This is a genomic window from Pseudoalteromonas phenolica (genome assembly GCF_005876835.1).
In the GTDB taxonomy this organism is placed as follows: Bacteria; Pseudomonadota; Gammaproteobacteria; order Enterobacterales; family Alteromonadaceae; genus Pseudoalteromonas; species Pseudoalteromonas phenolica_B.
Window position 1 is genome coordinate 57,672 of the sequence record NZ_PPSW01000025.1, and the last position, 57,671, is coordinate 115,342.

The 57,671-nt window shown below is 39.8% G+C and carries 49 protein-coding genes and 1 tRNA gene (2 of these 50 cut by a window edge); 29 read left to right on the forward strand and 21 right to left on the reverse strand.

Features of this window, described 5'->3' with window-relative positions; genetic code table 11:
• On the forward strand, positions 1-995 hold the 3' portion of the coding sequence (locus C1E24_RS15170) for a tryptophan halogenase family protein (protein WP_240722031.1). 538 nt of this gene lie to the left of the window's left edge; 995 of the gene's 1,533 nt are visible here — the last part of the coding sequence; its start codon lies beyond the left edge, outside the window; its stop codon occupies positions 993-995.
• A 26-nt stretch (positions 996-1,021) separates the two neighbouring features.
• Here C1E24_RS15170 and C1E24_RS15175 read toward each other — a convergent pair whose 3' ends face one another.
• Positions 1,022-1,684, reverse strand: coding sequence for a DUF6445 family protein (locus C1E24_RS15175; RefSeq protein WP_138482867.1), 663 nt, complete (start codon positions 1,682-1,684; stop codon positions 1,022-1,024).
• 30 nt (positions 1,685-1,714) lie between these two features.
• On the opposite strand from C1E24_RS15175, the gene C1E24_RS15180 reads away from it, so the two are divergent.
• From C1E24_RS15180 to C1E24_RS15210, 7 genes are all read left to right on the forward strand, one after another.
• Positions 1,715-2,692 (forward strand): cupin-like domain-containing protein, encoded by a 978-nt coding sequence (locus C1E24_RS15180; protein WP_138482869.1) that lies wholly within the window; start codon positions 1,715-1,717, stop codon positions 2,690-2,692.
• A 100-nt stretch (positions 2,693-2,792) separates the two neighbouring features.
• A complete protein-coding gene (locus C1E24_RS15185) occupies positions 2,793-3,503 on the forward strand; it encodes a SapC family protein (protein WP_138482871.1) in 711 nt (236 codons plus the stop codon).
• Between the two features lie 135 nt (positions 3,504-3,638).
• Positions 3,639-4,667, forward strand: a complete 1,029-nt coding sequence (locus C1E24_RS15190) for an isoaspartyl peptidase/L-asparaginase family protein (RefSeq protein ID WP_138482873.1) — start codon at positions 3,639-3,641, stop codon at positions 4,665-4,667.
• Positions 4,668-4,749: 82 nt separating this feature from the next.
• On the forward strand, positions 4,750-5,178 hold the full coding sequence (locus tag C1E24_RS15195) for a CBS domain-containing protein (RefSeq protein ID WP_138482875.1): 429 nt from the start codon (positions 4,750-4,752) through the stop codon (positions 5,176-5,178).
• A gap of 121 nt (positions 5,179-5,299) precedes the next feature.
• Positions 5,300-9,184 carry an ATP-dependent RNA helicase HrpA gene (hrpA, locus tag C1E24_RS15200; RefSeq protein ID WP_138483042.1) on the forward strand — a complete coding sequence of 1,295 codons (3,885 nt, stop codon included), beginning with the start codon at positions 5,300-5,302 and terminating at the stop codon, positions 9,182-9,184.
• 87 nt (positions 9,185-9,271) lie between these two features.
• On the forward strand, positions 9,272-9,655 hold the full coding sequence (locus C1E24_RS15205) for a response regulator (RefSeq protein WP_138483044.1): 384 nt from the start codon (positions 9,272-9,274) through the stop codon (positions 9,653-9,655).
• Positions 9,656-9,664: 9 nt separating this feature from the next.
• A complete protein-coding gene (locus C1E24_RS15210; protein WP_138482877.1) occupies positions 9,665-9,955 on the forward strand; it encodes a PilZ domain-containing protein in 291 nt (96 codons plus the stop codon).
• A gap of 65 nt (positions 9,956-10,020) precedes the next feature.
• Here C1E24_RS15210 and C1E24_RS15215 read toward each other — a convergent pair whose 3' ends face one another.
• On the reverse strand, positions 10,021-14,208 hold the full coding sequence (locus C1E24_RS15215) for a DEAD/DEAH box helicase (RefSeq protein WP_138482879.1): 4,188 nt from the start codon (positions 14,206-14,208) through the stop codon (positions 10,021-10,023).
• Positions 14,209-14,272: 64 nt separating this feature from the next.
• Positions 14,273-14,755, reverse strand: a complete 483-nt coding sequence (gene smpB, locus C1E24_RS15220) for an SsrA-binding protein SmpB (RefSeq protein WP_138482881.1) — start codon at positions 14,753-14,755, stop codon at positions 14,273-14,275.
• Between the two features lie 140 nt (positions 14,756-14,895).
• Between smpB and C1E24_RS15225 the strand changes: the two genes are divergently transcribed.
• Positions 14,896-15,330 (forward strand): type II toxin-antitoxin system RatA family toxin, encoded by a 435-nt coding sequence (locus tag C1E24_RS15225; protein ID WP_138482883.1) that lies wholly within the window; start codon positions 14,896-14,898, stop codon positions 15,328-15,330.
• Positions 15,330-15,644: an RnfH family protein gene (locus C1E24_RS15230; protein WP_138482885.1), complete on the forward strand. Its 315-nt coding sequence runs from the start codon at positions 15,330-15,332 to the stop codon at positions 15,642-15,644. Before C1E24_RS15225 ends, C1E24_RS15230 begins: the two co-directional genes overlap by 1 nt.
• A gap of 65 nt (positions 15,645-15,709) precedes the next feature.
• On the opposite strand, the gene C1E24_RS15235 is transcribed toward C1E24_RS15230, so the two are convergent.
• The gene (locus C1E24_RS15235) at positions 15,710-16,069 is read right to left on the reverse strand and encodes an outer membrane protein assembly factor BamE (protein WP_138482887.1); all 360 of its coding nucleotides are present in this window, start codon (positions 16,067-16,069) and stop codon (positions 15,710-15,712) included.
• A gap of 119 nt (positions 16,070-16,188) precedes the next feature.
• Between C1E24_RS15235 and C1E24_RS15240 the strand changes: the two genes are divergently transcribed.
• Positions 16,189-16,500 carry a GIY-YIG nuclease family protein gene (locus tag C1E24_RS15240; protein ID WP_138482889.1) on the forward strand — a complete coding sequence of 104 codons (312 nt, stop codon included), beginning with the start codon at positions 16,189-16,191 and terminating at the stop codon, positions 16,498-16,500.
• Here the strand turns inward: C1E24_RS15240 and C1E24_RS15245 are convergent.
• The 4 genes from C1E24_RS15245 to ilvC form a co-directional block, all read right to left on the reverse strand.
• The gene (locus C1E24_RS15245) at positions 16,428-17,357 is read right to left on the reverse strand and encodes a M28 family peptidase (protein ID WP_240722032.1); all 930 of its coding nucleotides are present in this window, start codon (positions 17,355-17,357) and stop codon (positions 16,428-16,430) included. The genes C1E24_RS15240 and C1E24_RS15245 overlap by 73 nt on opposite strands.
• Positions 17,284-18,459 (reverse strand): tetratricopeptide repeat protein, encoded by a 1,176-nt coding sequence (locus C1E24_RS15250; protein ID WP_138482891.1) that lies wholly within the window; start codon positions 18,457-18,459, stop codon positions 17,284-17,286. The genes C1E24_RS15245 and C1E24_RS15250 overlap by 74 nt, the downstream gene beginning before the upstream one ends.
• A 155-nt stretch (positions 18,460-18,614) precedes the next feature.
• A complete protein-coding gene (locus C1E24_RS15255) occupies positions 18,615-20,528 on the reverse strand; it encodes a methyl-accepting chemotaxis protein (protein ID WP_138482893.1) in 1,914 nt (637 codons plus the stop codon).
• 147 nt (positions 20,529-20,675) lie between these two features.
• Positions 20,676-22,145 (reverse strand): ketol-acid reductoisomerase, encoded by a 1,470-nt coding sequence (ilvC, locus tag C1E24_RS15260; RefSeq protein ID WP_138482895.1) that lies wholly within the window; start codon positions 22,143-22,145, stop codon positions 20,676-20,678.
• A 115-nt stretch (positions 22,146-22,260) separates the two neighbouring features.
• Between ilvC and ilvY the strand changes: the two genes are divergently transcribed.
• The 5 genes from ilvY to C1E24_RS15285 all read left to right on the forward strand — a co-directional run bounded on the left by ilvY (position 22,261) and on the right by C1E24_RS15285 (position 30,138).
• A complete protein-coding gene (gene ilvY / locus C1E24_RS15265; RefSeq protein ID WP_138482897.1) occupies positions 22,261-23,175 on the forward strand; it encodes an HTH-type transcriptional activator IlvY in 915 nt (304 codons plus the stop codon).
• Positions 23,176-23,437: 262 nt separating this feature from the next.
• The gene (locus C1E24_RS15270; RefSeq protein ID WP_138482899.1) at positions 23,438-25,345 is read left to right on the forward strand and encodes a DUF4856 domain-containing protein; all 1,908 of its coding nucleotides are present in this window, start codon (positions 23,438-23,440) and stop codon (positions 25,343-25,345) included.
• Positions 25,346-25,443: 98 nt separating this feature from the next.
• Positions 25,444-26,739: an imelysin family protein gene (locus C1E24_RS15275; RefSeq protein WP_138482901.1), complete on the forward strand. Its 1,296-nt coding sequence runs from the start codon at positions 25,444-25,446 to the stop codon at positions 26,737-26,739.
• Positions 26,732-28,972, forward strand: coding sequence for a TonB-dependent receptor family protein (locus C1E24_RS15280; protein WP_138482903.1), 2,241 nt, complete (start codon positions 26,732-26,734; stop codon positions 28,970-28,972). The genes C1E24_RS15275 and C1E24_RS15280 overlap by 8 nt, the downstream gene beginning before the upstream one ends.
• Positions 28,973-29,145: 173 nt before the next feature.
• Entirely contained in the window at positions 29,146-30,138 is a 993-nt protein-coding gene (locus C1E24_RS15285) for a sterol desaturase family protein (protein ID WP_138482905.1), read from the forward strand.
• A 75-nt stretch (positions 30,139-30,213) separates the two neighbouring features.
• On the opposite strand, the gene C1E24_RS15290 is transcribed toward C1E24_RS15285, so the two are convergent.
• A complete protein-coding gene (locus C1E24_RS15290) occupies positions 30,214-30,495 on the reverse strand; it encodes a hypothetical protein (RefSeq protein ID WP_138482907.1) in 282 nt (93 codons plus the stop codon).
• A gap of 272 nt (positions 30,496-30,767) precedes the next feature.
• Entirely contained in the window at positions 30,768-32,339 is a 1,572-nt protein-coding gene (locus C1E24_RS15295; RefSeq protein WP_138482909.1) for a cation:proton antiporter family protein, read from the reverse strand.
• Between the two features lie 206 nt (positions 32,340-32,545).
• Here C1E24_RS15295 and C1E24_RS15300 point away from each other — a divergent pair, with 206 nt between their 5' ends.
• The gene (locus tag C1E24_RS15300; RefSeq protein ID WP_138482911.1) at positions 32,546-33,289 is read left to right on the forward strand and encodes a sporulation protein; all 744 of its coding nucleotides are present in this window, start codon (positions 32,546-32,548) and stop codon (positions 33,287-33,289) included.
• A gap of 65 nt (positions 33,290-33,354) precedes the next feature.
• The gene (locus C1E24_RS15305; RefSeq protein ID WP_138482913.1) at positions 33,355-33,801 is read left to right on the forward strand and encodes a GNAT family N-acetyltransferase; all 447 of its coding nucleotides are present in this window, start codon (positions 33,355-33,357) and stop codon (positions 33,799-33,801) included.
• 46 nt (positions 33,802-33,847) lie between these two features.
• On the opposite strand, the gene C1E24_RS15310 is transcribed toward C1E24_RS15305, so the two are convergent.
• The 4 genes from C1E24_RS15310 to C1E24_RS15325 all read right to left on the reverse strand — a co-directional run bounded on the left by C1E24_RS15310 (position 33,848) and on the right by C1E24_RS15325 (position 38,304).
• A complete protein-coding gene (locus C1E24_RS15310; RefSeq protein WP_138482915.1) occupies positions 33,848-35,194 on the reverse strand; it encodes a sodium-dependent transporter in 1,347 nt (448 codons plus the stop codon).
• A gap of 101 nt (positions 35,195-35,295) precedes the next feature.
• Positions 35,296-36,585, reverse strand: coding sequence for a sensor histidine kinase (locus tag C1E24_RS15315; RefSeq protein WP_138482917.1), 1,290 nt, complete (start codon positions 36,583-36,585; stop codon positions 35,296-35,298).
• 73 nt (positions 36,586-36,658) lie between these two features.
• Positions 36,659-37,366, reverse strand: coding sequence for a response regulator (locus C1E24_RS15320; RefSeq protein ID WP_138482919.1), 708 nt, complete (start codon positions 37,364-37,366; stop codon positions 36,659-36,661).
• Between the two features lie 131 nt (positions 37,367-37,497).
• Complete coding sequence (locus tag C1E24_RS15325; RefSeq protein ID WP_138482921.1) at positions 37,498-38,304, reverse strand: hypothetical protein; 807 nt, start codon at positions 38,302-38,304, stop codon at positions 37,498-37,500.
• Positions 38,305-38,395: 91 nt separating this feature from the next.
• On the opposite strand from C1E24_RS15325, the gene C1E24_RS15330 reads away from it, so the two are divergent.
• Positions 38,396-39,565: a serine hydrolase domain-containing protein gene (locus C1E24_RS15330; protein ID WP_138482923.1), complete on the forward strand. Its 1,170-nt coding sequence runs from the start codon at positions 38,396-38,398 to the stop codon at positions 39,563-39,565.
• On the opposite strand, the gene yhbY is transcribed toward C1E24_RS15330, so the two are convergent.
• Complete coding sequence (gene yhbY / locus C1E24_RS15335; RefSeq protein WP_138482925.1) at positions 39,562-39,855, reverse strand: ribosome assembly RNA-binding protein YhbY; 294 nt, start codon at positions 39,853-39,855, stop codon at positions 39,562-39,564. The two genes, C1E24_RS15330 and yhbY, sit on opposite strands and share 4 nt — an antisense overlap.
• 84 nt (positions 39,856-39,939) lie before the next feature.
• Between yhbY and rlmE the strand changes: the two genes are divergently transcribed.
• The 8 genes from rlmE to C1E24_RS15375 all read left to right on the forward strand — a co-directional run bounded on the left by rlmE (position 39,940) and on the right by C1E24_RS15375 (position 48,290).
• The gene (rlmE, locus tag C1E24_RS15340) at positions 39,940-40,569 is read left to right on the forward strand and encodes a 23S rRNA (uridine(2552)-2'-O)-methyltransferase RlmE (RefSeq protein WP_138482927.1); all 630 of its coding nucleotides are present in this window, start codon (positions 39,940-39,942) and stop codon (positions 40,567-40,569) included.
• Between the two features lie 69 nt (positions 40,570-40,638).
• Positions 40,639-42,582, forward strand: a complete 1,944-nt coding sequence (ftsH, locus tag C1E24_RS15345) for an ATP-dependent zinc metalloprotease FtsH (RefSeq protein WP_138482929.1) — start codon at positions 40,639-40,641, stop codon at positions 42,580-42,582.
• Between the two features lie 154 nt (positions 42,583-42,736).
• Positions 42,737-43,585 (forward strand): dihydropteroate synthase, encoded by an 849-nt coding sequence (gene folP / locus C1E24_RS15350; protein WP_138482931.1) that lies wholly within the window; start codon positions 42,737-42,739, stop codon positions 43,583-43,585.
• Positions 43,582-44,922: a phosphoglucosamine mutase gene (gene glmM / locus C1E24_RS15355; protein ID WP_138482933.1), complete on the forward strand. Its 1,341-nt coding sequence runs from the start codon at positions 43,582-43,584 to the stop codon at positions 44,920-44,922. The genes folP and glmM overlap by 4 nt, the downstream gene beginning before the upstream one ends.
• Positions 44,923-45,000: 78 nt before the next feature.
• Positions 45,001-45,750, forward strand: coding sequence for a triose-phosphate isomerase (tpiA, locus tag C1E24_RS15360; RefSeq protein ID WP_138482935.1), 750 nt, complete (start codon positions 45,001-45,003; stop codon positions 45,748-45,750).
• 1 nt (position 45,751) lies between these two features.
• Positions 45,752-46,096: a preprotein translocase subunit SecG gene (gene secG, locus C1E24_RS15365; RefSeq protein ID WP_138482937.1), complete on the forward strand. Its 345-nt coding sequence runs from the start codon at positions 45,752-45,754 to the stop codon at positions 46,094-46,096.
• 7 nt (positions 46,097-46,103) lie between these two features.
• Positions 46,104-46,188 (forward strand) — tRNA-Leu (locus tag C1E24_RS15370).
• 131 nt (positions 46,189-46,319) lie between these two features.
• Positions 46,320-48,290: a UvrD-helicase domain-containing protein gene (locus tag C1E24_RS15375; protein WP_138482939.1), complete on the forward strand. Its 1,971-nt coding sequence runs from the start codon at positions 46,320-46,322 to the stop codon at positions 48,288-48,290.
• A 220-nt stretch (positions 48,291-48,510) separates the two neighbouring features.
• On the opposite strand, the gene C1E24_RS15380 is transcribed toward C1E24_RS15375, so the two are convergent.
• Positions 48,511-48,741 (reverse strand): hypothetical protein, encoded by a 231-nt coding sequence (locus tag C1E24_RS15380; RefSeq protein ID WP_058029561.1) that lies wholly within the window; start codon positions 48,739-48,741, stop codon positions 48,511-48,513.
• A 149-nt stretch (positions 48,742-48,890) separates the two neighbouring features.
• Complete coding sequence (gene queC, locus C1E24_RS15385; RefSeq protein WP_138482941.1) at positions 48,891-49,550, reverse strand: 7-cyano-7-deazaguanine synthase QueC; 660 nt, start codon at positions 49,548-49,550, stop codon at positions 48,891-48,893.
• Between the two features lie 122 nt (positions 49,551-49,672).
• Here queC and queE point away from each other — a divergent pair, with 122 nt between their 5' ends.
• Positions 49,673-50,338 carry a 7-carboxy-7-deazaguanine synthase QueE gene (queE, locus tag C1E24_RS15390; RefSeq protein WP_138482944.1) on the forward strand — a complete coding sequence of 222 codons (666 nt, stop codon included), beginning with the start codon at positions 49,673-49,675 and terminating at the stop codon, positions 50,336-50,338.
• Between the two features lie 81 nt (positions 50,339-50,419).
• Here queE and sbcB read toward each other — a convergent pair whose 3' ends face one another.
• From sbcB to C1E24_RS15410, 4 genes are all read right to left on the reverse strand, one after another.
• Positions 50,420-51,889: an exodeoxyribonuclease I gene (gene sbcB, locus C1E24_RS15395; RefSeq protein WP_138482946.1), complete on the reverse strand. Its 1,470-nt coding sequence runs from the start codon at positions 51,887-51,889 to the stop codon at positions 50,420-50,422.
• Between the two features lie 242 nt (positions 51,890-52,131).
• Positions 52,132-52,731 carry a hypothetical protein gene (locus C1E24_RS15400; protein ID WP_138482949.1) on the reverse strand — a complete coding sequence of 200 codons (600 nt, stop codon included), beginning with the start codon at positions 52,729-52,731 and terminating at the stop codon, positions 52,132-52,134.
• Between the two features lie 46 nt (positions 52,732-52,777).
• Positions 52,778-53,050: a hypothetical protein gene (locus tag C1E24_RS15405; protein ID WP_138482951.1), complete on the reverse strand. Its 273-nt coding sequence runs from the start codon at positions 53,048-53,050 to the stop codon at positions 52,778-52,780.
• A gap of 227 nt (positions 53,051-53,277) precedes the next feature.
• The gene (locus tag C1E24_RS15410; protein ID WP_138482953.1) at positions 53,278-54,597 is read right to left on the reverse strand and encodes a dicarboxylate/amino acid:cation symporter; all 1,320 of its coding nucleotides are present in this window, start codon (positions 54,595-54,597) and stop codon (positions 53,278-53,280) included.
• A gap of 160 nt (positions 54,598-54,757) precedes the next feature.
• On the opposite strand from C1E24_RS15410, the gene C1E24_RS15415 reads away from it, so the two are divergent.
• Positions 54,758-57,671: the 5' portion of a hypothetical protein gene (locus C1E24_RS15415; protein ID WP_138482955.1), read on the forward strand. 1,385 nt of this gene lie beyond the right edge of the window; the window shows 2,914 of its 4,299 coding nt (coding positions 1-2,914); it begins with the start codon at positions 54,758-54,760; the stop codon falls past the right edge of the window.

A 57,671-nucleotide genomic window follows, 5' to 3' on the forward strand; every position in this document is an offset into this window, starting at 1 on the left:
GTGTGAATTATATTTCCGATAATGTTGAAGACGTGACTATTGACTCGGAAATAGGAATTTTAGCCTTGAAGCTACAAAAAAATGGGATGACAAAGTACGATTTTTATATTGATTGCTCAGGTTTTACGAGTCTAATACTAGGTCAGAAGTTAGCTGTGCCTTTTATAGATAAGAGTAATGTCATATTTTCAAATAAGGCGTTAACGGTTCAAATACCTAATCTCGACAAAGAAATTCCTCCTTTCACTATATCAACAGCACATCAAGCTGGCTGGATATGGGATATCGCGCTTTCAACTAGACGTGGTATAGGCCTAGTCTATTGCGACAGGTATATGTCTGAAGATACCGCAAGAGAAAAACTTGAAAAATATGTTGGAAATCCATTAGAAGAATTTAATGTTAGAAAAATTGACATGAAGATAGGTTACAGGGAGCAAGCCTGGAATAAAAACTGTTTGGCAATTGGTCTTTCACAGGGGTTTGTTGAACCTTTAGAAGCAACAGCAATTCTGCTTTCTGATTTTTCTGCTAATCTGTTTTGTAATAAACTTCCTGAGCATGCGTCTGATTTAGAGGACTTTGCAAAGCACTTTAATAAGCGTATTACCTACACTTGGGAAAGAGTGATAGATTTTGTTAAACTTCACTACTGTATTTCAAATCGCACTGATAGTCAGTTTTGGCTTGATAATAGAGATATGTCATCTATTCCAACTAGTCTAACTGAAAAGCTTTCTTTATGGATGAAAAGTTACCCTAGCAAAGACGATTTCTTCTCTAAATTTGAGGTTTTCGATTTAGAGAATTATTTATATGTTTTAGCTGGGATGGATTTTTCTTTCAAAGATTTAAAAATGAGTGATCATGAGTTAGCACGCTATGAGAATCAAACAAATCAAGTGCTTAAAACGTTTGAGGAATATAAAAATAGATTACCAAAACAACGTGAATTAATTAAAAAAGTGTTTGAGAATGGTTTTCCAAAAATTTGAAAAACCATAAACTCTACTCGACAGGTTTATATTTCAAAAAAAGAGGCTACAGTCAATCGGCCTCTTTTTGGATTTGCTGAGATACTTTTAGCTTTGTTTATATCGGCACAATGAAGTAAATTACTCGGATAAATGACAATTCTGTTGAATTTTGCCTCGACAGAAAAGACACTTTCAAATAAATCATTGTTATTTGTTAGGTATCCTCTCTGTTTATTATTGTTTAGAGCATCTTGCATCAGTTGCACATTTTTAGGTGTTATTTTTATATCACCAGAAGGTATATGCTTATAAATAGATGTTCCGCCGTATTGACTATCGCAAAGATAGTGAACACTTGCATATTGGCAGTCTTCAAGAGAATCCACATGAGGAAGTGATTGGAATTCGTTTATTTCTTCATCGGGGATAGTTATTAAGCTGAGCATACACCTATGAATATAAGTTTCACTTTCAAACAGCTCATTCAATAGCTCTTGTAAACAAGCTTCATAAGGTCTAGGCATTAAATCCCTAATACCTGGGTACAAAGTACCATCTTTACCTGGCGGGTTAAAATAAGCTGTTTCGCATGCAAAAGACACTATGTCATCAGGCTCAGATAAAAAATTATCAATCACATAAATGACATCGTTGTCATTAATCTTTGTTTTCTGTATTGTTATTTTTTTACTTAATGATAGTTTCATAAGTCAATTTTTATATATGGGTTAGGTGGTATGGCAATAACAGAAGTTGGAAGGAAGGAGTTCTTTGATAATTTAGAAACCTTTATTAATTTTAACCTTCCGGTAAAAATCTCGGATTTTCATCACGCGAGCCATAGTTCAATTGATTTAAATAATATAACAGAAATTCTTAAAGAAAATGTAGTTTCTGAACAGATTCATTATTCAAAATTAGCTGAAGAGTTTGCAGGTAGATACTTTTACAATGATCGTGTAAATGCTCTAAATTTTGAACATCATACATGCTCCTTTAGTGATTTTTTTAATCTATTAAAAGACCCTAACACCAATAAAAGCTTTTACGCAGCTCAAGCGATTCCTTTAAATATAGTTTTTAATAATTTTGTTAAAGATACTTTTCAGTGCCGTGAGTTAAAAGAGGATGTTGATGCTAGGCTTTGGCTAGGGAACAAATGTAATACTGCAGCTCACTTTGATTTTTCTCACAATATTGCACATGTGCTGAAAGGACGAAGAGAGTTTAAATTGTTTCCGACCCATCAAATTCAGAATTTATATGTGGGACCTATATCTTTAACACCAGGAGGCACTCCGATAAGCATGGTTGATGTTGTTAACCCTGACTTTGATAAATTTCCGAGGTATGAAGCGGCTCTACAACATGCTGTTGATGTTGCATTGGAGCCTGGTCAAGCTGTCTTTATTCCAAATTTGTGGTGGCATGCTGTGCAATCACTAGACTCTGAAAATATTTTATTAAATTATTGGTGGAAAGAATTAAACAACGAAGGTAGCTTACCGTATGATAGCCTAGTGTTTTTAATGTCCTTTATTCCTAGCCTGCCTATTCAAGAAAGAAAAGCATGGAAAGAAATATTCAATTATTATGTTTTTCAGACTGAAACTGATCCCAAATCTCATTTGCCTGATGACTTGCATGACATATTGATGAACTTATCACATAACGATCTTATGAGTATCAGAACATGGTTTAAGGGTAAATTATAAAGTTTTTTATTTTGCGAAAATTACTCTTCCAATTTAGAAACAAAACCTTTAGCCTAAGCGAACTAAAAGTAATAATTACGTAAATGAATGGAGTAGTATTATGGCAGAGCAACAAGTGCAGCCTTTACATAACGAGAAGCATGCCAACAAAAAAGTAAAAAATGGCATCAACGTTGAATTTTTAAAATCACAGCACTTAATGCCAGTAGTAGCGCATGAGTTTGCGCGTGTAGCAACTGAATTCCCAATGGCGTTTGTAAAAAACACTGAGAATGGACAATTTCAACCAGTTGTTATGTTTGGTTTAGAGCCAGGTGAAAACTTATTTGTACAAGATGGCAAGTGGACAGCTGGTTTTGCACCTTTAGCTGCTGCTCGTTACCCGTTTGGTCTTGTGAAGCACCCTGAAGAAGATCAATTTGGTATTGTTATCGATGAAGCAAGTCCATTAGTTGGTGAAGAAGAAGGGAACGCGTTATTTGCTGATGGCAAAGAAACTGAATACCTAGAGCGTCGTAAAGAAGCGCTAGTAAACTATGTTGAATTTGCACGTGTTACTGAAGCGTTCACTGCTTACTTAGCTGAGAAAGAGCTTTTAGTTCAACAAACCTTAACAGTTGAAATCGCTGGTGAGAAAAAAGACATCAACGGTATCTACCTTGTTGACGAGCGCAAGCTAAATGAATTAAGCGATGAAGCATACTTAGAGCTACGTAAGCGTGGCTACCTAGCGCCTATCTTCTCTTTCTTAACGTCTACTCACCAAGTAGCTCGTTTAGCGCGCTTAAAAGCACAGCGTCAAGCTAGCTAATTATTAAGCGTTTGAAAAAAAGCACCTGTAGGTGCTTTTTTTGTGCCTGCAATTTGGTTAATTAAGTTTGACTCGTTTTGTTGCAATTTAGTTACAAACTTCCCAAGATGAACTAAAAAAGTCCAAGGATAAAATATGAATAAGAAATCTCTATTAGCGGCTATAGGTATTGCTATATCGAGTTTTGGCGCGATGGCACAAACGCAACCTATTGCAATCGCAATTCATGGTGGTGCGGGTACAATTGAAAAAAGCCGTTTTACACCAGAGCAAGAGAAAGCCTATAGAGCAAAGTTAGAAGAAGCAGTAGAAGCAGGATATAAAGTGCTTGAGTCTGGTGGTGAGAGTCTAGACGCTGTCACCAAGGCGATAAATATTTTAGAAGATTCGCCTTTTTTTAATGCTGGTAAAGGCGCTGTTTATACTTATGACGGTTCTCATGAATTAGATGCATCCATTATGGATGGCCGAAATCGTCAAGCTGGGGCAGTTGCTGGGGTAAAAACGGTTAGAAACCCAATTGATTTGGCTCGCTCAGTGATGGAGAACTCTGTCCATGTGATGCTGAGTGGAGCAGGCGCCGAGCAATTTGCAAAACACCAAGGCTTCGATTTTGTAGACAATAGTTACTTTGATACCAAACACCGATATGAAGCCCTTATCAAAGCTAAAAAGAAGCTTGATGCGGCTAATAAAACCAGCAAGGATTATCAGGCTGCGCACCAAGCACTGGCAAACGAATATAAGATGGGCACAGTCGGAGCTGTTGCTTTAGACAAAAATGGTAACTTGGCTGCTGGCACATCGACAGGTGGTATGACTGCAAAGCGCTTTGGCCGTGTGGGTGATTCGCCGATAATAGGGGCGGGTACATTTGCTGATAACCGCTCTTGTGCTGTTTCGGCGACTGGTCATGGCGAGTATTTTATTCGTTACAGCGTTGCCAGTGATATTTGTGCAAGAGTCGAGTATCAAGGTAAGTCAATTGAACAAGCGGGTAAAGAAGTGATCAACGATGTTCTCATGCCTATCGGTGGTACAGGTGGTGTGATCATTGTGGACACCAAAGGCAATATCAGTATGCCATTTAATACCAAAGGTATGTATCGAGCCAGTAAGTCTTCATCACAAGATACTCAGATAGGTATTTTCAAAGACGATTAACCGTTAATTTTTTGAAAATACAGGCAACTCCATGATAGCCAGCTATATTTAATTTAGCTGGCTTTTTTAATGGAGCGAAATAATGCATTCAATCAAAGTAAAAGACTATCTAAATCATCGTCCAGTTACCTTCTCTCAAGATATGCGCATAGAAGCTGCAGTAGAAAAACTATTGCAAAGTGGTCAGTCGGGTGGCCCCGTTATTGATGAGAATAAGAAAGTAATAGGTTTTTTGTCAGAGCAAGATTGCTTAAAAAAAATGTTAGAAGCAACTTATCAAAACGAGTCTCACAGTGTGGTGTCTGATGTCATGAATGCCGAGCCTTTTTGCGTTTCGGCTGATGACAGCATTGTACAAATGGCCGACAGAATGACTGTGAACACCCCAAAACTGTATCCGGTTTGTGATAGTGATGGTATTTTAGTTGGGGTAATTACTCGAGCACATGTTTTGTTAGCACTTGATAAACATCTGCATGATAATTATGAGTCCGGTCATCGATATGTGTAATTTGCACGCATAGCGATAGATTAAATAATCGTTCAATAGAACAACAACTTCAGTAATAGGCTCAGTAAACGGTTTTTGATATACTTGCCGCTGTTTTATTTTTTAAAAGAGTGTCGTGGAAGTGAGTGTAGGACCGCTATTTACTGAGCTAAAAACTTGCCTTAAGAAAGATCAGTTTATTTTTAAAAAACGCCTGCATGGTGTTAAAAAAATAAATGACGAGAATAAACAAAACAAAGTTATTGCTTCAATTAAGAAAGATATTGAGGCCAGTCAGTCGTTGCGTGTTACTCGCTTAGAAAACCTGCCAAAAGTAGATTACCCAGAGCAACTTCCTGTAAGCCAGAAAAAAGACGAAATAAAAAAAGCCATTGCTGAAAATCAAGTTGTAATTGTGGCGGGTGAAACGGGCTCGGGTAAAACCACACAGTTACCTAAAATTTGTTTAGAGCTAGGCCGTGGTGTTGACGGCTATATTGGTCATACTCAGCCTCGTCGATTAGCAGCAAGAAGCGTTGCAAATCGTATTGCCGAAGAACTGAATTGTGATTTAGGTGAAGAGGTTGGTTTTAAAATTCGATTTAGCGATCAGGTTGGCGACAACTCGTACGTTAAACTGATGACCGATGGTATTTTGTTGGCGGAAATTCAGAACGATCGTTATTTGAATCAGTACGATACGATTATTATTGATGAAGCCCACGAAAGAAGCCTTAACATTGATTTCATCTTGGGTTATTTAAAAAACCTGTTGCCTAAGCGTCCTGATCTAAAAGTTATTATTACATCAGCAACCATCGACCCTGAACGTTTTTCAAAACACTTTAATAATGCACCTATCATTGAAGTATCGGGTAGAACATACCCAGTTGAAGTAAGATATAGGCCAACACTTGATTTAGCTGGCAATGAAAGCGAAGCAGAAAACGACCAACTGCAAGGTATTTTTGATGCGGTTGATGAGTTATGTGCCGAAGGTCCTGGTGATATTCTTATTTTCATGAATGGTGAAAGAGAGATCAGAGATACCGCCGATGCGCTAGGTAAGCGAAATTTAAAGGGCGTAGAAGTCTTACCGTTATACGCCAGACTCTCAAATGCGGAGCAAAACCGTATTTTTGCCGCGCACAGTCATCGACGAATTGTCTTATCAACCAACGTAGCTGAAACATCACTGACTGTACCTGGTATTCGTTATGTGATTGACCCAGGTACTGCACGTATTAGCCGTTACAGCTACCGAACAAAAGTACAGCGTTTACCTATCGAGGCCATTTCACAAGCCAGTGCTAACCAGCGAAAAGGCCGCTGTGGTCGTGTGGCTTCAGGTATTTGTATTCGTCTGTATTCAGAAGAAGACTTTTTAGGTCGTCCTGAGTTTACCGATCCTGAAATCCTTCGTACTAACTTAGCATCGGTTATTTTACAAATGCTTGGCCTAGGGCTTGGCGATATCAGTGAATTTCCGTTTGTACAGGCACCTGATAGCCGTAATATTAATGACGGTATTGCCTTACTCGAAGAGCTTGAAGCCGTTCATCCTTCAAAAAGAAGACAGCAGACTAAGCTTACTCAATCTGGTCGAGCCTTGAGCCGCTTACCGATTGATCCTCGCTTGGCGAAAATGGTGTTGTCTGCTGAAAAGCTGGGCGCATTGCGTGAAGTCATCGTCATAGTTGCTGCTTTATCGATTCAAGATCCAAGAGAGCGCCCGCAAGATAAAAAAGGTGCATCAGATGAAAAACATGAGCGCTTTGCGCATCCTGATTCTGATTTCTTAGCATTCTTAAATTTATGGTATTACTTAGAGCAACAACAAGAAGAGTTAAGCCGTAGCCAATTCAGAAAGCTTTGTCAGAAAGAGTTCTTAGCCTACATGCGTATTCGTGAGTGGCAAGATATTGTTTATCAGTTAACCACAGTCTGTGAAGAAATGGGGATTAAGCTTACTGATAATCAGGCTGAAGTAGATAACGTTCATCAAGCTTTGCTCAGCGGTATGTTGAGTCATATTGGTTTTAAAGATGAAAAGCAGGTCTATAAAGGGGCGCGTAATAGCCAATTTCATATATTCCCAGGTTCTAGCCTTTTCAAAAAGTCGCCAAAGTGGTTGATGTCAGCAGAATTGGTTGAAACCAGTAAGCTGTATGCCCGCATGAATGCGAAAATTGATGTGACTTGGGTACCACCGATTGCACAACATTTAGTGAAGCGAAGTTTCAGCGAGCCTCACTGGGAGAAAAAGCCAGGCTGTGTGATTGCTTACGAGCAGCAAAGTCTGTATGGCATGATTATCGTCTCTAAGAAGCGTACCGTATATAGTCAAATTGACCCCGTTGTCAGCCGCGAATTATTCATTAAAGAAGCGCTGATTGCAGATCAACTTGGCCAACAAGAAGGCTTTTTGAAATATAACCAAGATCTAATTGATGAAATCCACACGCTTGAGAAAAAAGCCCGTCGTAGAGATATCTTAGTCGACGAAATTACTTTGTTTGAGTTCTACGATGAGAAAATTCCGCAAGAAGTAAATAACCGTGCTGCGTTCAACCATTGGTGGAAAAAACAAAAGCAAAAAGATAAGTGCTACTTGCATATGTCTCGAGACTATTTGATGCAGCATGGTGCGGAGCAGATCACTGAGTTTGATTATCCTGATACTTGGCAACAAGGTAATTTAATTCTGCCGTTGAGTTATCATTTTGAGCCGGGACAGCCTGTTGACGGTGTTACGGTTAATATTCCTTTGGCACTGCTTAACCAGGTTCAAGATGAAGGGTTTGACTGGCATATTCCTGCACTCAGACATGAACTTATATGTGGTCTCATCAAAAGCCTGCCGAAAACGTTAAGAAGAAATTTTGTTCCTGCACCAAATTACGCTGATGCAGTTTTAGCGAGTGTTGAGCCGATGCAAGGGCGTTTAATTGATGCACTTAGCAATCGTTTACTGAAAATGACAGGGGTTCGTGTTGCTGAAGAGCAATGGGATACCAGCACGTTAGATACGCATTTAGTGATGCAATTTGAAGTCGTTGATGAGAAAAATAAGGTTTTAGCTCACGGTAAAGATTTGCTGAAATTAAAAGCGCAATTACAAGGTCAAGTAACAAGTACACTGTCTAAAGTGGCAGAGCAGGGTATTGAACAAAGCGATCTCACTCAATGGGAGTTTGGTGAGTTACCAAAAGAGTACACTAAGAAGCAGGGTAACTATGAAATCAAAGCATTCCCTGCGTTGGTAGATAAAAAGTCCAGTGCTGCCATTGAATTATTCGATAATGAATTAAAAGCACAAGCTGCGCATCAGCAAGGGTTAAGGAGACTGGTGTTATTAAATGTACCGTCACCAATTAAATACTTGCAGCAGCATTTACCAAACAAGGCCAAACTGGGCTTGTATTTTAACCCATTTGGTAAAATACAAGATTTAATTGATGACTGTATTGCTTCTGGAGTGGATGCCTTACTACAAAAACATGGTGATATTCGAGATGAGCAAGCGTTTGAGCAGGTAAAAGAATTTATCCGTGGTGAGCTGGGTGATGCGGTAGTTGAAATTGCTACTCAGGTAGAACAAGTGTTGAGCGTTGCGCACGCCATAAATAAGCGTATGAAAGGCAAGGTTGACTTAACCATGATCACAGCACATGGCGACATTAAATCCCAGCTTGAATCTTTAGTCTTTAGAGGGTTTGTGAGTAAACACGGTGCTGAGAAACTCAATGATTTACTGCGTTATATGAAAGCCATTGAGCGTCGTTTAGAAAAGCTGCCTGTTGATCCAAATAGAGACAGATTGTGTACATTAGAGTTAGATAAAGTATCTCAAGAGTATCAGAAAAAACTGGCGAAAATTCCAAAAGGTTTGCCGGTTCCAAAAGAGCTTGAAAATATTTTTTGGATGCAGCAGGAACTAAGAGTGTCTTTGTTTGCTCAAACATTAGGGACACCTTACGCAATTTCTGCTAAGCGTGTTCTTAATGCACTTAAAGAGTGTGATTAATTGTCAATCCGCCTTGCAATTTGAGCTAGGCGAATTACCTTAATAAGAGGAACTAAATTGAGTATTGAAAAGGAAGTAGCATTGCCAATGACAACTCAAGTAAAAGCAAAACCAACGCCGCATGTGTTGGTGGTTGATGATGAATATTTTAATTTTGAAATGCTCACCACAGCGCTATCGAGTAACTTTGAGCTCAGTTATGCTGACTCAGGCAAGTCATGTTTGTCATCGGCTATCGCGAACCCACCTGATGCTATTTTACTAGATGTCTGTATGCCTGGTCTTGATGGCTATGACACTTGTCGGCTATTGAAAAATACGCCAGAAACAAAAGACATTCCAATAGTTATGCTATCAGGGCTTGAGTCTGAGCAAGAGCAACAAGCCGGATTCGAAGCAGGGTGCGACGCCTACGTAGTGAAACCTTTTTCAATGCAACAATTACTAGAAAAACTAAAATCAATGGTTTAGGAGTACTCTATGTTGCACGAAGATAAACGCCGCTTTATGCGTATGATGGTTAATGCTGAGGCAAAAATTTCAGTTTTAGAACAACAGCTCAATCTGGTTGGTAAATGCTTAGATTTGAGTGCGACAGGTCTTTCCATTGAGGTTGAACAACCATTAGAAGTCGACACCATACTAGATATTCATATTGACTCAAGCAGTGCCAGTATTCCACCTTTGAATGCCCACACTAAGGTTGTGCGTTGTGCGCAAGATGAGCAAGGTCAATATGTGTTAGGTGTTGAAATCGTTCAATTTAACTAAGAATATTCTTTCTTTGATGCTGGTGATTGAAGATGCTTCTTAAACTCTCAATCACCAAATCTTACTTAAAACGTTTCTTTTAACAAACCGAGTAATTCTTGCACACTTAGTGCATCTATTGCATTCCCCTCATCAAGTAACTTATCCGCAAGTTCTTTTTTATGCTCATGTAGGGCGAGGATTTTTTCTTCAATGGTTTGTTCTGCGACTAAGCGATAAACCGTGACAGGCTTAGTCTGGCCAATGCGGTGCGCGCGATCAGAAGCTTGGGCCTCAACCGCGGGGTTCCACCACGGATCAAGATGGATAACATAATCAGCTGCGGTAAGGTTTAATCCTGAGCCACCAGCTTTTAAGCTTATTAAGAATATTTCGCCTTCACCACGTTGGAACGCGTTAACACTGTGTTTGCGTTGCTCCGCAGGTGTTGCACCATCTATATAGTGAAAAGGTATTTGCTGTGCCTCTAATAGTGCTTTAACCGCTTGCAAGCTACCAATGAATTGACTGAATATCAGTGCTTTGTGTTTATTTTCTCTGAGCTCAACCAGCAACATAGTTAGTTGCTTTAACTTTGAACTTTCGATGTCGGTATCTGGTGATACCAAAGTGGGGTTACTACACGCTTGTCTTAGCTTGGTTAGCTCAGCAAAAATCTGCATGCGCTGTGTTGCTATACTTTGCTCTTTTTGAATTGTAGCCAGTTTCTCGACGGCATTGACTCTTATTGCTTCATATAAATGTCTTTCTTGCTCATTGAGCGGCACGTGAACATCTATATGTGTGCGTGGCGGCAGCTCAGTTAATACCTCAGATTTTAGTCGTCTGAGAATAAAAGGTTTAAGTAGAGTTTTTAAACCAAAGGCGGCTTTTTTGCCCTTTATTGGGTCTTCGTCACTTTGCTCAATAGGTTGAGCGAAACGGCGGTTAAAGGTTTTTAAGTTGCCTAATAGCCCGGGGTTTACAAATCTAAATAAGCTCCACAGTTCACTTAAATTGTTTTCAAGCGGCGTACCTGTGGTAATCATTCTAAAATCGGCTTTTAAAGCGCAAGCAGCTTGTGTTCTTTGCGATAACGGGTTTTTAAGTGCTTGTGCTTCATCAGCCACAATTGTTTGCCAGTTAATGGGTTTAAGTATATCAATATGACGCTGTAACATGGCATAGCTGATAATCAAGCATTCATTGCCAGTGAGCGCTCCAACAAATTCAGCCGTAGGGTTGTCCGCAAAGTTGAAAACACTCAGAGTGGGTGTAAATTTTTTTGCTTCTTGTTGCCAATTAAAACAGACCGAAGTAGGCGCAATAATCAACGTTGGCCCCTGTGATGCGCGAGCTTGGATCACAGCTAGCGCTTGTAATGTTTTACCTAAGCCCATGTCATCCGCTAAACATGCGCCTGCACCCCAATGAGCTAACTTCATCGCCCACTGAAAGCCTTCAATTTGGTAGTGGCGTAAATCGGCATTTAAATAAGGCGAAAGCTTGGGTTGCAACTTTTCAGCTTCAAACATACGCTGGGTTTGTTGTTCCCAGCTATGCAAGGTTTTCATGCGCATACCAGACATGGCTTCATTGATCACTTTGCCTGCAAGTGGATGAAACTGTCCGTGCTCGCTAGCCATATTGATGGTATCGAGTCGAGCTTTTAGTTGCTCTGACAAGCACAGTACTTGAGCAGACTCTAGCTTGATAAAGCGGCTACCACTTTGTTCGGCTAACTGCAGTAAATGCTTAACAGCTATTACTTTGCCATCATCTAGTTGTAGCCCACCTTGTAAATTAAACCATTCGTTTTGACGGTACATTGCAAGCTGTAAATGCTGCGTTTGCAGCTCTGGTGATAAAGAAAGGGTTTTACCTTTCGGCCATCGTAATAATAAAGGCAATGAGGCCTGCTCTTGTTTGCTGATCTCTTCGAGCTTTAATAACACTTCATACGCATCTTGAGATACTGACACTTTAAGCTGGTTATCTGTCATCGCCTGAAAGGCGGGGCAGAGTACATCTAAACGTTCAAGTAACTGCTGTTCAAGCGCTAAATTTCGAGATGTGCTTAGCCGCTCATGATTTATTAATGCAGAGATATGCTTTGCGCCGATAGCCGGTTTAAAAGCAGGACCTTCTTCACCTAATGGCATCACGATACATGTAAACACTAAACCCTCTTGATAGGGTTGTATGTTGATGACGAGTTTATTATTCGTAGTAATTAGTTTGGTGGTTGATGTTTGGCTATCTGCTTCTGATTTATTGTCTAAACTACTTTGAATATCAATCAAAGGCGCTATGGCTTGCACACTTTGCAACAGCTCAGCTTCTGCTGAAATAGGCAAAACAAGCCCTTCTTCGCGGATAATGCGAGCTACTTTTAAATGCTCGGTTTCAAAGGTGCTAAAGCCATATTCATCAGACTGTATTTGATAAAAAGAGAAAACAGGGGCTTCGCGTTCTAATGATTTGGGTAAATGACTGATTGAAACATGGATCTCTTGTTGATGCTTGTCGATTAGCACAGCGGGGGAGTGCTCAGAAATACTGATTGGCATCGTAAAGTCATCGTTGAGATAAATGTTCGGTGCGCCTTTGATTGCCCTGAGGGCTTTAAGACCCGTTAACTGATACTGAGTGCCTATACCTCGATAATCTTCAAAAGCAAGCTTTTCAATAGCTTGAATGATGGTTTTGTCTTTTACAGTTAAGCAGTTTAATGAACTTGATGATTCTACTAACCGTTTGGCTGAAATTGGCTTTCCATTACTCCAACCTTGAGCCGACCTACTTTGTATTCGTGCAGTGAAGTAGGAATGCTCATCTGCAAAGTGTAATTCCCAGATTAATCGCTCATCGCTATTTGATTGAGCACTATCGGGTTTAGATAGATTAGTAAGCGCTTTCAGTTGCGATAAAGCTCTATCCCATCTTGGCTTGGCTTTAATGCTTTGGGTAAAATCAATCGTAAGTGGTGTCGATTCATGACGTAACTGACGAGCAAGATTAGCAAATAGAGTCAGCTCGCCTTGATCAAAATTGCTCACGAGCGTATTCACTTGTTCTCTATTTAAATTTTCAGTTTTAGCAGTCCAACACTGAGCGTAGAGGGTGAGCAAAGCCGCGATATTCTCTGAAAATACCGAGTGTTTAACGTTGTTTATTACGTCATTTAAATAAGCAGGTTCTGCCTTCTGAATAGCTTGAGTCAGCTCAATGAATATAGACGCGATGAGTTTGTCGAATGAGTCTGAGTGCTTATTATTTTTCTGTTGTTTACACAACTCAACGAGTTTTATCAGCTTACTTGGCTGATTGTCGGCACCTTGTAATAGCAGCGCAAACTTTTGGACTAACCCAAAGACGCCAAGTAAGTAGTCAGACTTTTTACCGTAGAGCTTATTTTTAAGTTTGATGGCTTGCTCGAATTCATCAACAGATTCTTTTATTTTTCCGTTGAACAAACTAATAGTAGCCAGTATTTGTCTGTGATACACCGACTTAGCTTCGCCAGCTAATAAGGCTGCTGCTTGTTTACATTCACCTTGGAGTACTAAATGCTCGCCGTAGAGCAATTTGAGTGGTAAAAATTGACAATCTTGGAGCACATTTTTTAGCAAACTCAGCGGGTAGCTGAGTGATGCGCCTTTTTGCTTTCTAAACGTTAACCAAGTCGCAAATGCTTGATATTGAATGCTTTCAGGCAGCTCTGTAAAAGCCGATTCGTTGAACGGCATAAAGCAACATTCAAGCAGAATTTGGTTTCTTTTATGGTCAATGAGTTGCGGGTTTTTATCCAGGCGAAGATGTTTTTCTAGGCTCTTAAATTCTTTGAGGTAGAAATAGTCGCGGGCGAGCCTTTGCTCATCTTGGAAGGTTTTCTCCCAATCATATAGCTGTAAAACGGGCACAACGTCTTCAGCGAGCTTTAGAATGGGTAAAAAGCTCCCTTGATAAATACTGAGCTCTGTTAATTTATTTGCTAGAAGCGGTTTGACCTTGTGAACATCGTCTTTTGCACTGAATAGTCCACTTTGCGCTAACACTTCAATATCTGGATTACTAAACCGTAATAAATTAGTAGGCCAATCAATTTGGGTTTGATTACTTAGCTTTCGGCAAAGCTGATTGATATGTCCACGACTCAAAGGCTTATAAACGACGGCCAATACCATCAACAGCTTTTGTTGTTCAATATTGAGTGTTTCGTATAGCTGAAACAATAGATTTTGTTGCTGTGCAGTATGTTCTGAAATAAGCATGTGGGTTTGGCGTCGTTTGAAAAAATAAACCCCAGCATGCTGGGGTTTAGAGTAATTATATTGTTTATCTGGCTTTATGCTTCATTAAGCGCTCTTTATCGCGCGACCAGTCTTTGTCTTTGATATCGGCGCGCTTATCGTGCATCTTCTTACCTTTGGCTAAATGGAACTCCAATTTAACCCAGCACTTTTTCCAATACATTGCAGTTGCAACCAATGAAAAGCCATCGCGCTCAGTTGCACCAATCAATCTATCTAATTCACGCTTCTTGAGAAGCAGCTTACGATATCGCATTGGATCACAAATCACGTGAGTTGATGCACTGTTTAATGGTTGGATCTGAGCACCAAGTAAAAATGCTTCGCCGTCTTTAAGATGAATATAAGTATCAGAGATATTTACTTTACCTGCTCGGATACTTTTAACTTCCCAGCCTTGTAGTTCAATACCAGCTTCGAACTTATCGTGTAAAAAATACTCGTGTCGCGCTTTTTTGTTTAGCGCGATAGTATTGCTGTTTGCTTTTGGTGATTTTTTCTTTGCCATAATGGCGTAGTCTACCTACAAATGATCTGATTAAACAGGGCTTTTTTAGCTTTGTTACTTATTTTTACCCACTCATGCTTTGTAAACAAGATAATTATTAAAAAGCTTGCTAAAATCGCGTCAAAGCAAGTGGAGTAGCTATGCCGCAGATTGAAAAAAGTGCGCTGGTGATGTACAGCAGCCAAGAAATGTTTGACCTAGTCAATGATGTAAATGCGTACCCTGCATTTTTACCAAATTGTTCCAACGCAAAAATTATTTCTGAGGATGAGTCTTCAATGACCGCCAGTTTAGAAATATCGAAAGCGGGCCTTAAAAAGTGGTTCACAACAAATAATCGTTTAGCAGGTAACAAAGTTGAGATGAAATTGGTTGACGGTCCTTTCAAATCACTAAATGGTTATTGGGAGTTTACAGCGCTTGATGAGCAAGCATGTAAAGTGTCTTTAAAACTAGAATTTGAATTTGCCAGTAAATTAATTGAGATGGCATTCGGTAAAGTATTTAACGAAGTCGCCAAGAACATGGTTGTTGCGTTTACACAACGTGCTAAAACCGTATATGGGGTGAGATAATGATTAAGGTTGAAGTTGTTTTTGCATTACCAGACACTGCAACCTCGCTGTCTGTCGATGTTGCTGAAGGCTCAACGGCTGAGCAAGTAGTTTTACAATCAGGTATTGCAGATAAGTGTCCTGAAATTGATTTATCGAATTTAGCACTTGGTATTTGGAATCGCACTGTTAAAAACCATCAAGTGGTGAAAGAGGGTGATAGAATAGAAATTTATCGTCCTTTGATTGCCGACCCAAAAGCAGCAAGAAGACAAAGAGCTGAAAAAGCGAAAGAAGAAGGTCGTGCCAACAAAATAACCGGTGGCAGAGCATAATTATTTATAAGAGAATGAAAAAAGGGCTTTAAGCCCTTTTTTTCATTTAGGAAAGTAGATGTTAATTATTGCTCGAGTGGGATATTAAACTCTTCTGGCTCTTCAAAATCACCACTAATTCTCGCAAGAAGGCCATTCTCAAAATAAACGACTAAAGATTTTCTATGCTCAGAATCTCGACCAATATTTAGCGTGTAGCTATAGTGCCAGCTGTCATTTGAAAAAGCATCTTTTGCAACTGGGCTCCCCAAAACATAAAGCACTTGCTCTTGGGTCATCTGAACGCGTAGTTTATCTACGTCACTTTGTTCTAAAAAGTTGCCTTGTGGAATACTAATTCGATATACCCAACTTGAACAGCCAGACAACATAACAGTCATAACTACTGCACTTAGCCAAACAGCGAGGGATTTTTTTACTAGCATTTATTTTTTGATCCTTATTCTTTTATTGTTTGCATCATACCGATTGCGTACAGAAGGTAAAGTTTCTTGATACACTTTGACGGTATGAAGTTAAAAAAGTTTCTTAATAGGTAAAAAAAGTGGCCCAAGATATAAAGGTTTGGTCTGTCTACATTGTCGAAAGTAGGTTGGGGCATTGGTATACGGGGATCACCAACAACGTTGACGCTCGAGTTGAGGCACATAATGCTGGTAAAGGCGCAAAAAACCTAAAAGGCAAAGCGCCCATCAAATTGATTTATAATAAAGCAGTCGGTGATAAAAGTACGGCCGCGAAATTGGAATGGCATCTTAAAAAGCTAAACAAAGTTCAAAAGATTCAATTCGTGGAGTCTAATGGAATTTGCGCTAATGAGACGATAAAGTCACTGATAGATTCAACCACAGCTTGATACTTTTCAAAGTTCATATTGTCTAATGTGTCTTTTTTAGTGTGATGTTTATCATCAATCCCCATACCAAAGTAGATATACGGTATTTTCTTCAAACTAAACGCGTAATGATCACTGGCCTTATGCCAGTTGATACGATTGTCATTGAGCTTTTTGTGCAGCCTAAACTGAGACGAAGTAGAAAATACCTTAAATGGATTTTCTTGCTGTTTAAATTGCTCAATGTATTTTTTGGCTTTTTTATCATGAAGTGCGTACAGAGTGTTTCTGTTATTAATGGCTAACATATCCAAATTAATATTTAAGGCATATCCATTAATGTCAGTTTCACTCACATAATGTTTAGCACCATAGAGCCCCTTTTCTTCCGCGTCAGTAGCTAAAAATATTACGTCACTAAATCGAGTTTGCTCTTTTAAGACTTTTGCGATTGCTAATAATGCAGCAGTACCTGTCGCATTATCATTGGCGCCTGCATAGAAGCTATTCTCTCGCCCACCTAAATGGTCATAGTGGGCGGTGATGACTAACTTTTTGCCACACTGGTCAACAGTGCAGGGTAACGTCGCGATGACGTTGTGCCCCAGCTTTTTGCTAAAGAACCCATTTTTAAATTCAAAGCTTTGATAATTAACTTCAATACCTAAACTCTGAAAACGCTCATGTAAAAATTGAGCTGTGATATTGGGAGTCGGGCTGCCAGCTTCTCTTCCTTGATGCTCAGAGCTGGTTAAAACACTCATATCTTCATACAAACGCGTCGACGCGCTGGCAGCATTGGCGTTAGCGACTAGCCAAATACTTAAAAGCAGCCAGCTTACCCTCATAGCGTCGTTTATCGTGATTGAACTCTGCATTTTTAAGCGCCAGTTTGAGATAACGTTCTGCACGACTAAGGTTTCCTTTGTAATAATAGACTTTAGCTAAGCCAAAATAACTGTCATGAAGGTCATTATCAAGCTTTCTCGCTTCATTAAAAAAATGAAGTGCTTTGTTTAGTTCATTTTTAGCGATGGCCTCATTACCTTTTACAATCATATAGAAAGGATTGCTTTTTCGCTTGTTTTCTAATTTAGTTTCGATTTCGAATGCTAAGCTTTCTCGGTTAGTTAAACGGTATAACAGTGCGGTATTGCCCAACGCTGTGTTGTTATTTGGGTCAACAATCAAAGCGTGTTGGTAGGTCCTTTCTGCAAGGTCGTGCATGTTGTTTATACGATAGAGTATCCCAAGATTTCCCCAAGCACCTGAGTAAGCTGGGTCTAGTTCGATTGCTCCTTTAAAATAGCTATAAGCTAAGTCATATTCAGCTCTGATCATATGCATTGCACCGCGGTTGTTGTAAAACATAGCAGTGATCCTGTTTTTACTGATTCTGCTCGTTTTAAATTTTTGCTCTCTACTGTTAGGATCAAAATCGACGGTAATAGAGGTGGGTTCTAGAAAGAATATTTTGTTTGCTTCATCTCTGAGAGGTGCTTTTTTGATGATGAGATTAACATGACCAGTAAGTAGGCTATAACCTTGGCTTTGATCCCAATACTCTGGAATATGAACACGTTGAAATTGTGTTGAGAGACCTAAATGCTCTGCGAGACTATGCGCTAAGATTGAAAGAGAAAGACAATTTGCATTGAGATTATAAAAAGCGTCAGATGCGACTAGATTAGCGCCACTTTGATAAGCTAGTGTACTGTCTCCATTATCCATTAAAAAATTGAGTAGTTGCTTGGCTTGTCGTATTGGAGATGCTTTGTCTTTAATATAGTGGTCAAGTTGCGTTTTTATGTCTTCATTGAGAGCAAAAACTTCATCTTGAGAGACAATCTCTTTTTGTTCAAATACCGATGTGTTTATTAGTGCGTAATTAATGTCAGGTGTATTGGATTGGGTGCTCTGACATCCTGCTAAATTGAGTAATAGCAGCAATGCAATTAGTGTTGATGAAATGTGCTTCATACATAACCCCTTACAGCTAGTCATTATTTAAGCCTAGATGAAGAAATGGGGTTGTTGTATTTTTAATCGTTACAAATTATTACGCATATTGCGCTAGCTTATAAAAAAAGAGCAGTGTGAGTGCTGCTCTTTTTTAGAAAAGTAAATATTTTTAATTACTTACTATCGAAACTCATAACTAAACCATCGAGTGTTTTCGCTGACTCGGCAAGGGCTTCAATAGCTTGTGAAATTGCTTGTGTTTCATCGACAACATTATCACTGGCTGCGCTGATCTGTTCAATGTTTAGTCCAACTTCAGCAACAACATTGCTTTGCTCTTCAGTAGCAGCTGCGATAAGAGTAGTCATATCATTGATTTGGTTTGATGTTTCGCTAACGTCCTTCAGCAGATCAACAGAGTTCTGCATACTCATAACACTATGTTCAGCTTGACTTCTAGATTGCGTGATCTGCGATACAATGTTTTCTGCGGCAACAGTGAGTTCATTAATGGTGTTATGGATCTCATCAGTAGATTGAGATGTTCTGCTTGCCAACGCACGCACTTCGTCTGCCACGACTGCAAAACCACGACCATGCTCACCAGCTCGAGCTGATTCAATTGCAGCATTGAGTGCCAGTAGGTTTGTTTGCTCTGAGATCCCTCTGATCACTTCTACAATACTTGCGATTGAGCGGGTACGCTCAACGAGAGAGTTAACCTGCTCAGCCATACTATTTATGTCATCCGCAAGCTGTCCTAATGTAATCTGAGATTGGGCAATTTCTTGTTCACTGTGCTTAACCGTATTTTTACTTGATTCAGTCAATTGTGCAGAGTTATTCGCATTGCCAGCAATCTCTTGCACCGTTGCGCCCATTTCGTTAATCGCAGCCGCTACAGATAATGTTTGAGATTTTTGCTCATTTAGGGCGTGGCAAGTTCGATTACTTTGCTCTGTTAGTTTAAGGCTGGTGGCACGAATTTCATGGCTTTCATTTGCCACTTGTTTGATAGCTTGCTCTATCTTGGCAATAAACTGATTAAAGCCATCACTGAGCTCTTGCAGCTCTGGTTGTGTTGATTCTGGTAATCGATAATTTAGTCTTGCATCGCCACTTCCTAAGTTGGCAAACAGTTGCGCAATTTTAGAAAGTGGGGCTGCCAATGTACGAGCTAAGAAAAAGCTGACTAAGCAAGCAAAAATCGCAATGATGCTGGCATATCCAACAATCTGCCATTGTAGACTACGTATTTCGGTATAAACCTCATGCTCTGGTACTTGTGCCACAACATATAAATTTGTGCCTTTGATTGGCTGACTTGCAATCACTTGTGCTTCATTATTCAAAGAAACATTAATCAAGTTTGACGCGTTATTTTGTAAAAGTGCGTTGGAATTTGTACTGCCATACAAGTCTTTCAAGGATTGTGCTTGAGTTGAGCGACTATCAGGGAACAACTTAATTGCGCCAGTATTATCAACCACGAAAACAAACCCTGTTTGCTCAAGTGTGAATTGACTGAGCATGCTCTGCATATCAGTGACACTTTTCGCAAGGCCTGCTAAACCAATACCATTCAACTGCTGGTGGTTCACGAACATATTCACAGCACCAGTGGTTTCTCTAAAAATACTGATGGAGTAAGCTTCACCTGATTGCGTGAAACCATAAAACCAGCCGTCTTCTTGATGGTTCAAAACACGTAAGAATCCATGTTGATTCCAGTACTCAGCTGTTTCACGGTTTGCCCATGACGCGGTTGCTAAGTCAAACTGTTTTGCAATACGTTGTAATTCAGAGACAAGTAGGGTGTCATCCTGTCGGTGGTTTTTAGCATTGGCTAGAATGAACTGATTACTTGAAAGCAGCTCTGCAGCATCTTTCATTTGCGCAATTTGTTTCTCTATAGATTTACTTATATTTTCTACTTTACTAGGCAATTCAGAGTGTAACATGCGTCTTTCGACCATGCCTTTTGCCTGGTAGGTAGAGATAACCCCAATGAGTGTTGCAACGATAATTGCGATTAAACTACCGAGGAGCGAGATTTTTACTGTAATGGATAAACTATTCGCTTTCATATTACTTATTTTGATAACGAGTTAAGTAATTATTCTAGCATAGGAATTCTTATCTACTATTGAAGTTTATTTAAAATTGTAAACAAATAGTAAAAAAGCCCAAAACTTTACAGTTATTGGGCTTGGTTTCTAACAAGCGAAACGTTTCTAAACAATCTTTTTCATCGCTGACATATAGCCGCGTAATGTTTCACCGACCTTCTCGACAGGGTGGTTTCTGATAGCACTGTTAATAGCAATTAGAGATTGATTATCAACAAAGTTATCTGAGCTTAAACCTTCTCCAATAACATCAGTTTCGATGTTTTTCATGAAATCCTGAAGCAATGGTAAACATGCATGATTATATAAATAACAGCCATACTCTGCCGTATCTGAGATAGTACGGTTCATTTCGAATAGTTTTTTACGTGCAATTGTATTTGCGATTAACGGTGTTTCGTGAAGCGACTCATAATATGCTGACTCTTCAATAATGCCCGCGGCAGTCATGGTCTCAAACGCAAGTTCAACACCTGCTTTTACCATAGCAACCATTAAAATACCTTTGTCGAAGAAAGCTTGTTCAGAAATTTCTTCCCCCGTATTTTCTTGCTTCTCGAATGCCGTTTCAGCGGTTTCTGCGCGCCACGAAAGAAGTTTGGCGTCGTCTTCTGCCCAATCGGCCATCATACCGCTTGAGAACTCGCCGCTGATGATGTCGTCCATATGCTTGTTGTACAGAGGACGCATGATCTGCTTTAGCTCTTCACTTAGCTCGAATGCTTTTACTTTTGCAGGATTGCTTAAGCGGTCCATCATGTTGGTGATGCCACCATGCTTAAGTGCTTCGGTAATCACTTCCCAACCGTATTGAATAAGTTTTGACGCGTACGCGGCATCAACGCCTTTTTCAACCATTTTATCGAAACAAAGTAGCGAGCCAGTTTGTAACATACCGCAAAGGATAGTTTGCTCACCCATAAGATCTGATTTTACTTCGGCAATGAAAGATGACTTAAGTACACCTGCTCTGTGACCACCAGTACCAGCTGCATAAGCTTTTGCTTGTTCAAGGCCTTTACCTTCTGGATCATTTTCTGGGTGAACCGCGATTAGCGTTGGTACACCAAAGCCTCGCTTATATTCTTCACGCACTTCTGTACCTGGGCACTTAGGGGCAACCATGATCACAGTGATGTCTTCACGTACTTGCATACCTTCTTCAACAATATTGAAGCCATGAGAATATGCCAGGGTTGAGCCTTGTTTCATCAGTGGCATAACCGCTTCAACGACATTGGTGTGTTGTTTGTCTGGAGTAAGGTTAAGCACTAAGTCCGCAGTAGGAATAAGTTCTTCATAAGTGCCAACTGTAAAACCGTTTTCTGATGCATTAACGAACGAAGCACGCTTTTCAGCAATCGCAGAATCGCGCAGGGCATAACTGACATCTAATCCTGAATCACGCAAGTTTAAACCTTGGTTTAGACCCTGTGCGCCACAACCAACGATTACCAGTTTTTTACCTTCTAGGGCTGCAACGCCGTTTTCAAATTCTTTTGGGTCCATAAACTCGCATTGAGCAAGTTGTGCTAACTGTTCGCGTAAAGGAAGAGTATTAAAATAATTCGCCATGTTAGAGCCTTTTAAAAAAAGTGTTTGTCTAGATACGAGTTTGAGGATAGGGGGTAGTTTTGGTTTCGTAAAATGATATATTTGAATTACTGTATTTCAATTTTTGAAATGTAAAATGGACCATAAACAACTTAAGTATTTCTTAGCGCTGGCTGATACCTTACATTTTGGCCGAGCAAGTAACCTTTGCTTTATTAGTGCACCAACACTGAGCCGACAAATAAAACAATTAGAAGAAGAAGTCGGCGTACCCTTATTTATTAGAGATAACCGCAGTGTGTCATTAACTTCTCAAGGAAAAGCCTTTGTTGACTATGCTAATGCAACGCTAAATCAATGGCGGCTTTTTAAAGGGCAATGTCAGACTGAACAACAGGTTTTATCGGGAGAAGCTGACTTATATTGTTCTGTTACGGCAAGTTATAGCTATATATATAAATTGTTTGCGGCATTTCGTAAAAAATACCCAGATGTAGAGTTGAATCTAAATACTGGCGACCCAGCCCTTTCAATATCGAACGTCCAAGCTGAAAAAGCGGATTTAGCCGTTGCAGTTAAACCAAGGGAGCTACCAGCAGGTCTTGCTTATACAAAGCTAGGTGAAGCTAAGTTGCTGATGATAGCGCCGACAATGGAGAGTCCACTTTCCGACACTATAAATGCAATGCCTATAAAGACACTTGAGTGGTCAAAGCTCGAATATATTGTACCAGAGCAGGGCGTATTAAAAGAAAGATTAGATGAGTTCTGTGCAGAGCAAAGCTTTAAGCCGAAAGTCTATGCGCATGTATCAGGTCATGAAGCAATCGTGGCCCTTGTCAGTTTGGGGTTTGGTATCGCTTTAGTACCAGATGTTGTTTTATCTCAAAGTCCTTTTAAGCAGCAAGTGAGAGTATTACCTATTGATAGCGGTAACACTGATATAGAAATTGGCTTGATTGCTAAATCTACAAGGTTAAAAGATCCTGTTAATTTGGCTATTTGGCAGACTGCACAACAAATATTTAATGATAGCATCGAGAATAATTGATAATAGCACAATAAATATAAAGTAATTGATATTGATTCTCATAAAGGTTATTGAATTGCCCTTTTGAAGGGGGTTATCTATATTGTTGATTTAAATTGACTTTGTTTGATTTCTCCATAGGGTTGAGAATATTTTTCACACTCTTTTTTGACAAAAGTACTATTTATGACAGTGTAAATAATATTGATTGTTATTTAGATGCGTGTATACTTTGCCGCAATTAAAATTTAATAATATTTAGTATTTTCAAAGGACAATAAGAATGACCCTTCGTAAGTCTCTGTTAGCTACATCTATCTTAGCAGCAACATTAGGTTTAACTGCGTGTGGCGGTTCAAGCAACAACGAAACAACTACACCTGATACAACTACACCTACAAACGCAGCACCAACGAACATCACTTTAACTGCTTCTGAAGCTGGTGTTAAAGAAAACGTATCTGTTGCTCAAGAAGTGGGTACTTTAGCTGCGACTGATGCTGACTCGACCTCTTTCACATTCACAACAGCTGATGAACGTTTCACAATTGAAGGTACTAAGTTATCTGTTAAAGAAGGCACAGTATTTGATTTCGAAGCTGGTGCAACCGTTGAAGTTGAAGTAAATGTAAACGACGGTGAAAACGACTTCAAAAAGACGTTAACTATCGACATCACAGATACAATGGATTATGACTTCTTAAATGCAGATACGTCTAAATCAAATGTTTACTACACAGGTCAAGTAGCTCGATTTGTTCAGATTGAAGAGTTATCACACTTCATTTTAAATGCATCGAAAGATGAGCTAGCAGCAGACTCTGTATTTGAAGAAATTAACAAATACTACAAAATCTCTGAATACAAAGATAAAACAGATAATGACGGTAAGCCAAATGGCGTTTCATTAGCAGACAAAGATAAGGCGACAACCGAATACGATGAACTTTGGGGTTCTGAGTCTCTAAATGTTGTACCTGATAATGCCAAACAAAGTATCCTAACTGAAATTTCATCTTCGCATAAAGACCTATACGGTAAAATTGCAGGTAATGACAACTCAGGCCAGTTTAAAAACTGGAACCTAGATGATAGCTTTGTTGGTTGGGCTGGCTTAGAAGGCGCAGATAATACGCCAAGAGGTTTTGCTGATGAACTATTTAAGCTTCTACAGACGACAGCTAAAAATGTAGGTACTGAATCTGGCAAAACAGTACAGGGTATTGAGATTGGTTCACCTTACATCACGCCGACAGGTATCGATCTTCAGCAGCTAATTGAAAAGTACTTCTATGGTGCGGTGGTATTCTCTCAAGGTACTGCTGATTACTTAGGCGATAGCAAAGATGGTAAAGGTCTACGTTCAGCCCATACTGATACAGATGTAGATGAAAAAGGTTACACTAAACTTGAGCACCAATGGGATGAAGGTTTTGGTTATTTCGGTGCTGCGCGTAACTATGCTGATTACACTGACAACGAAATTGCAGGTAAAATTTCAGAAAACGACAGAGCTAGCTACAAGGGTATGCAAGATACCAATGCTGACGGTGAAATTGACCTAACTGCTGAATTTATTTGGGGTAACTCTTCAAACGCTGCAAAACGTGACCGTAAAGTGGTTGAAGTCGATGGTAAAGCGTATCAGACTGATTTAACTAAAGAAGCTTACACGGCATTCTTTGAAGGTCGTAAGCTTTTAAACGAAACAGCTGGCCAAGCACTTTCTTCAGATGATGCAGCCAAATTAAAAGGCTATGCAGAAACAGCATCAGTCGCTTGGGAACAGGCAATTGTTGCAACCGTAATTCATTACATTAACTATGTTTTAGAGTACAAAGATGGCGATGGTGTTGCAGTAGGCTTAGATGCATTCAAAGAAGAAAATTATACTGAATATCAGTTAAGCAAGTTAGGTAAGCATTGGGGTGAAATGAAAGGTTTCGCATTTGCAATGCAATTTAACCCTTATTCACCTTTTGTAAAAACAGAAGCGGGTCAAATGGCTTTTGCAAAATTACATAACTTAATGGGTAATCAGCCTGTGATCACAGATGCTGATTCTATTGACCAGTATAAGTTAGACTTAATTGATGCGCGTAACATTCTTCGTGACTCATACGAGTGGAAAGACGCAAATGGCGACAAACTAGAAGGCGCTGCGTTGAATGCATTAGTTGAAGCTTGGTAATTTCTATTAGGTGAAATTACGATAACTTCTATTTTAAAGGTCAGTCTTTTTTAGTCTGACCTTTTGTTGTATTTGCAATATAGATAATGAGGCATTAAATGGCTTTAAAACTGAAACCTTTATTAATCGCTGCCAGTGTGGCGTTAATACTAAGTGGCTGCGGTGAAAGCACTTCTGCAACAGCTGGCGAAGGCCATGCAGGGCATGTGACTGATAACCAAGGTGGCAATGGGAATAATGGCGGTACCGATGGCAATAACACCTTTGATCAAACAAAGCTAATAGAGAGCTTAGTTGATAATGTGATTACTCCAACCTATCAAGCATTTGATACTAATGTAAAATCTCAGCCAGCATTGCTTAAAGCTTATTGTGACCTTGAAACAGCTTATGATCCTGCCCTTGAAGATCAGCAAGCAAAAGACCAACTAAATGAAGCCAAACTAAATGCGCAGAACGCATGGAAAGAAACCATGGTTAGTTGGCAGCATGCTGAATTGATGATTTTAGGACCACTTTCGGCACAGAGAAAAACCCTAAGAAATAATATTTATTCTTGGCCAGCAGTCAGTACATGTAGTGTTGATCAAGATGTGATGTTTTTTTATGCTGGGGAGATCAACGGTAACGACTACGATATCGCTAAACGTAGTGATAAACGTCGTGGTTTAGATGCCCTAGAGTATCTCTTATTTAATGAGAATATGGGCCACAGTTGTTCAGCAGCAAGTGCAGGAGATGCGCTCAGTGATTGGGATAACAAAACTGAGCAAGCGCGTAAAGCCTTAAGATGTCAATTTGCAGTTGCTGTTGCGGAAGATTTATCTGAAACCTCTACTCAACTACTTTACCAATGGGCGGGTGAAGATGGATATGCAAATGTATTAAAGCAAGCAGGTCAGCCAGGCAATAAATTTGCCACCACACTTGCAGCAATTAATGAGATCACTGATGCGCTATTCTACATGACCGAAGAGCTAAAAGATTACAAACTTGCAACGCCTCTAGGCATGTTCAGCAATAGTTGTGGTACTTCAGTATGTGCTCAAGATGTTGAATCTATCTATGCTAAACACTCAATTGAAAATATTCGTGCAAATATCGCTGGTTTTGAAAAAATATTTACTGGTGGTGATGCAGAGAATACTGGCTTCGACGACTTCTTAGATGATCAAGGTGCAACAGACACAAAAGAGATCATGTTAAAAGGCATTGCTGATGCGAAATTAGCTGCGGATGAAGTAGAGAATCTCCAAAGTGCATTAACAACAGATTCAGCCTCTGTTGAAAAAACACATGCCAAAGTAAAAGATGTAACGGATCAATTGAAAAACGATTTCATCAACAAACTCGCTTTAGAACTACCTCAGACGTCGGCAGGTGACAATGACTAATAATATGACTTTTAAAAAATCATTATTGGCGCTCTCTTTAAGCTTGGCTTTACCTACAGCGGTTGCGCAAACCAGTGATGAGACAGATGATATCGAACATATCACGATCTTGAGCCATCATGACAAATTGAGAAAAGAAGCGGGTTCAGCGACTTTACTTACAGAAGCTAAACTTGAAAAGTTTGAGCATGATGACATTCATAAGATTTTAGAAAATGTACCAGGTATTAATATTAGAGAGGAAGACGGATATGGTCTTCGTCCAAATATTGGTTTTCGTGGCGTAACCCCTGAGCGTAGTAAGAAGATTACTATTTTAGAAGATGGTGTATTAATTGGTCCATCTCCATACTCAGCACCAGCAGCTTATTACTTCCCAGTTGTGACCAGAATGACCGCTGTTGAAGTATTTAAAGGGCCTTCTGCGATTAAATACGGTCCACAAACAGTTGCTGGTACAATAAACTTAGTAACGCGTCAAATTCCAGAGTTTTCAGAAGGTGGAATTGACCTAGCTATTGGTTCAGACGGTTATCAAAAAACACACGCTCACTTTGGCTCAGTGGTTAACAACGTAGGTTTTCTACTCGAAGGTGTAAACTTAAAAGCCGATGGCTTTAAAGATATCGACGGTGGTGGTGATAGTGGTTTTGAGAAAAATGACTATCTCGCTAAGTTTAACTATAAGTTACAGAACGACGGCATTGATCATGAGTTTGGTTTAAAACTTTCTTATGCTGATGAGTTATCAAATGAAACTTATTTGGGCTTAACGGAAGAAGATTTTGCTGAAACGCCTTATCGTCGTTATGCAGCAACGCAGCCTGCACAAATGGATACTAAACACACTCAAGTAATGTTTAGCCACGCTCTTCAAGCCGATGATTTGAGTGTCACAACCCGAGTGTATAGAAATGACTATGAAAGGGCTTGGCGCAAACTGCACGGTATGCTTGACCAAAGAATGCGACCGACAGATGTAAAATTACAAGAGATTTTAGAGGACCCTACTAAGCATGAGCTTGAGTACGCCGTTATCACAGGGCAGCAGGACTCTATTACCGATGGTCAACCGTCGCTTTACTTGAATATGGGCACAAACGATAGGGCCTATTACTCTCAAGGCCTTCAAATTGATACGACTTATGAATACAAGTTTTTTGGTTTGAGCAATAAGTTATCGTCGGGTATTCGTTTCCATCAAGATGAAATTGAAAGAAAGCATTTTGAAGAAAACTATGCCATGAAAAATGGCAAAGCATTTGATCTGCTTCAAGATGTGCGACCTGCTACGCATGAAAAAGAGCAAACTGATGCATGGTCTGTGTATGCAGAAAACCAAGTTGAAATTGATGCGTTAACGCTAGGCTTAGGTTTACGTGGTGAGCTAATGAAGATGCACCACACAGTAAAAGATCAGCCTACAAACTGGCAAAAGAAAACAACCAGAATATGGTTACCTGGTTTAAGTGGTTTCTACCAACTTAACGAACAATCAGGTCTTTTATTTGGCGTTCATAGAGGCTTTGTACCTTCTTCACCTAAACAAACACAAGACATTGAAGTTGAAAAGAGCACCAACTATGAGTTTGGTGGTCGTTTCAATGACGGTATTTCTGAACTTGAAGTTGTTGCTTTTTATAATGATTATTCAAATTTAAAAGAAAGCTGTGGTCAATCTAACTGTGATGGGCAGATAGGTGAAGAGTTTAATGGCGGTGCGGCAACAGTCTATGGATTGGAGACGCAATTTTCGCAGACTTATCCTTTGAATTTGCAAATTGATATTCCTTATGGCTTTGTATACACCTATACAGATAGTCAATTTGATTCAAGCTTCAATTCTACGTTTGCACAATGGGGTAATATTAAAAAAGGTGATGAACTACCTTATTTACCAAATCATCAGTTTACTTTTAATGTCGGTTTAGAAAGCAACGATTGGTCATTCAATTTATCCTTTAAGTATCGAAGTTCTATGAAGGAAGTTGCTGGAACTGATTATGCTTCAGGTAATGAACCGACGAGTTATGTTCCTGCATTAGTCGGAAAAATGGTACCTTCAACTACAACGGTAAATATTTCAGCGGCGTACGAGCTAGGTAATTACGGCCGCATTTATGCGAAAGTTGACAACTTATTCGATGAAGCTGAAATTGTAAGTCGACGCCCTTATGGTGCGCGCTCAGGTGTGCCTAGGCAGTTTACATTAGGCTATAAATATCAATTTTAATCGGTATTTTATAATTATTAAAAAGGGCCGCTAGTGGCCCTTTTTCGTATAATTTTATGCTTAATACAGAACGATATAAATACATAAGTTTTTATAAATTTTCATGTGTCTTAATATATCGTGTCTATTAAAACAAAATTACATCTCTATATTTCAGTTTTAAAGGAGAGTGAGTGTTAGAGCAGATTTGGCAAGACTTATCAGCATTGCCTACCTATTTGATTGACGCAAACAAGCGCATATACATTCCATATTTACTTAGCGCGATCGTTATGGCGTTTTTTGTTTATGCACAAATTGAAAAGTCGAAAAGTGGCAAAGGCTTTTTGCGTTTTTTATTTCCCAAAGATGTGTGGTTGTGTAAAAGTGCGAAATTAGATTACACCTTGCTTATTACAAATAAAATCATTAAAGCTGCAACGTTTGCACCGATTGTACTCACCATGGTGCCTGTCGCGATAGCTGTTACAGATTTTCTAGAGTGGGTGCTCGGCAAACCACTTTTGTTGCAATGGCCAGAAGCCAGTGTGATTGCATTTTTTACACTCATACTATTTTTGCTCGATGATTTCACTAGATACTTGCTACATTTACTGCTTCATAAAGTCCCATTCTTATGGGAGTTTCATAAAGTTCATCACTCAGCAAAGGTACTGACACCTTTTACTATTTATCGAACCCACCCAGTTGAAAGCTACTTATACGCCTGCAGAATGGCGGTGACTCAAGGTATCGCTGTAGGTGTGGGTTATCATTTGTTTGGCACTTCATTAAGCATGTTTGACATTCTAGGTGCAAATGCCTTTGTTTTCTTATTTAATATTTTTGGTGCTAATTTAAGACACTCCCACATTTGGTTTAGTTGGGGAGACAAATTAGAAGGGTGGTTTATTAGCCCAGCTCAACATCAGGTTCATCACAGCGATAACCCTAAGCACTTTGATACCAACTTAGGCTCAGCATTGGCTATTTGGGACAAGCTAGGTGGGACTTTAATAAAAGCATCTGAGGCTGGCAAAGTAAGTATTGGTGTTGGTAAATATGACGCTAAACATGATTCTGTTTATGCAATTTATTGGTTACCAATAAAGCTAGCTGTTCTCAGTATTATACCTAAGAAAATCACCAAGAAAGACGCATTAAAAGAGAAAGAAATAAGCAAGTAATACTCAGTAGGAAAGAAGATAGGCTGGCGACGGGCATTGCCAGCCTATGAGTCGGAGAGTAGGCTCCCCAATTAATTAATGAACGACTTTGCTTTGTTTATAAAAGCCCAGGTCATTAAGTGTTTCAATTATTTTCGGGTCATCTAATCTAGATGGGGCTGATTCTTTTCTCAAAAAATGATCGGCCGGAACACTGTGCATATCTAGCATCTTATTAAATAAAACAGTGCGAATTGTCAGCGCTGTCATTCCATTGTCTTGCAGCTCGTCAAGTCGGCTTTGCAAATCCACAAAAGGACTTGCTTTAACATCATCCACCACGGCTGAAAAATTTAATTCTGCCTTACCTTTACGCATCAATGCCTCTCGCTTGCCAAAAATTCTAAAAACATGAGCTATACACTAAAAAGTGTCACACAAAAAAATTGTGTTTAAAATAGATACTTAGCTCATAAGACCGTTCCAGTTTACTCTTTTTTTGAGCATGATTGCTACGGCCGATGTAAAGCTTTGTAAATCGACTTGCAATATTCGGAACAAGGGATAATGGACGTCTAGATGTAAGTTGTTGAGAGGTAAATAGAAATAGTTATCAGTACCTACTATAGTACTGATAACTTTTTTTGCTTTTAATTAAATATTTTCTGGCTAACGTGTTCAGCGAAACCACTACCTGCTTCTAGATAGAAGTTATAGGTAAATTCTACGCCCATTTCTTCTAATTCACGTTGTTGATCTGGGTAATATGCGATGGCGCTTACACGGCCACTGAAACCCGATGCTCGAAGTTGCTCTAGCGCAAAAATGTTTTGCATATGCTTAGGCATGGCTAACATTACCATATCAACGTCAGAGTGGTTCATGCGCTGCCAGAAATCCGGATCGGTCGCATCGGCGAGTAAAACACGACGGTTGCGCTTCACATGCTTATCAACGACTTCCGGTTTGATATCAATACCTGCTACTTTACCTGGGTGCGACGCTTCTATGGTTTCATAAGCACCCGTACCAATTCGGCCCATACCAAAAATAACGATTTTGGTATCTGTTAAATTAACAGGTAATTCTTCTTCTAAGCGTTTGTCACTCTCAAATTTTAATAGCCAAGGCTCTAGCTTAACGTACAACTCATTGGCACGTTTATTAAGCGGTGACGCAATGACAAAAGTGATCGATACTGCAATGGCAACAACGGCTAACCAATCGCTGGTAATGAGGCCTGTTGAGGCTGCTACTGCACAAACGATTAATCCAAACTCACTGTAATTTGACAGCGTAAATGCACTCAGTAGAGACGTACGCGCCCTGAGTCTGAAGAAGTTAGTTAACAGGTAATAAAACATAACCTTGATAGGCAACACTAAGATAAGCATAACCGCAACTAATAGTGCATTAGGTGTAATATTCGCATTTAAACCAATATTTAAGAAAAAGCCGACAAGTAAAATGTCTTTCACATTGAGTAATGATTTAGACAACTCACTGGCTTTTTTATGTGGGGCAAACATCATACCTATGATGAGAGCACCCAAATCACCTTTTAACCCTGCAAACTCGAAAGCATGGTAGCCAATTACCAAGGCGAAGAAAAAGCCAAAGAGAGGTAAAAGTTCACCATGTTTAGAGCGATTAAGTACCCAGAACATGATAGGTCTAAATAAAGGCAGTGCGACTAAAAGTCCAAGCGCCCAGATATTTGGCATTTTACCTGTGCTGACAGCCAAAAATATAACCGCGAAGATATCCTGCATAACCAAGATGCCAATGGCTATTTTGCCATGTAGGGCAGACATTTCACCGCGCTCTTCTAGTACCTTTACAGCAAATACGGTACTTGAGAAGCTAAACGCAAAACCCACAAGCAAAGCACTGGAAGTATCTAATGAGCTGAATAGGGGCAGTGAGGCCGCACCTAGTAACATTAAGAGACTGGCAAAAAAAGCTGTGCTTAAAACAATATGCAGTGTTGCTGGACCCCATACTTGAGGTTTAACTAAATTACCGACTTTGAGTTTTAGACCAATACTGAATAATAGTATGGTTACACCTAAATCAGCTAACTGGGTTAGTAAATCAGTTGTCTGATGACCCATTAGGTTTAAAATAAAGCCAGCCATTAAAAAACCAATGAGTGGCGGTAGCTTGAGTTGGTAAATAGAAAATCCGCATGCGAATGCGACAGCAAAAAACAACAGTTCCATATTCAATATAATTAAGCGAAATTGATGTAGCATATTAGCAAAACTGACTGATTTATAAATCAAAACTTTAGGCTAATAGTGCGTAAAATTTGACTAACTTGTTATCAGTGAAAGATATTTGCATTAAAAACAAAAATTTTCGCTGACAAGATTTAATAAATGTGGTTAAGATGCAGTTAGAAGGAATAATCTCTACAGGAGAGGCGATGTTTAAAAAAATCCTTGCATCTGTGGGTATCGGGGCTGCGAAGGTCGATACTATTTTAGAAACTGAACATTTATATCCAGGTCAAAAGTTTCAAGCACAAATTATTGTTGAAGGCGGAGATGTTGAGCAACAGGTATCCGGCTTAGAATTAGCCCTTATGACTCGAGTCAAAGTTGAATCAGATGATGGCGAATACTTTACTAACCATGTTTTAGATAAATGGCGTATTTCAGAACAGTTTGTTATTGCACCAGGTGAAAAGAAAGTCATCCCATTCGAAGCAAGACTGCATTCAGAAACCCCAATTACTGAGTTGAACGCGGGTTACAATCATTCGTTCGTTTGGGTTGAAACTGGTCTGGATATTGATTTGGCCATTGATCCTAACGACAAAGATACGCTGCACATTTACCCGAACGAAGCTGTGAAAGCCTGTATGCAGGCTATGGATAAGCTCGGATTTAGCTTAGTAAAAGCAGATGTTGAAAAAGGCTATCTGAGAGCTTCTAGTTTTCAATCAACGTCTGGTTGCTATCAAGAGTTAGAATATAGACCTAACACGCGTTCGTTATTTGGCATTCAAGAGATAGAGTTGTCATTTGTGCCTGAAGCGCACAAAACTCACGTGTTAATCGAACTTGATCGAGCCTTTAGAGGTGATGGGTATGTTGATTTAACCATCGAGCATGATCATGTGAATGTGTCTCAACTATGTGATCAATTAGAAAGACTATTTAACTAAGTTAGTACGTCTTAATTTACTAAAAGCCTAGCTAGCATAGCTAGGCTTTTTTATCGGTGAAAAGCATGAAATGTTATGTAAAAAAATTCTCTGACTTAGATACGTTAACATTCTTCAAATTAGCGAAAGCAAGGGTAGATATTTTTGTTGTTGAGCAAGAATGTGCGTACCCTGAATTAGATGACGTTGATATTCTGGAAGAGACTCGACACATTTATTATTTAGATAGTGATGGAGAGGTTGTCGCTTATTCACGTTGCTATCAAAAAACTTCGCAGGTAACTGCGATTGGTAGAGTAATTATTACTGAGCCAAATAGAGGAAAAGGGCTAGCATCAAAATTAATGAAGGAGTCATTGAGTGTATGCAAGCACCTTTGGCCTGATTATAAAGTACAATTGAGTGCGCAAACTCATCTAACCCCTTTTTATGAAAGTTTAGGATTCAAAGCGATATCTGACACTTATCTAGAAGATGGCATTCCACATACAGATATGGAATTAACACAATAAAAAAGCGAGTTCGATACTCGCTTTTTTAATAGGTCGCTAGCTCTGTTTAAAACGAATGAATAAACACCATAGCGATTGCAAGTGGGCATACAAACTTGATGTACCAAGGCCACACTTTCCAAAATAATGTATTCTCAGCTTCTTTATGGCCATTTTTAATTTCGGCGAGCAAATTATTTCTATGCCAGATCCAGCCAACAAAGATACAACAAAGCATCCCGATTAACGGCTGAGAGAATTGAGTTGTTAAACTTACTACAAAACCAAACAATGCAGAGAAATTAAAAATAATAGTGAAACTGACAAGAGAGATGATCCCGCCAATTATCCAAGTCGCTTGAACACGGCCTAAAGCAAATTTTTCTACAGCATAAGATACGGGTGCTTCAAGCATTGAAATAGACGACGTAAGGGCTGCAATACTCATCAGTGCAAAGAAGGCAAAGCCGACGAAGTAGCCAATATCGCCCATGCTTGAGAACAGAGCGGGTAGTACTTGGAATACTAGAGTATCTTCAGATAACAGGGCGCCAGATTCTGAGAAAATAGCCACACCTTGCGCTTGTGCGACATACATAGCAGGAATAATTAAAAGACCAGCCACAAATGCAATAAGTACATCGATAAGCGTGACATACGCACCCAATGAAACTAAGTTTTCTTTTTTGCTTATGTAAGAGCCATAAATAATCATCACACTTGTACCCAAAGACAGTGAGAAAAACGCTTGTCCAAGTGCGCTAACCAAAAGTTGCGGATCTAATAAAGAGTTAAAATCAGGCACTAAATAAGCTTTTAAGCCTTCCATTGCGCCTTCTTGAGTCATTACATAGATAATAAGAAGCCCTAAAATACTCAGCAGGGCTGGCATCAGACGCTTTGACCACTTTTCAATGCCGTTTTCAACGCCTTTACTGATGATAGCAATGGTCAGGATAATGAATAAACTAGTAAATATAAGGTCGCGTGGAAATGACTGAGTGTTAAGCCAAGTAGATGTACTTTCTAGGCCTGTCACTGCAGCAATCGGCTCTGCGGTAGCACTGAACATCCAGCCTGCAACAATGGCATAAAAGCTGAGGATCAAACCCGCGCAAATAATACCGCCAAAACCGACGATAAATGCGAATTTTTTCTGTAATGGTGAGTTAGCTAATTTTTGTAATGAAGACACAGCGTTCGCTTGGCCATGACGACCAATGACTAATTCGGCCATTAAAGCCGGGTAAGCTAAACAAAAGGCCAAAATAAGATACACTAAAACGAATGCAGCGCCACCGTTAGAGGCAGTTTGAGTTGGGAAGCCCCAAATGTTACCAAGTCCAACAGCCGATCCTGCGGCAGCCATAATAAAGCCAAAGCGAGAACTGAACTCGCCTCTAATACTACTCATATGTTGTTATTCTTTTATATTCTAAGGGATGGCTGACAATCTACTGCAAATGATGAAAAATAAAAAGACCTTGTCTGAAATCAATACACCATAAATGATGATCAGTTAGGTCTTTTTGGCAGTTGTATCGTAAATTTAGCACCACCTAAGCTCTCAGACTGAGAAACAGAGACTTTCCCATGGTGCCAATCTAGCACTTTGCTGACAATAGCAAGTCCAAGCCCATAGCTTTTCCCGGCGCGATTTCGGTGATTCTCTTCTTGAAAGAAAGGACTAAATACTTTGTGCCAGTTCTCCGGCGCGATCCCCGGACCATCGTCTTCTATTTCTATAAATATATATTGTGAGTCATAGTAACTAGAGATTTGAATGTGCTTGGTTGCAAAATCACAAGCATTACTGAGTAAGTTAGTAATGGCACGGGCTAACCAATGTAAGTCTGCGGTTATTTCGAATTTGGCATTTAGTTCTGTAAGCAACGACAGTTCGGCTTTTTGTAATTTAGGCTGTATTTGCAAGCTTACATCATGTAAATAATGAGAGGCTTGTGTTGTTTCAAAATTTAATAAATGAGATTTTTGCTCGAGCGTTGCAAAGGATAAATATGACTTTAGCATATCTTCCATTTGATCTAAGTCTTTTTCCATTCTAAGCAGAATTTCATTCACCTTTTTATTGTCAGGCTCGTCTATCGCTGCATCCAAAGCGAAACGCATACAGGCAACAGGTGTTCTAATGTCATGAGATAAACTTGAAGCCATAAGTTTGTTTTCTGCCACCAGCTTTTCAATTTTGCTCGCCATGCCATTAAATGTAAGCTCTACGTCTTTGATGTAAGTAAAATGGTTTGGCTCAATACGAGCCGAAAAATCACCGGCAGCAAACTGTTTCGCTTTACTCGTTAATACGTTTAACCTCTTTGCAAGCGGTGACAATATGAACCACATAAAAGTACAAACGCCAGAATAAAATAACAAGGTCAGTAACATATCACTGTTTTGCTCATGTTCTGGTTTGGTTAGACGCAACTCGACATAATCTGGCATAAGACTTTTGGATGACTTAAGTAGGTAAAAGCCTATCTCGTCTTCAAGCAATAAACCTTGTGGGGTAAACATTTCGTCTTTTAACTCAGAGGGCAGAGCAAGACTTTGCCCATCTTTATAACTTACATCTAGTGAAAACTCTTGACTGATGGTGTTGGCAAATGAAGCTCGTAGCTTCACAGGTTGTCTTTCCAACTGTTTGATAAACCCACCCGTGATATTACGTTGCCACATGAAGTTATCATCTGGTGAGAAAGCTTGTTGATTAAACGTATCGATTAACCATCCAAGCACCACAATAGACAATAGCGCACTAGCGAGTAAATACAGGTAAAGTTTTTTCAAATTGGCAACACCAAATTATAGATAGTAAAAACCAACATGGTTAAGTATGTTGGTTATAAAAAAGGCGGCAGGCTTACCAAGCTGTAGGGACCATTAAGTAGCCTTTGCCCCAGACAGTTTTGAATTTTTCTGGGTGCTGGGGGTCGTCATTAAATTTCTTTCTGAGTGCTGATATAAGCACATCGACACTTCTGTCTAAGCCATCATATTCTCGGCCTTTAGTGGCTTTAAATACCGCATCTCGTGACACGACTTCCCCCGCATTACTAGCTAAAAAGTGCAGTAATAAATACTCAGCGCTAGAAATTGCAACTTCAGCTCCGTCAATCGTTACTTTTCGTGCGAGTGTATCTATGTGTAATGCACCAACTTGAATGTTGTCATCATCGACCTCGGTTGTGGAAGATGATTGTTCTGCAGCTCTGAGTAGAGATTTGATCCTTGCAAGCAGCGCACGAGGTCTAACAGGTTTGATAACATAATCACTTGCACCTACTTCTAACCCAATGACTTCGTCCATCTCTTCATCTTTTGCGGTCATCATAACGATAGGTTTATTGTAGAATTGACGCAGATCTCGGCAAACGCTTATGCCATCTTGCCCTGGAAGCATAATATCAAGCAGTACAATATCTGGAGAGACGTCTTTTACCATAGCAACAGCTTTATCGCCTCTGTGGCAAATATGTGTTGTATAGCCTTGGTTATCTAGGTATTCAGCAACCCATTGGGCCAAAGACTCATCATCTTCAACAAGTAAAATAGTGGCGTAGTTTTCCATGTTTCCCTCACTAAAACCAATCACTTAAAAATGTAGTATACATCTACAGTGAAGGTATTCAGGCAATTTTATTGTGGCTTAATTATAAGAATTATAAGCAATAAAACCGCTTGAATACTGTAAAAAAATGTTTAGCGCACTTTTAACTTGCCCATTAACTCGGCAATGAGGTGGGCTTCTATGTCATTTGTCACCGCTGAAACCTCTTGGTTAGTGCATAAACCAGACACTTTAGTTAAAGGAGTGGTTTGATATGCAACTTGATATGTAGGCACAGACACCTTTTGCTCAAACCGCTGTTTACGTGCGGCTTCCGTATTGTGCAAGTTGATAAAATCGACAACGGCCTGCTCATTAGTGACTACCTGTTGCTGGGTAAACTTATATATAAGAGGTTTATCAATAAACGTGTGGCTGGATATACTCGCTTGAGCAATCCAAACGACATCGGCACTTTGTTTGTGATTTAAGCGAAAGCTTACTTTGATTTCATAGTTACTACATTGTTTTGATTGATTACTTTCTATAACTGGCGCAGTGTGAGGCTTAATCTTTTTCTTCGCTTCGAGCTGTAAGTCTATATCATTGGTTCTTTCTACTGAAAGTTGCTGCACGGTAAGAATGTAATCGGCATCGTTACTATCGGCTACTACTAAACCAAGCTCAGAAAGTTGCTTTACTACGAGTTGGTATTGTAACTGCGTTAATTGAAGAGACTTAGGGTCAACCCAAACACGATTGTTTTTGTAAATTGGATGCGCGGGGAGCTGCACTGACTTAATTTTTACAGGGTTTTGTTTTGCGTTGTAGGTTAGGAAAACAACTTCTTTTTTTAGCAAAGGCTTTTTAGGTAAATTAAGTTCTGGCGCCAACTGAGGGGTAAAACTACATGCAGAACTAAGTAATAAACCAACTCCAAGTATCGATAACTTACGCATTAAAATTCCTCAGATTAATAATTTATGCCCAAACACAAGACAACAAACGACAAAATGTTAGAATGCCGTTATGAAAACAGGAGCAATTTTTATGAAGACCCTGATTTACGCAGTTATGGGGCTCTTCACCGTTGAATGTTTGGCATTAAATAAAAACAACAACGCCGAGCAGCAACAGTGGCAGCAATTTGTAAATCGCTATTCTAAGCAAGTCGAAACAAAACTAAAAGAAAAATCCATTCCTGGTGCGGCATTAAGTATCGTTCAAGGTGATGATAGTTATTTTCAAAAAGGATTTGGTCGAACAAAAGTCAAACAAGGCAGAAAAGTTGATGCGCATACACGATTTCGTTTGGCGTCAGTCTCAAAAACGTTTGCAGGCTCGCTGAGCGCTAAATTAGCAACGGAAGGGAAAATCGACCTAGACCGTGAAATCAGTCATTATCTCCCACAAGCGCGTGAGTCAAAGTTTGAAAATTTAAAAGTCTACAATTTATTAAGCCATTCTAGCGGCATAGTGCCTAATGCCTACGATAATCTGGTTGAATCTAGAATGAGTTACATAGATATCACAGATAAGCTTTTTGATATTCAACCGATATGTAAACCCAGCATCTGTTACGGCTATCAGAATGTGATGTTTAGTCTTATCGATAGGGTAATACAAGCAAAAACAGGATTAGATTACAAAACCTGGATTGAAGAGTTTTTATTTGCGCCTTTAGGAATGCGCGACGGCGGTGTTGGTTTAAAAAATTTAACAAAAGATAGAAACTTCGCAGCGCCTCACGTTTTAGGCAGAAAACGTTGGCATACAGCTAGATTAAAGAGCAATTATTACAAAGTACTGCCTGCTGCAGGGGTGAATGCGAGCGCGGCAGATATGGTCTTTTGGCTAAAAGCGCAATTGGGGCATTTTCCAGAAGTACTGTCATTAGATGCATTGACTGTGCAATCTCGGCCTTATGTACAAACAAAAAGAGAACTTAAAAGAAGAATTTGGCGTAAACATGTTAAAGAAGCACATTATGGCTTAGGTTGGCGCATATATGACTTTGAAGGCACATTATTGTTCTATCATAGTGGCTGGGTTCAGGGTTACCGCACTGATATTGTGGTCATTCCTTCAATGAACATAGGCTATAGTATGCTACTTAATGCTGAAAGTGGTTTGATAAATGAATTAACAGTTGAGTTTATCAAGCAGGCGATTGAGTGGAAGGAGACGTCAACAGCAAATGCTGTTGACGAGGAAGCTTAGCGAGGTAGTTGAATTTTCTTCTCTTCGCTTTGGCGATATAGCACGATAACGTGACCAATAACTTGTACTTTATGCGCTTTTGTTTCTCTTACAATTGCGTCAAAAATGAGTTGTTTCGTTTCTCTGTCATTCGTCGGTACTTTCACTTTGATTAATTCGTGAATGTCTAAAGAATGATCAATTTCTAACATTACGCCTTCAGTTAGCCCATTTGCACCAAGTAAAACAACTGGTTTTAGTGGGTGAGCTAGACCTTTTAGGTACTGTTTCTGTTTATTTGATAATGTCATATTGGTAATATTTACTAATCTTAGGCTTGAATTATCGCTATTCTACCGCCATCTACAGAATATTACTAATGAGTTGCAGTTAATATGGCAAATAAAAAGCACTCAGCGAGCTCAAAACGCTGGTTAAAAGAACATGTTGATGACCCTTATGTTCATGAAGCACAAAAACGTGGTTTCCGTTCACGTGCGATTTTCAAATTAGAAGAAATACAGCAAAAAGATAAATTGCTCAGATCTGGAATGACTGTAGTGGATCTGGGAGCTGCGCCAGGAAGTTGGTCGCAATATTTAGCTGAAGAAGTGAGTGATAAAGGTCAGGTCATAGCATGTGATATCTTACCAATGGATTCACTGGCAGGCGTAGACTTTTTACAAGGTGACTTTAGAGAAGAATCTGTACTCGATGCATTATTAGACCGTATCAACGGTAAAAATGTTGACGTTGTCTTTTCTGATATGGCACCGAATATGAGTGGCAACATGAGCACAGACCAAGCTGGCAGTATGTATTTAGTTGAGCTAGCGTTAGACATGTGCCATCAGGTATTAAAACCAAATGGTGCATTTGCAGTAAAAGTTTTCCAAGGTGAAGGTTTTGATCAATTTGTACAAGAAGTACGTAATTGTTTTAAAGTAGTCAAAATTCGTAAACCAAAAGCATCGCGTCCACGATCTAGGGAAGTATATATAGTGGCGACAGGCTACAAACTGTAGTACAGTTGAAGTGCATTATAGTTGAATTTAAATAATTTTTAGATACAAGAGGTTAACTCCTTGAGCGACATGGCAAAGAACTTAATACTCTGGTTGGTTATCGCAGTAGTGCTGATGACCGTGTTCCAGAGCTTCAATGGAAACGATCAAATCGATCGTCAAACGAGTTACACGCAGTTTGTAAAAGAAGTGCGTAGCGGTGCAGTACGTGATGTCAATATCGACAGAAGTACAGGCACTATCTCAGGTGTAAAAGGAAACGGAGAACGCTTCCAGACGATCATGCCTATGTATGATGAGGATTTAATTAACGACTTGCTTAAAAACGATGTAAACGTAAAAGGCGTTGCACCTGAAGAGCAGTCTTTCTTAGCAAACATCTTTATCTCATGGTTCCCAATGTTACTGCTTATTGGTGTATGGATTTTCTTCATGCGTCAAATGCAAGGCGGTGGCGGCAAAGGCGCTATGTCATTTGGTAAGAGCAAGGCTCGTCTAATGGGCGAAGACCAAGTTAAAACCACATTTGCAGATGTTGCTGGCTGTGACGAAGCAAAAGAAGACGTTACTGAGCTTGTAGATTTCTTACGTGACCCTTCTAAATTCCAAAAATTAGGTGGTAGCATTCCTAAGGGCGTACTGATGGTAGGTCCTCCAGGTACTGGTAAAACACTACTTGCGAAAGCAGTTGCTGGTGAAGCGAAAGTACCTTTCTTCACAATTTCAGGTTCTGACTTTGTTGAAATGTTCGTAGGTGTGGGTGCTTCACGTGTTCGTGATATGTTCGAACAAGCCAAAAAAGCGGCACCTTGTATCATCTTTATCGATGAGATTGATGCAGTTGGTCGTAAGCGTGGTGCTGGCATGGGCGGTGGTCACGATGAACGTGAACAAACACTAAACCAGATGCTTGTAGAAATGGATGGTTTTGAAGGTAATGAAGGCATTATCGTTATTGCTGCGACTAACCGCCCAGACGTACTTGACCCTGCACTACTTCGTCCTGGTCGTTTTGACCGTCAAGTTGTGGTTGGTTTACCAGACATCAGAGGCCGTGAGCAAATTCTTAACGTTCACATGCGCAAAGTACCGCTTGATGAAAATGTACAAGCATCGGTGATTGCACGTGGTACACCTGGTTTCTCAGGTGCAGACCTTGCTAACCTTGTAAATGAGGCTGCATTATTTGCTGCTCGAGGTAATAAGCGTAAGGTGAGCATGGCTGAATTCGATGCTGCAAAAGATAAGATCATGATGGGTGCTGAGCGTAAGTCTATGGTGATGAGCGAGCACGAGAAAGAAATGACTGCTTATCATGAAGCAGGTCACGCAATTGTTGGTCGTTTAGTGCCAGAGCATGACCCAGTTTACAAAGTATCAATCATTCCTCGTGGCCGCGCACTGGGTGTGACAATGTACTTACCTGAGCAAGACCGAGTAAGTCATTCTAAAGAACATTTAGAATCTATGCTTTCAAGCCTATATGGCGGTCGAATTGCAGAAGCATTGATTTATGGTGATGACAAAGTAACCACTGGTGCGAGTAACGACATCGAGCGTGCAACAGACATCGCTAAGAAAATGGTTACTCAGTGGGGCTTAAGTTCTAAACTGGGTCCTCAGATGTACTTAGAAGAGCAAGGCGAAATGTATATGGGCGGCGGCTCTCACCGCATGTCAGGCATGTCAGATGAAACAGCTAAATTGATTGACTCTGAAATCAAAGACTTTGTTACTCGCAACTACGATCGTGCTGAGCAAATCTTAAAAGATAACATGGATATCCTGCACACCATGAAAGATGCGTTAATGAAGTACGAAACCATCGATGCGGGTCAAATTGACGACCTGATGGAGCGTAAACAGGTTCGTCCTCCTCGTGATGCGCATGATCAAAAGCCTGAACCGAAAGCTAAGGTTGACTCGAAGCCTGAAGCTAAGTCGGAGCCTGAATCAAACGAGTCAGAGCTAGCATCGAGACCAACAAATGAGCTTGATGATAGCAAAGAGTAATTAATCTCAATAAGAGCCCCGATTTATCGGGGCTTTTTATTTTAATTTCTTCACTTAGCATATAGAATTGCGTTTAGTAATTTTTACCTTTTATTTCGAAACTTCTTTTCTGAATTAGGTGAAATAAATACGTTAAAGGACGCTTCTAAACCACATGATCCAATTATCTCTTCCAAGAAACAGAATACTTGATTTAACCAAACCGATTATCATGGGTATTGTTAATGTTACACCTGATTCATTTTCAGATGGTGGCAATTACAATTCTGTTGAGGATGCGTTTAAACAAGCTATGCGTTTAATTGAGGAAGGTGCAGAAATTCTAGATATTGGTGGTGAATCGACTCGACCAGGTGCACCAGATGTTGCCCTTCAAGAAGAGCTTCAACGTGTTATACCGGTAATCAAGCGTATCCGAGAAGCCTCTGATTGTGTGATTTCAATTGATACCAGTAAAGCTGCTGTCATGGAAGCGGCCATTGAAGCCGGTGCAGACATTATTAATGATGTAAGAGCGCTTCAAGAGCATGGTGCATTAGAAGTTGCAGCAAAATACTCCGATGTACCCGTTTGTTTGATGCATATGCAAGGTCAACCTCGCACAATGCAATCAAACCCAACTTATGAAAACCTTATTTCAGAAATAAACCAGTTTTTTGAAGAGCGAGTTTTAACGTGCAGTAAAGCTGGCATTAATCAAAGCAGGATTATACTTGATCCCGGCTTTGGTTTCGGCAAAACACTGAATCATAACTTTGAAATTTTAGAAAAATTCAATGAATTTTCGACATTAGGTTTGCCACTATTGGCAGGGCTATCTCGAAAATCTATGTTTGGACAACTTTTGAATAGAGAAACAAGTGAACGTGTTGCCGCCAGTTTAGCTGGTGCATTGTTATGTGCTCAAAAAGGCGCACATATAATTCGCGTTCATGATGTGAAAGAAACGGCTGATGTCATTGGTGTATGGCAGGCAGCAAAAAATGGAGTAACACCCTTATGACAACAAGAAAGTATTTCGGCACTGATGGTGTTCGAGGTCTAGTCGGCGAATTTCCAATTACGCCCGAGTTCGCACTTAAATTAGGCTGGGCAGCAGGTAAAGTTTTATCTAAGTCTGGTACTAAAAAAGTTATTATTGGTAAAGACACCCGTATTTCAGGTTATTTACTCGAAACATCGCTAGAAGCTGGATTAATTGCTGCAGGCATTGATGTTGTTTTACTTGGCCCTATGCCAACGCCAGCTGTTGCGTATTTAACGCAAACATTTCGTGCCGAAGCGGGGATTGTGATCAGTGCATCTCACAACCCATACCATGACAATGGTATTAAGTTTTTCAATGGTAAAGGCTTAAAGCTTGGCGATGAAGTTGAGCTTGAAATCGAGGCTATGCTGGATGAAGAAATGACTTGTGTACCTTCTGAAAAGCTAGGTAAAGCCCGTCGTTTGGACAACGCAGATGGTCGTTATATCGAATTTTGTAAGGGTTTATTCCCAAATGAACTGTCTTTAGAAGGTTTAAAGGTTGTTCTTGATTGCGCAAACGGTGCAACTTACCACATCGCCCCTGATGTAATGCGTGAATTAGGCGCAGAAGTCATTTGTCATGCCTGTGAGCCAAACGGCATAAACATCAATCTAGAGTGCGGTGCAACGCATGTTGATAGTTTAAAGCAAAAAGTGTTAGAGCATAAAGCGGATGTTGGTATTGCATACGATGGTGATGGTGACCGTGTAATGATGGTTGACCACAATGGCCGAGTATTCGATGGTGATGACATCGTGTATATCATCGCGTGTCAGGCACACCAAGAAAATAACTTAGGCGGTGGTGTTGTTGGTACTGTGATGTCAAATATGGGCCTTGAAAATGCACTGAAAGCCAAAGGTATTGATTTTGCGCGTAGTAAAGTAGGTGACCGCTACGTTATCGAACTTCTAAAAGAAAGAGGCTGGAAAATTGGTGGCGAGAGTTCAGGTCACGTTTTGAATCTCGACCTTATTTCTACTGGTGACGGTATTGTCTCAAGTTTGCAGGTATTGACGGCCATGGTCTCGCAAAACAAGACATTGAAAGACTTGGGTGCGGGTTTCCAAAAGTATCCAATGAAAATGATCAATGTAAAGTATCAAGCTGGCACTGATCCAACACAAGCCGACGAAGTAAAATCTGCAGTGAAAGAAGTAGAAGCTGATCTTGCTGGCAAAGGTCGCGTCCTTCTTCGTAAATCAGGTACAGAGCCTGTTGTACGTGTCATGGTTGAGGCGGAGCAAGAGAAGCAAGTACTAGACTTCGCTCAAAAAATTGCCGAAGTTGTTGAAACTGTGAGCAATTAAACAAAATTTCAATTTTATTTCTTGTAACTTTGGGTGAGGCGAGTTAGTATCTCACCCGCTTTTGATGCGGAGTATCGTATGTCGCAACGTAAGCCAATTGTCGCTGGTAATTGGAAAATGAATGGTTCTATAGAACTTGTCGAAGAAATTTCTTCAAAAGTGCTAGACCAAATAGAAGAAAAAGCATCTCTTATTGTTTTTCCTCCAGCAATGCTTTTAAGCTCGGCAATTGAAAAAGGTTTTGTAACTGGTACGCAAACAGTATCTGAAAATAACTCAGGTGCGTTTACAGGCGAAACTAGTGCAGAACTAGCAAAGCAACTTGGTTCAGAGTTTACTCTTGTAGGACACTCAGAAAGACGAAGCCTTTTTGGTGAGTCAAACGAAGTTGTAGCAAAAAAATTTAGCAAAGCACAAGAAAATGCCTTAACACCAATTTTATGTGTAGGCGAAACAGAATCTCAAAGAGAATCTGGTGAAACAGAACAAGTTGTTGCTGAGCAAATTAAAGCTGTAATTGAGCATTCAGGTATAGCATCACTGTCGAATTCTGTGATAGCATACGAGCCCGTTTGGGCCATTGGTACTGGTAAAACAGCATCACCTGAACAAGCACAAGCAGTGCACAAATTTATTCGAGATATGATTGCCGAGTATGATGGTCATATCGCAAATGAGCTTCGCATCCTTTATGGTGGAAGCGTTAATGATTCTAACAGTGATTTGTTATTTGCACAGCCGGATATAGATGGTGGCCTAATTGGTGGCGCAAGTCTTAAGGCAGATGCTTTTTTAAGTATTTACAAAAGTGCATTAGGGAACGTATAAAATGTACGAGATATTATTGGTTGTTTACCTAATTATTTCTTTAGCTCTAGTTGGTATGATTTTAATCCAACAAGGTAAAGGCGCAGACATGGGCTCTTCATTCGGAGCAGGTGCTTCTGCAACAGTTTTCGGGTCATCAGGTGCTGGAAACTTCATGACGAAGACAACAACAATTCTAGCAACTGTTTTCTTCGTACTGAGCATCATTTTAGGTAACTTAACAGCTGGTCAAATCAAAAAGACTGATGAGTGGGAAAACCTTTCATCTCCTATAGCAACAGAAGTTGCACCTACTGATTCAGACGTACCAGTTTCGAACAATAATAACTCGGACGTACCTAACTAAAAAATTCGCGGATGTGGTGGAATTGGTAGACACGCCATCTTGAGGGGGTGGTGGCTTCGGCCGTGGGGGTTCAAGTCCCCCCATCCGCACCAATTATTAAAACCAGCTTTTAGCTGGTTTTTTTATGCCTGAAATTTACTAATGCTTAAATCAATAAAAATACTTTGATTATTCAATAGCCTTGATTAACATAAGTCATTATTTTGTTCATTGAACTGTTATCTTGATCTTCCAAAATACTGCTGTATCACTTAGAAATAAGCTCAAGGCGATTGAGTTAAATGAAAGCCAAATCATTTTACAATTACATAACGATACACTTGCTTACTCATGGCAGGCGTTACAGTGTGCGCCTCAATTACATAAAACTCCTTTTAGCCATGTGATTGAGATACAGCTCAATGCTGATGATACTTCTTACAAGCATCGTTTTGCAGCGCAGGATGATTGCCAAAGCCAGCTAGACACCTTTTGGAGTAATGCCAATAAAGCGGAATTGGTTAATACAATTTTTAAAATTGAAGCACTGTTAAAGCAGTCATTTTTGTCACACCGAAAATGGTTAGCGATCAAAGATAAAGTGAATGCCTTGGCTGTAAACTGGCTTGCTCGAGATCTAAAGTGCCAATTAACGGACGATATACAAAAAGCACTGGCATCTTTAAAAGAATTAGTTAGCTGGACAGAAACAGATATTGCAGAGTTTAAAAACAGCTTTATCAATTACAAAATGCGAGAGTATAAATCATTCTTTGATAGGCTTGAGCAACACCCGCTCACGGAAGCACAGCAGCGTGCCTGCATTATTCAAGATGACAGACAATTATTGCTGGCAGGCGCTGGTACGGGAAAAACCAGTGTCATTACAGCGAAATTTAAATACTTACTTCACACCAAGCAAGCCAAAGCTGCAGACCTATTAGTATTAGCCTATGGCAGTGATGCCAGTGAAGAATTGCAATCGAGACTTGAAGAAAAAGGTCAAGTCATGACCTTTCATAGTTTGGGCAAGCAAATCATAGCCGATGTAGAAGGTAGCGTGCCTAAGGTGTCAGAATTATCTAGCAATCGACTGGCTAAAACGGCGTTTATACTTGATACTTTACAAGCGCTATACCCTGACAATTCATTTAAGCAGCTGTTAGTTGCATTTTTGCGAAACAACTTTGCCTACAAATTTGATGGTGAGTTAAGTACATTTTTAAACTCGCCATTAAAAAACAAGTTTGTACAAACAATTTTCACGCTGTTCAGTCTCTACAAACAAGCCCATGCACTTGGCAAAATTTCTGAGCTAGAGACAAGGTTTTCAGACGACCTAACCCTACTGAGACATTTTTTAGCTGAATATAATCTCTATTTATCAAATGAAAATAGCATCGACTTTGATGACATGATCATTCGTGCCAGACAATATACTCAAAGTGGTCAATATACTCCGCAATGGAAGTTTATTCTTGTTGATGAGTTTCAAGATATTTCTGCAATTCGTGCTGAATTGGTGAAAGATTTATTGGCTAATAAGTCTGGAAGCCAGCTATTTGCAGTGGGTGACGATTGGCAATCAATCTACCGATTTAATGGCGGCGATATTCGTTATACCACAGAGTTTGCAAAATACTTTGGACATGCAACCACCACCCAACTCGATAAAACATTTCGTTATTCGCAATCTTTGCTCGATTTATCTGCTGAGTTTGTCTGTGCTAATCCACAACAAATTACCAAATCAATTCAGGCTTTCTCATCAAGCTCATTACCTGCTGTAAAAGAAGTCTTTCATACTGAGCCAATGCAAGGGGTGTCAGAAGCATTTGGGTACATTGCAAATCAAGCACCCACCAATGCCAGTGTATTAATCTTAGCGAGAAGTCATGCAGCTCTACTAGATAAATCGACTTTACAAGCGATTGAGAGCAACTATCAGCAACTTTCTATAAAACAGATGACATTCCACGCTGCAAAAGGAAAAGAGGCCGACTACGCGATTTTAATTGGACTAGACAATAAGTCATTGCCTTCAAGAGTGAAATCAGCACCTTTAGTTGAAGCTTTACTGCCTAAAGTAGAGCGATTCAAAGATGCAGAAGAGAGAAGACTGTTCTATGTCGCATTAACACGCGCCAAAAAGCAGTTGGTGCTGCTCATTCCTGAGCAGTCTCCGAGTGAGTTTGTAATAGAGTTAAACTACTAATACCAATCCGCAGTAACACATTATTATTTTGAGGGGGAGAAACGGACGTTAACTTCGTTAAAAGTTTCTTATTTAGGACAGCTAAATAGCAAAACTTTCGCCTTGCCTACATGGAAGTAGGTACCTCAGCGTTAGCAGGATGCGTGAGCGGCGCTATCGACAAGTTTCTCTTCCCTCTAAATAGAGCACTTAGTTAAGCAGATTGGTATCACCTACAAAATCACAAATTACTGATTTTCTTGTCGAGTTGATAGCCTTCATCCGTGACGATTTTTTCAAGGGTTTCAACCCGGCTTTTAAGGGCAGCGAGTTCTTTACGCATTTGTTCGGAGTCACCCGAGTGCTTAAGTGCTTTTTCTTTGAATGCGAGATAGCGTTTTACCCACTCTCCAACCATCCCTAATCCGACACAAATGAAAACGATCATCACGATCATGGTTGTTCCTGACATAACTAACTCCTACTAATAATTCTAATTTTAGAATAGCAGTCTTATTGATTTAAGTTAGTGACAAAAGTCAGAGAAGAGAAGGTGACAACTAGAATGAGGTTAACGGATTGTGCAACTGCAGTAGGTGATTGCAATTGCACATGAACAAATTAGGCTTCGTAAGGAAGAGGATCACTTGCATTATTTAAAGAAAACGCCTCTAGACGCTCTTGGCATGCACCACATTTACCACATGCTTTTTCACGACCGTTATAGCAAGTCCATGTGTTGCTATAATCTAAGCCCATTTTTAGACCATCGGTTAATATTTCAATCTTTGAATTGTTTAAATAAGGACAAACAATTTCAACTTCTTCATAGTTGGCGATGCGACAAACATCACTCATCTTTTCAACGAATTCTGGGCGACAGTCTGGATAGATGGCATGATCACCTGAGTGCGCGCCATAAAATACCTTGTTAGCTTTTAGTGATACTGCATAGCCAACAGCCAAAGAAAGTAAGATCATATTACGGTTAGGCACAACTGTGCTTTTCATGCTTTCTTCTTCGTAATGGCCTTCAGGCACTTCAATGTCATCGGTCAGTGATGAGCCACCAATAAGCTGGTTGATTGCAGAAATATCAACAACCTTATGGTGTACATTTAAATCAGCACAGACACTCGCAGCGACTTCTAGCTCTTTTACATGGCGCTGGCCATAGTTGAACGATAACGCGTACACGTCAAAGCCTGACTTCATTGCTTTGTTTAACACTGTGTAAGAGTCCATTCCACCAGAATAGATTACGACGACTTTTTCACTCATAAGATTATTGCCTCGAATTTGATAGAGGTTTGCTTCAGGGCGCGATATACTACACGGCCGCTGAAAAAATAACAATTTTCACGGCCGATTTTTTGAGTTTGCTATGTTGTATTGGAGCTGCTTTGTACAAAGTTAATGAGATTTTTGAAACCATCCAGGGTGAAGCGAGTTTTACTGGTGTGCCGTCGATATTTTTGCGTTTACAGGGTTGCCCAGTGGGGTGTTCTTGGTGTGATACCAAACAAACGTGGGAAACCAACGACACCTATCTTGTAACTTTAGGCGAAACAATCGAAAAGAAAGCAGATTCTGAAAAGTGGGCAAATGCCAGTATTGAAGAAATCATCAATTTGTTCAAAGAACGCGGCTATTTAGCAAAGCATGTGGTTATTACAGGTGGCGAACCTTGTATGTACGATTTAGTACCTTTATGTGAGGAACTTCATGAGGCTGGTTACACCACACAAATTGAAACCAGTGGCACCTTTGAAATTCTAGCACCTGAGTCAACCTGGGTAACCGTATCGCCAAAAATCAACATGCGTGGCGGCTATGATGTACTGACGTCAGCCATGCAAAGAGCAAATGAAATCAAACACCCAATCGCGATGCAAAAGCACGTTGATGAACTCGAAGCGTTGTTCGAGCAAACAGGTGTGAGACCTGAACTGATTTACTTACAGCCAATCAGCCAAAAAGCCAAAGCAACTAAACTTGCAATCGAAACGTGTTTGAAGAAAAACTGGCGTTTATCAGTGCAAGTACACAAATATATCGGTATAAACTAATTATTAATTTGCTTAACGCTCAAAAAAAGAAAGCCCGTTTTAAACGGGCTTTCTTGTGTAAGATTTAAATTGAGTAAGCGCTTAGAGGCTTTGAGCATACATGTACAAAGATTTTAAAATGCCCATTTTCTTTTCATTACCATCATGCTGATGCAATAAATTCTCTAGCGTTAACATAAAGTCTTCTGCGCCGATAGAAGGGTTATCTTCACCATGCATCAACTTGTTCTGACAATATTTACGCCATACATCTAATTCGTGTGGCGTGAGCGTATGAGGCCAGTTACGGGCTCTGTATCTAAACAACATAGTTGTAAATTTGGTGTCATCAAACTCTAAATCAAATGAACCTAACGACTCAGGCGCGGCATCTCTGATCATCGCAAACTTGGCTTTATCTGCTTTTGAGGTAAAGCCATTATAAAGCTGGTAATCAGGGTTAGTTGTGCTGCTAAAGTCCGCTTTATCGTTAAACACTTCTGCTACTTTGTCTCTTAATTCTGGGTGTGCTTTTAGCACTTTTAAATTCTCAAGACACTTTTCTCTGTCTATGCCTAAACGAGCTGCATTTTCAGGAAGCAGGGTTTTTGCAGGCGCCAAAATAGGGCACTTATTTAAATACACCAACTTAAGGCCAACTGGCAATTCATCTTCACCTAAATCAGCATGCTTTGTATAAAGACGCTCACGTAATTGCTCAACGTCTAAATCAAGCAGCACTTGAGGGTCTTCAGTTAAGTTAAAACACACCACGGCGTTTTTATTCACTGGGTGAAAGCTCATTGGTGCAATCCAGCTTGTGCAGCCTTGAGTCGCAGGAATACGTGAAGAAGTGTGTACAAGTGGTTGCATATTATAGACATCAACGAGATCAGCTAATGCCTTCTTATTTCTTAATCCAAAGAAGAAGTTAAACAATTTTGGCTGCTTTTCTTTGATTAATTTAGCCAGTGCGATGGTTGCAGTTACATCACTCAGCGCATCGTGCGCGGCTGCGTGTTCTATGCCATTGGCAACGGTAAGCTCTTCGAGTTTAAAACTTGGCGAACCATCTTCTTTTAATGGCCACTCAATACCTTCAGGTCTTAATGCATAACAAGCACGAACAAGATCAATGATATCCCAGCGGCTATTACCATTTTGCCATTCACGCTCGTATGGGTCATAAAAGTTTCTATACAGTGAGTAACGCGTTACTTCATCATCGAAGCGAATACTGTTGTAGCCAGCCACACAAGTATTAGGGCGACTAAACTCAGCATGGATCTTCGCCATAAATTCAGCTTCAACCAAACCATGTTTAAGTGCATGTTGCGGCGTGATGCCGGTGATCAAACACGCTTCAGGATGAGGTAAATAATCAGGAGCAGGTTTGCAGTATTCTATTAAAGGCTCACCGATAATATTCAAATTATAATCGGTGCGAATACCTGCAAATTGACTTGGGCGGTCTTTTTGTGGGCTGGCCCCCCAAGTTTCATAGTCGTGCCAATAGATAGTAGGGATATCTTCAACGTTTTCTTGTGTGTGTAATTGATTGTTTTCTTGCATAAATCTTTAGCTATCTATGGTGCTTGTATGTTGGTTTATAACAAGAGCATAGTAACACATATGAAAAATGGCTTCGATTTTTAAAATTAATGTGAAGAGGATTGAGCAAAGTATTAGCTTGAAACGTTCATTTTCAAACTGAGTATTTTTAGATGTACTTAAGAAAAGAAAGCAATTAAAAAGTCAAAAAAAAGCGCCCTCAGGCGCTTTGAACTTTAACGAACATTACTTTGGGATAATGGTTAAATCTCTGCGTGATGGAGTAGGGTATCTACTATGTCACTGAACTTATTCGCAGGCTTTACAGTGTTAATATTTGCACCGCAAATTTTTGCTAAATCGATTAAATCAAAATAACCAACAAACGACGAGTTTGTGTCGTCTATAACTAATAAGAAGTCAGCACCGCTTTGTTCTACGGTTTTGACAATGTGACCAACATTTGATTGTTCAACTTGTTGAAACGAAATTTGCTGTAAAGATTGATTTGGGATCATCACATCGCCAACATTTAAGTCTTTACGGTTACAATTGAGTCTGTCGGCAATTGATAAAATATATCGACTACCTATTCTTGCCTTTGAAATTAGCCCGACAATATTGTTATGTGCATCAATCACAAAGCTCACTTTATGGTGAGTGCGATTCAAAATTAAACTTGCTTCATCAATATCGGCGCCTAACTCAATATGTTGAATAGGATTGAGTACAAGATTGCGCATCAGTTTTAATGCAGGTTCATTCGCGTCAAGTAAATGCTGGTTAGTGGGAGAAGGAAAGTGCTCAGTTACAAATGTTAAGTTTGCTGCAGGCTGAGTTTTTAAAGTCGTAAATGCGTTCATAAGTCACCTTTGAATATAAATTAATAAGCACGAAAAAAAATCGGAATTAATTTAGATAAGGAGGAGCTCTTATTGATGAGTGACGATTTGACTGTATTGAAAGAGTGAGCGAATAAGTAAACTCACAAACCTCACCCTTAGCATCAGAAGGTACAAGTTCGCTGAGTATACTGTCATCAAGATCAGTGTTATTCGAGTTATCAAAGTCAATAACAACAGAAGTTACTGACGGCATCGTGTCGTACTGAACAGCCTTAGCTGTTGATACATTTAGCAAGCTGATAACGCAAAGTAGCGCAATAACCTTAACTATGTTCATACAACACACTCGAATTAATCAATAATTATAATCTATGGGCTGTGTGAACTAAATACAATAGGTAATTTGTAACAGCGTATAAATCATGTTTTTACACGTTGAAATAATTCAATTTTTTAAATTTAAGTATCAATTCACTGAATGAGTTGGGATGGTAGAACAGGTGAGAAAAAGGTATAAAAAAACCTCGACAACTGTGTGTCGAGGCTTATTGCTAAATTAAGTGTCTAGTCTAACTTTTCTAGGTTTTTAGCAGCATTTGGATCATTGAAAACATGTGTATCGAACTCGTTTTCAGACTTAGCAACAACACACGTTACCATACAGTCGCCCGTTACATTTACTGCTGTGCGCGTCATATCAAGCAGTCTGTCAACACCCATAATAATAGCAATACCTTCAACTGGTAGGCCTACTTGGTTTAGTACCATAGCATGCATGATAAGACCCACACCAGGCACACCTGCAGTACCTACAGAAGCAAGCGTAGCGGTAAGGATAACCATTAAGTAATCACTGATTGTTAAATCAACAGCGAAAACTTGAGCGATAAATACAGTCGCCACACCTTGCATGATGGCAGTACCATCCATGTTAATAGTCGCGCCTAGAGGCACTGTGAAAGACGCAACAGAGTTATGTGCTCCTAGCTTTTTAGTGGCTGTTTCAAGGGTTACTGGCATAGTTGCACTTGAACTTGATGTACTAAACGCAAACATACATGCGTCTTTCATCTTAGTTAAGAAAGTAATAGGGCTTAAACCCGTTAGAATTTTTAAAAGTGCAGAGTAGTTGATGAGTGCGTGAATAAATAAAGCAGCTAATACAGTAAAGAAATATTTTGCTAGCCCAAGGATTAAACCCATCTCAATGGTTGTAAATAACTTAGCCATTAAACAGAAAACACCAATTGGTGCTAGGTTCATTAAAATAGTCACAAGTTTAAGCACAACCGTGTTCAAGTCATCAAACACTTTAGCAATACGTTTACCCGGCTCACCACTTAGTGCCATTGCAATACCAAATAAAAGTGCAAATACGATAACTTGTAACATGTTACCTTCTGCCATCGCATTGATAGGGTTCGTAGGGAACATATTAATAATAACTTGGGTCAGCGTTGGCGCTTGTTTAGCGTCAAATGCTGCTTCGGTCGGTACGTCATACCCCACACCTGGGCTAACTAATAATGCAAGTGAGATTGCGACGGTAATGGCAACAGCTGTAGTGGTTAAGTAAAGTGCGATTGATTTGCCACCTAAACGACCTAACTTTTTTGGGTCGCTTAAGCTACATGTTCCACACACCAAAGAAATAAAAACTAAAGGCACAACCAGCATTTTTAAGCTGGCAATGAAAATTTGCCCGCCGATGTGAAATAAGCCGTCTACAAAGAAGCCTTTAACGGCTAGATCAAATAGCCCAAGAGGGATTAAAACGTCTTCTTTATCACCAAGAATAAATTGAAAAAGCAGGCCTAGAAAAACACCCGCGACCATACCCAGCATGATGCGAGAGGTTAAACTCATCTTGTTATTTTGTGTCATATTGATTGTTAGATTTTTTTAAATTCATAATAGCCTACCAGCATGGTGCCCTGAGACCAAAAAAAAACGTTAAATAGTTAAGAAAAAGTTGTGATTTTTAATCACTTTATAAGGTAACATGAAGAGATAATAATTTTAATTCAGCTAGGGAGAGGGGGTAATGCCTTTGATGCGCTGGTTTAGCATTTTGTTGTTTTCCTTATTAGTCACAGCTTGTGGCGGCGGTGGAACAATAGATAAAACGAACAATAATACTGGTGATGGTGGTTCTTCAAGCGATTATCAACTTACGTTATCGATTTTAGAACAAACGACAGAGCTTTCTCTGCAAACCCCCCTCACAATTGAAGCCACACTGAATAATGACGGAGCGGCTGTAGCCAATACCCGTATTAATTTCACGACTGACGAATATGCGCGTTTTGATGGTCCGGCATCAGTGTTGACCAACAGTGAAGGTAAAGCGACGGTTAAGTTGTTACCAACAGATCAAAAAGGCGCAGGCGCAGTGAGTGCGTCAGTATCTATTGCTGAAACAACATTAGAAGAGCAGATTGATTTTACATCGCTTGGAGATGGCGGTTTAAAAATTACCGTGACTATAAAAGATACTGATGGTGCCGTAATTACCCAAGATAATCCGCTTTCAACTTCAAAGCCTGCTATTGTCACTGTTGAAGTTATGAATGATAACACCCCAGTATCGCAAGCTGTGGTGGAGTTAGATACTGATCAAAGAGCTGAGCTGGATTACGACAGTGGTTTAACAGAATCAGATGGTAAAGCGGTTTTCTTTTTGACACCTAACACAACAAGTGGTCCAGGCTTTGTAACTGTCACTTACAAAGGCACTCTCAATGAGCAAACTGACGATGTCATTGCAAGAGGTTACTTTTTCACCGAAGGTTTTAGTACCAGTAGTATTTCTTTAAGTATAGATATGTCAGACGCAGATGGCAATGCAATTACAACTTCGAATCGTCTAAGTGAAGATAAAAATGCCTCTGTTGTTGTTACATTATTAGAGGGCTCTAAGCCATTATCTGAAAAATTTATTACTATCAGCGCAGGTAATAAGGGTATTACTGTTCCTGCAGATGGTCGTGTTGTAACTGATTTAAACGGTCAGGCAACAATCACACTTTTGGCAAACACAGAAAGTGGAGTTGATGCACTGACAGCAACTTATACACATAACGACACTGATGTTGTAGCTGTTAGGCCATACTACACGGCAAGTAACCCTAAATTTGATGCTGATCCTTACAAAATTTCATTTACTGCGAAAAACCCGTTAACTAATGAGCCATCAAATATGCTCGCTGGTGGCAGTGCGTTAACGTTAGAAGCGCAGGTTTTACTTAACAATGAGCCAGTAACAAATACGCGTTTACAATTCGAAGTTGACCAATATGCAAGGTTAGATCACTCTTCAGGTTCAATCTTAACCAACCAAGAGGGTATTGCGTCAGTTAACTTACTTGATAATGATTTGGAAGGCGCAGGTAAAGCGACAGTCAGTTTTGAAAAGCCAGACGGCAGCACAATATCTTCAAACATCTTCTTTGATAGTGCAGGTACTGGCGGTATTCGTTTAGCTGTTAGTGATGTGTTAGATAAAGATGGGAATAAGATTTCATTAGAGAATAAGGTTTCAGCTGAGACAGATGGATTTGTGACTGTCACGCTGACTGAGAATAGTGTAGGAGTGTCAAATGCGCTTATCTTAGTTCAAGGAGATTCTATTGGCTCCACCGATCCTAGTAATGGCAAAATAGTCACTAATGATACAGGTGTTGCTAGTTTTAAGTTGAAACCGACAACTGAAGCTGGTTTAGGTGAATTCACTGTAACATATCAACAAACTGAAAATTTAGTTTTTAGACAAACAGGTTATTATCAATCATCTGGCAACCCAAACATCCCTGATACTAGCTTAAATAACATTGATGTAAGAATTTTAACAGGTTGTAACGATGATTGGGATGCAAACAGGAACGAAGTTAGACTGGATCCAACAGAACCAAATTCTGGTTGTACTAATTCGGCTCAATTGAGCTCTAATGAGCTAGCAGAAATTTATATATTGGTTACACCTGCAGATAATGATACAGCTTATAACAGACAAATTGTTTCAGTAGAAACAACTCTGGGACAAGTTTTACCAACTAATGGTACGGCTTTAACAGACGATCAAGGTGTTGCACTGCTTAAGTTTCAGCCTGGAGACACTGGTGGCGCAGGTTCGGTTACTGTTACATTCAGAGGCGAGTCAAGTGCAGCTAATTTCAGTGTAGGCGTTGTTGACATCGAAATGACCTTAGACGATGGCTTGTTAGAAGGTGTATCAGAGCTTAAAGCGGGCGGTAGTACAATTATTACTGCCACTTTACGTGATAAAGAAACCGGTGATTTAATCTTAACTCCTACAGACGTAACTTTTTCCTCCGTATGTGCGGCGAGTAACGAGACTGAGCTAGATTCTTTAGTGAAATCTTCAAATGGCATCGCGACTGCAACTTATCGAGCTAATGGTTGTGTTGGTACCGATACTATCACTGCAACAATAGAAGCTGGTGGTAATAATGCTGTTCAAACTCTTGCTCTCACTGTAAGTAAAGCTGAAGCCCAGGCATTAAAGTTTTTAACAGACAATGATGGCTTTGAACAATTTATTGCTTTACCGCCAGGTGAAGGTGGCGCACCAACGCTTTCTGTCGTTGAATTCCAACTTCTAGACGTTGACACAAAACCAATCAAGCAAAAACGAATCGACTTCAGATTAACAGACTCTACAGGTGCTGCTTCTTTGACTCAAACAACAAGTAGCACAAATAATGAAGGTAGAGCGCAAACAACGGTGACTTCTGGCACTGTACCTGGTCCCTTAGTTGTGCAAGCTTGTTATATTCCTGATGAATTAATAACTCAAGGTATCAATGAGAGTAAGCCTGTAACATGCTGGGCTGATGAAGTGAAAAGGTGTGTAGATACTCCAACAGCAGAAGGTTGCCCTGAAAATGGCTATATTCCAGTTGAAATTGGAGATCAAATAACAGGTATCTCATCACGTA

Bases quoted from the DNA above. Each gene is read 5' to 3' on its own strand.
- smpB (WP_138482881.1), bottom strand. From the start codon at position 14,755: ATGGCAAAGAAAAAATCACCAAAAGCAAACAGCAATACTATCGCGCTA.
- ftsH (WP_138482929.1), top strand. From the start codon at position 40,639: ATGGCAAAGAACTTAATACTCTGGTTGGTTATCGCAGTAGTGCTGATG.
- C1E24_RS15195 (WP_138482875.1), top strand. From the start codon at position 4,750: ATGCATTCAATCAAAGTAAAAGACTATCTAAATCATCGTCCAGTTACC.
- C1E24_RS15175 (WP_138482867.1), bottom strand. From the start codon at position 1,684: ATGAAACTATCATTAAGTAAAAAAATAACAATACAGAAAACAAAGATT.
- queC (WP_138482941.1), bottom strand. From the start codon at position 49,550: ATGAGTGAAAAAGTCGTCGTAATCTATTCTGGTGGAATGGACTCTTAC.
- yhbY (WP_138482925.1), bottom strand. From the start codon at position 39,855: ATGACATTATCAAATAAACAGAAACAGTACCTAAAAGGTCTAGCTCAC.
- C1E24_RS15230 (WP_138482885.1), top strand. From the start codon at position 15,330: ATGATTAAGGTTGAAGTTGTTTTTGCATTACCAGACACTGCAACCTCG.
- C1E24_RS15325 (WP_138482921.1), bottom strand. From the start codon at position 38,304: ATGCGTAAGTTATCGATACTTGGAGTTGGTTTATTACTTAGTTCTGCA.
- ilvC (WP_138482895.1), bottom strand. From the start codon at position 22,145: ATGGCGAATTATTTTAATACTCTTCCTTTACGCGAACAGTTAGCACAA.
- C1E24_RS15405 (WP_138482951.1), bottom strand. From the start codon at position 53,050: ATGAACATAGTTAAGGTTATTGCGCTACTTTGCGTTATCAGCTTGCTA.
- C1E24_RS15330 (WP_138482923.1), top strand. From the start codon at position 38,396: ATGAAGACCCTGATTTACGCAGTTATGGGGCTCTTCACCGTTGAATGT.
- rlmE (WP_138482927.1), top strand. From the start codon at position 39,940: ATGGCAAATAAAAAGCACTCAGCGAGCTCAAAACGCTGGTTAAAAGAA.
- C1E24_RS15190 (WP_138482873.1), top strand. From the start codon at position 3,639: ATGAATAAGAAATCTCTATTAGCGGCTATAGGTATTGCTATATCGAGT.
- C1E24_RS15215 (WP_138482879.1), bottom strand. From the start codon at position 14,208: ATGCTTATTTCAGAACATACTGCACAGCAACAAAATCTATTGTTTCAG.
- C1E24_RS15275 (WP_138482901.1), top strand. From the start codon at position 25,444: ATGGCTTTAAAACTGAAACCTTTATTAATCGCTGCCAGTGTGGCGTTA.
- C1E24_RS15205 (WP_138483044.1), top strand. From the start codon at position 9,272: ATGACAACTCAAGTAAAAGCAAAACCAACGCCGCATGTGTTGGTGGTT.
- C1E24_RS15225 (WP_138482883.1), top strand. From the start codon at position 14,896: ATGCCGCAGATTGAAAAAAGTGCGCTGGTGATGTACAGCAGCCAAGAA.
- folP (WP_138482931.1), top strand. From the start codon at position 42,737: ATGATCCAATTATCTCTTCCAAGAAACAGAATACTTGATTTAACCAAA.
- C1E24_RS15310 (WP_138482915.1), bottom strand. From the start codon at position 35,194: ATGAGTAGTATTAGAGGCGAGTTCAGTTCTCGCTTTGGCTTTATTATG.
- C1E24_RS15295 (WP_138482909.1), bottom strand. From the start codon at position 32,339: ATGGAACTGTTGTTTTTTGCTGTCGCATTCGCATGCGGATTTTCTATT.
- C1E24_RS15320 (WP_138482919.1), bottom strand. From the start codon at position 37,366: ATGGAAAACTACGCCACTATTTTACTTGTTGAAGATGATGAGTCTTTG.
- C1E24_RS15250 (WP_138482891.1), bottom strand. From the start codon at position 18,459: ATGAAGCACATTTCATCAACACTAATTGCATTGCTGCTATTACTCAAT.
- C1E24_RS15400 (WP_138482949.1), bottom strand. From the start codon at position 52,731: ATGAACGCATTTACGACTTTAAAAACTCAGCCTGCAGCAAACTTAACA.
- C1E24_RS15235 (WP_138482887.1), bottom strand. From the start codon at position 16,069: ATGCTAGTAAAAAAATCCCTCGCTGTTTGGCTAAGTGCAGTAGTTATG.
- C1E24_RS15210 (WP_138482877.1), top strand. From the start codon at position 9,665: ATGTTGCACGAAGATAAACGCCGCTTTATGCGTATGATGGTTAATGCT.
- secG (WP_138482937.1), top strand. From the start codon at position 45,752: ATGTACGAGATATTATTGGTTGTTTACCTAATTATTTCTTTAGCTCTA.
- C1E24_RS15380 (WP_058029561.1), bottom strand. From the start codon at position 48,741: ATGTCAGGAACAACCATGATCGTGATGATCGTTTTCATTTGTGTCGGA.
- tpiA (WP_138482935.1), top strand. From the start codon at position 45,001: ATGTCGCAACGTAAGCCAATTGTCGCTGGTAATTGGAAAATGAATGGT.
- C1E24_RS15290 (WP_138482907.1), bottom strand. From the start codon at position 30,495: ATGCGTAAAGGTAAGGCAGAATTAAATTTTTCAGCCGTGGTGGATGAT.
- C1E24_RS15270 (WP_138482899.1), top strand. From the start codon at position 23,438: ATGACCCTTCGTAAGTCTCTGTTAGCTACATCTATCTTAGCAGCAACA.
- ilvY (WP_138482897.1), top strand. From the start codon at position 22,261: ATGGACCATAAACAACTTAAGTATTTCTTAGCGCTGGCTGATACCTTA.
- C1E24_RS15410 (WP_138482953.1), bottom strand. From the start codon at position 54,597: ATGACACAAAATAACAAGATGAGTTTAACCTCTCGCATCATGCTGGGT.
- C1E24_RS15245 (WP_240722032.1), bottom strand. From the start codon at position 17,357: ATGCAGAGTTCAATCACGATAAACGACGCTATGAGGGTAAGCTGGCTG.
- C1E24_RS15185 (WP_138482871.1), top strand. From the start codon at position 2,793: ATGGCAGAGCAACAAGTGCAGCCTTTACATAACGAGAAGCATGCCAAC.
- glmM (WP_138482933.1), top strand. From the start codon at position 43,582: ATGACAACAAGAAAGTATTTCGGCACTGATGGTGTTCGAGGTCTAGTC.
- C1E24_RS15300 (WP_138482911.1), top strand. From the start codon at position 32,546: ATGTTTAAAAAAATCCTTGCATCTGTGGGTATCGGGGCTGCGAAGGTC.
- sbcB (WP_138482946.1), bottom strand. From the start codon at position 51,889: ATGCAAGAAAACAATCAATTACACACACAAGAAAACGTTGAAGATATC.
- C1E24_RS15305 (WP_138482913.1), top strand. From the start codon at position 33,355: ATGAAATGTTATGTAAAAAAATTCTCTGACTTAGATACGTTAACATTC.
- C1E24_RS15280 (WP_138482903.1), top strand. From the start codon at position 26,732: ATGACTAATAATATGACTTTTAAAAAATCATTATTGGCGCTCTCTTTA.
- C1E24_RS15255 (WP_138482893.1), bottom strand. From the start codon at position 20,528: ATGAAAGCGAATAGTTTATCCATTACAGTAAAAATCTCGCTCCTCGGT.
- C1E24_RS15180 (WP_138482869.1), top strand. From the start codon at position 1,715: ATGGCAATAACAGAAGTTGGAAGGAAGGAGTTCTTTGATAATTTAGAA.